The organism is Streptomyces sp. P3, assembly GCF_003032475.1.
GTDB lineage: Bacteria > Actinomycetota > Actinomycetes > Streptomycetales > Streptomycetaceae > Streptomyces.
In genome coordinates this window covers 6,818,193-6,875,863 of sequence record NZ_CP028369.1, presented here as the reverse complement: position 1 = coordinate 6,875,863, position 57,671 = coordinate 6,818,193, and the positions used below count along the sequence as shown (strand labels likewise).

At 70.6% G+C, this 57,671-nt stretch carries 43 protein-coding genes and 2 pseudogenes (1 of these 45 only partly in view); 24 read left to right on the top strand and 21 right to left on the bottom strand.

The genetic code is table 11. The features are described 5' to 3' along the window. The first annotated feature begins 578 nt into the window (after window positions 1-578). Window positions 579-728 carry a hypothetical protein gene (locus C6376_RS46520; protein WP_159083295.1) on the top strand — a complete coding sequence of 50 codons (150 nt, stop codon included), beginning with the start codon at window positions 579-581 and terminating at the stop codon, window positions 726-728. Window positions 729-1,131: 403 nt separating this feature from the next. Here C6376_RS46520 and C6376_RS30115 read toward each other — a convergent pair whose 3' ends face one another. Further along, entirely contained in the window at window positions 1,132-1,770 is a 639-nt protein-coding gene (locus tag C6376_RS30115) for a DUF3455 domain-containing protein (RefSeq protein WP_254076123.1), read from the bottom strand. A 388-nt stretch (window positions 1,771-2,158) separates the two neighbouring features. Between C6376_RS30115 and C6376_RS46515 the strand changes: the two are divergent. Then, window positions 2,159-2,326 (top strand): annotated as a pseudogene (locus C6376_RS46515) (helix-turn-helix domain-containing protein); the annotation flags it as partial. Between the two features lie 315 nt (window positions 2,327-2,641). Then, window positions 2,642-3,631 carry a hypothetical protein gene (locus C6376_RS30110; RefSeq protein ID WP_367881096.1) on the top strand — a complete coding sequence of 330 codons (990 nt, stop codon included), beginning with the start codon at window positions 2,642-2,644 and terminating at the stop codon, window positions 3,629-3,631. Window positions 3,632-3,751: 120 nt separating this feature from the next. Here the strand turns inward: C6376_RS30110 and C6376_RS45615 are convergent, their stop codons facing one another. The 4 genes and pseudogenes from C6376_RS45615 to C6376_RS45600 all read right to left on the bottom strand — a co-directional run bounded on the left by C6376_RS45615 (window position 3,752) and on the right by C6376_RS45600 (window position 6,683). Further along, a complete protein-coding gene (locus C6376_RS45615) occupies window positions 3,752-4,339 on the bottom strand; it encodes a thiamine pyrophosphate-dependent enzyme (RefSeq protein ID WP_254076416.1) in 588 nt (195 codons plus the stop codon). Window positions 4,340-4,594: 255 nt separating this feature from the next. Next, window positions 4,595-4,865: pseudogene (locus C6376_RS45610) on the bottom strand (ubiquinone-dependent pyruvate dehydrogenase); the annotation flags it as partial. Further along, entirely contained in the window at window positions 4,862-5,263 is a 402-nt protein-coding gene (locus C6376_RS45605) for a thiamine pyrophosphate-binding protein (RefSeq protein ID WP_254076122.1), read from the bottom strand. The gene C6376_RS45605 and the pseudogene C6376_RS45610, both read right to left, overlap by 4 nt. A 61-nt stretch (window positions 5,264-5,324) precedes the next feature. Beyond that, window positions 5,325-6,683, bottom strand: a complete 1,359-nt coding sequence (locus tag C6376_RS45600) for a protein phosphatase 2C domain-containing protein (protein WP_367881059.1) — start codon at window positions 6,681-6,683, stop codon at window positions 5,325-5,327. Between the two features lie 1,678 nt (window positions 6,684-8,361). On the opposite strand from C6376_RS45600, the gene C6376_RS30095 reads away from it, so the two are divergent. Together C6376_RS30095 and C6376_RS30090 are read left to right on the top strand one after the other, a co-directional pair. Continuing rightward, window positions 8,362-9,345 (top strand): LuxR family transcriptional regulator, encoded by a 984-nt coding sequence (locus C6376_RS30095; protein WP_107446297.1) that lies wholly within the window; start codon window positions 8,362-8,364, stop codon window positions 9,343-9,345. A 67-nt stretch (window positions 9,346-9,412) separates the two neighbouring features. After that, entirely contained in the window at window positions 9,413-9,895 is a 483-nt protein-coding gene (locus C6376_RS30090; protein WP_107446296.1) for a DUF456 domain-containing protein, read from the top strand. A 175-nt stretch (window positions 9,896-10,070) separates the two neighbouring features. Here C6376_RS30090 and C6376_RS30085 read toward each other — a convergent pair whose 3' ends face one another. The 4 genes from C6376_RS30085 to C6376_RS30070 form a co-directional block, all read right to left on the bottom strand. Then, on the bottom strand, window positions 10,071-10,592 hold the full coding sequence (locus C6376_RS30085; protein ID WP_107446295.1) for a methylated-DNA--[protein]-cysteine S-methyltransferase: 522 nt from the start codon (window positions 10,590-10,592) through the stop codon (window positions 10,071-10,073). A gap of 296 nt (window positions 10,593-10,888) precedes the next feature. Next, window positions 10,889-12,301 carry a DNA-3-methyladenine glycosylase 2 family protein gene (locus C6376_RS30080; RefSeq protein ID WP_107446294.1) on the bottom strand — a complete coding sequence of 471 codons (1,413 nt, stop codon included), beginning with the start codon at window positions 12,299-12,301 and terminating at the stop codon, window positions 10,889-10,891. 368 nt (window positions 12,302-12,669) lie between these two features. Next, a complete protein-coding gene (gene rsgA, locus C6376_RS30075) occupies window positions 12,670-13,797 on the bottom strand; it encodes a ribosome small subunit-dependent GTPase A (protein WP_107446293.1) in 1,128 nt (375 codons plus the stop codon). A gap of 810 nt (window positions 13,798-14,607) precedes the next feature. Then, window positions 14,608-15,600, bottom strand: a complete 993-nt coding sequence (locus C6376_RS30070) for a helix-turn-helix transcriptional regulator (protein WP_107446292.1) — start codon at window positions 15,598-15,600, stop codon at window positions 14,608-14,610. A gap of 56 nt (window positions 15,601-15,656) precedes the next feature. Between C6376_RS30070 and C6376_RS30065 the strand changes: the two genes are divergently transcribed. Both C6376_RS30065 and C6376_RS30060 read left to right on the top strand, forming a co-directional pair. After that, entirely contained in the window at window positions 15,657-16,424 is a 768-nt protein-coding gene (locus tag C6376_RS30065) for an SDR family oxidoreductase (protein WP_107446291.1), read from the top strand. Beyond that, complete coding sequence (locus tag C6376_RS30060; protein WP_107446290.1) at window positions 16,421-17,803, top strand: MFS transporter; 1,383 nt, start codon at window positions 16,421-16,423, stop codon at window positions 17,801-17,803. The genes C6376_RS30065 and C6376_RS30060 overlap by 4 nt, the downstream gene beginning before the upstream one ends. 844 nt (window positions 17,804-18,647) lie before the next feature. Here the strand turns inward: C6376_RS30060 and C6376_RS30045 are convergent. Together C6376_RS30045 and C6376_RS30040 are read right to left on the bottom strand one after the other, a co-directional pair. Then, on the bottom strand, window positions 18,648-20,132 hold the full coding sequence (locus C6376_RS30045; protein ID WP_107446289.1) for a cellulose-binding domain-containing protein: 1,485 nt from the start codon (window positions 20,130-20,132) through the stop codon (window positions 18,648-18,650). A 247-nt stretch (window positions 20,133-20,379) separates the two neighbouring features. Beyond that, a complete protein-coding gene (locus tag C6376_RS30040; RefSeq protein WP_107446288.1) occupies window positions 20,380-21,699 on the bottom strand; it encodes a radical SAM protein in 1,320 nt (439 codons plus the stop codon). A 149-nt stretch (window positions 21,700-21,848) separates the two neighbouring features. Here C6376_RS30040 and C6376_RS30035 point away from each other — a divergent pair, with 149 nt between their 5' ends. From C6376_RS30035 to C6376_RS29995, 9 genes are all read left to right on the top strand, one after another. Further along, window positions 21,849-23,093: an FAD-binding protein gene (locus C6376_RS30035; RefSeq protein WP_107446287.1), complete on the top strand. Its 1,245-nt coding sequence runs from the start codon at window positions 21,849-21,851 to the stop codon at window positions 23,091-23,093. 155 nt (window positions 23,094-23,248) lie between these two features. Then, window positions 23,249-24,502 carry an ROK family transcriptional regulator gene (locus C6376_RS30030; RefSeq protein WP_107446286.1) on the top strand — a complete coding sequence of 418 codons (1,254 nt, stop codon included), beginning with the start codon at window positions 23,249-23,251 and terminating at the stop codon, window positions 24,500-24,502. A gap of 707 nt (window positions 24,503-25,209) precedes the next feature. Continuing rightward, window positions 25,210-26,475, top strand: a complete 1,266-nt coding sequence (locus tag C6376_RS30025; protein ID WP_173985761.1) for an ABC transporter substrate-binding protein — start codon at window positions 25,210-25,212, stop codon at window positions 26,473-26,475. A gap of 20 nt (window positions 26,476-26,495) precedes the next feature. Beyond that, window positions 26,496-27,461 (top strand): carbohydrate ABC transporter permease, encoded by a 966-nt coding sequence (locus tag C6376_RS30020; protein ID WP_107446285.1) that lies wholly within the window; start codon window positions 26,496-26,498, stop codon window positions 27,459-27,461. Continuing rightward, window positions 27,458-28,354, top strand: a complete 897-nt coding sequence (locus C6376_RS30015; protein ID WP_107446284.1) for a carbohydrate ABC transporter permease — start codon at window positions 27,458-27,460, stop codon at window positions 28,352-28,354. Before C6376_RS30020 ends, C6376_RS30015 begins: the two co-directional genes overlap by 4 nt. Before the next feature lie 12 nt (window positions 28,355-28,366). Beyond that, on the top strand, window positions 28,367-31,243 hold the full coding sequence (locus C6376_RS30010; protein WP_107446283.1) for a glycoside hydrolase family 2 TIM barrel-domain containing protein: 2,877 nt from the start codon (window positions 28,367-28,369) through the stop codon (window positions 31,241-31,243). 101 nt (window positions 31,244-31,344) lie between these two features. Further along, window positions 31,345-32,340, top strand: coding sequence for an ATP-binding cassette domain-containing protein (locus C6376_RS30005; protein WP_107446282.1), 996 nt, complete (start codon window positions 31,345-31,347; stop codon window positions 32,338-32,340). After that, window positions 32,340-33,143, top strand: a complete 804-nt coding sequence (locus C6376_RS30000; RefSeq protein WP_107446281.1) for an ABC-2 family transporter protein — start codon at window positions 32,340-32,342, stop codon at window positions 33,141-33,143. The genes C6376_RS30005 and C6376_RS30000 overlap by 1 nt, the downstream gene beginning before the upstream one ends. Before the next feature lie 5 nt (window positions 33,144-33,148). Then, window positions 33,149-33,949 (top strand): ABC transporter permease, encoded by an 801-nt coding sequence (locus tag C6376_RS29995; protein ID WP_107446280.1) that lies wholly within the window; start codon window positions 33,149-33,151, stop codon window positions 33,947-33,949. Window positions 33,950-34,207: 258 nt separating this feature from the next. Here C6376_RS29995 and C6376_RS29990 read toward each other — a convergent pair whose 3' ends face one another. Then, a complete protein-coding gene (locus C6376_RS29990; RefSeq protein WP_107446279.1) occupies window positions 34,208-35,338 on the bottom strand; it encodes a hypothetical protein in 1,131 nt (376 codons plus the stop codon). 854 nt (window positions 35,339-36,192) lie between these two features. Here C6376_RS29990 and C6376_RS29985 point away from each other — a divergent pair. Beyond that, complete coding sequence (locus tag C6376_RS29985) at window positions 36,193-36,792, top strand: TetR/AcrR family transcriptional regulator (RefSeq protein WP_107446278.1); 600 nt, start codon at window positions 36,193-36,195, stop codon at window positions 36,790-36,792. Window positions 36,793-36,948: 156 nt separating this feature from the next. On the opposite strand, the gene C6376_RS29980 is transcribed toward C6376_RS29985, so the two are convergent. The 5 genes from C6376_RS29980 to C6376_RS29965 all read right to left on the bottom strand — a co-directional run bounded on the left by C6376_RS29980 (window position 36,949) and on the right by C6376_RS29965 (window position 42,577). After that, a complete protein-coding gene (locus C6376_RS29980; RefSeq protein WP_107446277.1) occupies window positions 36,949-37,746 on the bottom strand; it encodes an isocitrate lyase/phosphoenolpyruvate mutase family protein in 798 nt (265 codons plus the stop codon). 296 nt (window positions 37,747-38,042) lie between these two features. Further along, window positions 38,043-38,417 carry a VOC family protein gene (locus C6376_RS43990; RefSeq protein WP_159083294.1) on the bottom strand — a complete coding sequence of 125 codons (375 nt, stop codon included), beginning with the start codon at window positions 38,415-38,417 and terminating at the stop codon, window positions 38,043-38,045. Window positions 38,418-38,480: 63 nt separating this feature from the next. Next, the gene (locus C6376_RS29975; protein ID WP_159083293.1) at window positions 38,481-38,714 is read right to left on the bottom strand and encodes a hypothetical protein; all 234 of its coding nucleotides are present in this window, start codon (window positions 38,712-38,714) and stop codon (window positions 38,481-38,483) included. An 862-nt stretch (window positions 38,715-39,576) separates the two neighbouring features. Continuing rightward, window positions 39,577-41,442: a DUF2264 domain-containing protein gene (locus C6376_RS29970; RefSeq protein WP_107446275.1), complete on the bottom strand. Its 1,866-nt coding sequence runs from the start codon at window positions 41,440-41,442 to the stop codon at window positions 39,577-39,579. A gap of 88 nt (window positions 41,443-41,530) precedes the next feature. After that, on the bottom strand, window positions 41,531-42,577 hold the full coding sequence (locus C6376_RS29965) for a rhamnogalacturonan acetylesterase (RefSeq protein ID WP_107446274.1): 1,047 nt from the start codon (window positions 42,575-42,577) through the stop codon (window positions 41,531-41,533). Between the two features lie 190 nt (window positions 42,578-42,767). On the opposite strand from C6376_RS29965, the gene C6376_RS29960 reads away from it, so the two are divergent. Further along, window positions 42,768-44,435 (top strand): rhamnogalacturonan lyase B N-terminal domain-containing protein, encoded by a 1,668-nt coding sequence (locus C6376_RS29960; protein ID WP_107446273.1) that lies wholly within the window; start codon window positions 42,768-42,770, stop codon window positions 44,433-44,435. A 7-nt stretch (window positions 44,436-44,442) separates the two neighbouring features. Here C6376_RS29960 and C6376_RS29955 read toward each other — a convergent pair whose 3' ends face one another. Further along, complete coding sequence (locus C6376_RS29955) at window positions 44,443-45,855, bottom strand: RICIN domain-containing protein (RefSeq protein ID WP_107446272.1); 1,413 nt, start codon at window positions 45,853-45,855, stop codon at window positions 44,443-44,445. 370 nt (window positions 45,856-46,225) lie between these two features. Here C6376_RS29955 and C6376_RS29950 point away from each other — a divergent pair, with 370 nt between their 5' ends. Further along, the gene (locus C6376_RS29950; protein ID WP_107446271.1) at window positions 46,226-48,412 is read left to right on the top strand and encodes an autotransporter-associated beta strand repeat-containing protein; all 2,187 of its coding nucleotides are present in this window, start codon (window positions 46,226-46,228) and stop codon (window positions 48,410-48,412) included. Window positions 48,413-48,480: 68 nt separating this feature from the next. After that, a complete protein-coding gene (mmuM, locus tag C6376_RS29945; protein WP_107446270.1) occupies window positions 48,481-49,422 on the top strand; it encodes a homocysteine S-methyltransferase in 942 nt (313 codons plus the stop codon). Between the two features lie 589 nt (window positions 49,423-50,011). Here mmuM and C6376_RS29940 read toward each other — a convergent pair. Next, entirely contained in the window at window positions 50,012-50,368 is a 357-nt protein-coding gene (locus C6376_RS29940) for a hypothetical protein (protein WP_159083292.1), read from the bottom strand. 63 nt (window positions 50,369-50,431) lie between these two features. Between C6376_RS29940 and C6376_RS43985 the strand changes: the two genes are divergently transcribed. Next, entirely contained in the window at window positions 50,432-50,770 is a 339-nt protein-coding gene (locus C6376_RS43985) for a hypothetical protein (protein ID WP_159083291.1), read from the top strand. Between the two features lie 516 nt (window positions 50,771-51,286). Here C6376_RS43985 and C6376_RS29935 read toward each other — a convergent pair. After that, a complete protein-coding gene (locus tag C6376_RS29935) occupies window positions 51,287-53,056 on the bottom strand; it encodes a carboxylesterase/lipase family protein (protein ID WP_107446268.1) in 1,770 nt (589 codons plus the stop codon). 515 nt (window positions 53,057-53,571) lie between these two features. On the opposite strand from C6376_RS29935, the gene C6376_RS29930 reads away from it, so the two are divergent. The 3 genes from C6376_RS29930 to C6376_RS29920 all read left to right on the top strand — a co-directional run bounded on the left by C6376_RS29930 (window position 53,572) and on the right by C6376_RS29920 (window position 57,301). After that, window positions 53,572-54,585, top strand: a complete 1,014-nt coding sequence (locus tag C6376_RS29930) for a hydroxyacid dehydrogenase (protein WP_107446267.1) — start codon at window positions 53,572-53,574, stop codon at window positions 54,583-54,585. A 209-nt stretch (window positions 54,586-54,794) separates the two neighbouring features. After that, window positions 54,795-55,889: a LacI family DNA-binding transcriptional regulator gene (locus C6376_RS29925; protein WP_107446266.1), complete on the top strand. Its 1,095-nt coding sequence runs from the start codon at window positions 54,795-54,797 to the stop codon at window positions 55,887-55,889. Between the two features lie 356 nt (window positions 55,890-56,245). Then, entirely contained in the window at window positions 56,246-57,301 is a 1,056-nt protein-coding gene (locus tag C6376_RS29920) for a LacI family DNA-binding transcriptional regulator (RefSeq protein ID WP_107446265.1), read from the top strand. A gap of 142 nt (window positions 57,302-57,443) precedes the next feature. Here the strand turns inward: C6376_RS29920 and C6376_RS29915 are convergent, their stop codons facing one another. Then, a protein-coding gene (locus C6376_RS29915) for an oxaloacetate decarboxylase (RefSeq protein ID WP_107446264.1) crosses the window boundary here: on the bottom strand, window positions 57,444-57,671 show its final stretch. The gene runs 708 nt beyond the window's last position; only the last 228 of its 936 coding nucleotides appear in the window; the start codon falls outside the window, past its right edge; it ends in the stop codon at window positions 57,444-57,446.

Below are 57,671 nucleotides of genomic sequence, written 5' to 3'. Positions count from 1 at the left end.
GACCGTTTGCCGGGCCCGCACGCGCCGAGCGGACCCGCGCCGTCCGGACACCATGGGCGGGTCGCGCCGCGGCCCCGGGCTCGAACGCCTCTCGGGGACGTACCGTTCGACGGGAGTGCCGTACGCCAAAATGCCTGGTCGACCTGCGTGTTCCGGTTGACGGGACGGCGCTTGCGGGCAGAGGTGCGCTGCCGGCCCGCCGTGCTCACCGCCCTGGGGAAGGCCGGCGGACGGCTTGGCGCTATGGCCGAGGGACGCGGAACGAGAGTGCGGATGCGTTCCCCGAGGGAGCGCACCCGCTCGACCGGCATCCCGCCGGCCCGTCTGATCTTCCGGACGACCGCCCGCCGACCGCTCTCCCCTCCGTCCGGCCCGCGCAGCCGGGAGGCAGCTGACCGCCGGCCCTCGGCACGCGGGCCCACACACCTCTGCCCACCTGGCCGTAGCCGAGGAAGGGGAGTGACAGTTGAGAGCGGACGCGAGGTTGGCCTGAACCCGGTGGGTTCCAGCGGGTCCCGGTGAGTTGCGGCGGACGGCGGTGGGCAGGGCTCCGGGCGGCCTCGACCCCCGTCGTACCGATGTGGAAGATCTTGTGGCTGTCGCGGGTCATGTCGACGATGAGCTTGGTGGTGTCGCCGCCGCCCCAGGTGAGCGTGACGACAGCCTCCTTGCAGTTCGCCGTGCCGTTGTCGGCGGCCTTCCACGCGAGCGGGACGTGCTGCGCCTGAAGAACGCCGTTGGCGTGGTTGTTTCTCCTCCCAGGTCCCCGACTCCCTCTGGAAGGCGGCGATGAGGTAATGCTTGCGGAGATCGTCCGCGAGCTTGCCGTCCTCGTCGGTCACCGCGTCGATCTAGCCTCGGGCTTTCATGAAGCGGGCTGTCCGGCAGGCGGCCAGGACAGCAGAAAGTGCCTCTGACCAGCAAGAATGAGGATTGTCGAGGTCCTTGTTCCCACTCAAGTCAGAGGCACTTCCCAGGTGAAGCACCTTATCGGGTCCTCGAGGCGGCGAGGGCCTGGCGGGCAGCAGGTCATGAGGCCGTGGATGCCGGGGTGACCGGCTGCCTGGTGGCGATCGCACCGGGCAGCCAGGAGCCACTCCGTCACCGGAGTGTCTTAGGAGCCGCTGGGGTTCACCGATCGGCCGGCGCGTAGAAGAAGTAGGTCGCCGAGTAGGGCACACCGATCTGTGCTCCCGCCTCGCAGGAAGCGGTGGGCGCCACGCCCCCTCGCGTGTTCAGGCGCTGAATGTAGGAGACGGAACCGAAGAGACCACTCCCCCGGTTGGCCGTGGTCTTGAGCAGCAGCTCCGGGACGGCGTTTTCACGGGGATTGCTCGCGCCGGGCACTGCGGCGGCGTTGACGGCACTGCCGTCGACCGTGGAGACCCACACCGGGCCGCGCGAGTGGAGAGCGAGGGGCCGGTGGCGCCTGTCGTGCGCGTCGGACAAGGTAGCGGCCGGCTCGACGAACGTCCATGCGCCGTTGGAGCAGGCATAGGTCTGCACCCCTTTGGCGGCGAGCTCGGCGATCCTCTTGTTGCCTTCCGGTACCCGTAGCTGCGGAGCGATCGGCGTCACGCGCGACCGCGCCACGGTGTGTGAGTCGACCGTAGGTCTGCCGGACGCCTGGCTGACGGCCGCCGTGCCGATCACCGCGGCGACGGCGGTGACGATGCTTCCGGTCCTCAGGGCGGCGCGCTTGCTGAAGAGCATGAGAAACGACTCCACATGTCGAAGAAGGATGTGCCGAATGCGGTGCTCCGCCGCCATGTGTGCCCGGGCGGAACCTCCTGTTGGACAGTACGGGCGGGTTGTCGCCCGGTTCTCACGGCAAAGTGCTGCGTAAGGAATCCGAAAGACCTCTCACCCGCCTAACCTCGCGCACTCACCGCGATCCGCGCCGCACGTTCCGAAGTCCGGTCGGTCCAGCGCTTCGGCGCGTTCGTGAGGGCGTGCACGGTGAAAGCCGTGCGGTGTCGCTGCGAGGCCGATCGGTCGGTTCGCCCCTGGTCGGTGCGGCACCAAAAGCATCGGCGGTCTCCCCGGTCGACTGCAACGGTCTTCACCCGATCGACTGCGGTGGAACCATCCCATCCCGTCTGACGTGCAGATATACGGGTGCCTGGGATGACCGCCCGGGCCGGACGAGCACGGGGGAATGGTGTCGACCCACGACAGTGCAGGCGAAGTGACCGAGTTCGCGGCGCTCCTGAGCGAGCTGAAGGGGCGCACGGAGCGCAGCTACGGCTCCCTCGCCCGCCGACTGGCCATGAACACGTCGACTCTGCACCGTTACTGCGCGGGGGAAGCGGTTCCACAAGATTTCGCTCCCGTCGAGCGGCTTGCGGAGTTCTGCGGGGCGACGCCGGAGGAACGCCTCGAACTGCACCGACGGTGGCTGCGAGCGTTAGCGGCACGACAGCGGCCCAGGGGCGGCGTGGCGGAAACAAGGGAAGCGCCAGAAGCCACGGACGCCCTGACAACCGAGGAAACACCGGAAAATCAGACGCCCCAGACACACCAGACACTCCGGGAAACAGAAGAAGGCCCAGCCACAGGAAAAGCGCCGAAAAAATCGGAAGCAGGAGTCACGGCGGGAAGCCCGGAAAGCCGATCGCAACCGCTCACCGCGGCTTCACCAGTGGTCCAGATCCAGAAACCGGGCAAGCAACACGAGCAACCGGTTTCTCCCCACCCGTGGTACCGCAGCCGACGCGCCACGGTCCTCGTCGGCGTCACCTGTGCGCTTCTCGCCACTTTGGGCATGCTCTCCGCGCTGCCGGACGGCGGCCGCCACCCGTATTCCGTCGACACGGCCCGCTCGTCCGCGCCGGACTCCCTAACGCAGACCGGGAGGGCCGTTCCCCATGACTCCCCCACTCCCGCCGCCCCCGCTCCCGGCTCGCCCACGCCCGGCGCGACCTCGTCCGTCCCCGCATCCGGCCGTGCCAACCCCTCGAACGGCGCGGCTCCGACCGGCGGCAGGAACGCCGCCGCGGACACCGGTGCGCCGCTCGCCTGGACAGCCGACTCCCAGGTCTGGGCGCTCGGCTGCGGTCATGACTACGTCATCGACAAGCCTCCCGCGCAGGTTCCCCCGCCTCCGGCGGAACAGGACGCGGGCCCCTGGGCAACGGCACAGGGCGCGGTGCACGGGCGGGAGACCAACGTGGAGATCTCGGTCCAGGGCCGCAGCTCCGCAACTGTCGTGCTGACGGCGCTGCGGGTACGGGTGGTCGGCCGTGCCACACCCGCGCCCGGCACTGTGTACGCCATGGACCAGAGCTGCGGCGGTTCGCTCACCGAGCGTTACTTCGCGGTCGACCTGGACAAGGACCGTCCCGTGGCGCAATCGGTCGCCAGCAGCGACGCGGGGGCGCCGATTCCGGCGGTGAGCCTGCCCTACCGCGTGTCGAGCAAGGACCCGGAGGTTCTGCTCGTCACGGCGCGGACCGAGAACTGCGACTGCAACTGGTACCTGGAGCTGGACTGGTCTTCTCAGGGCCGTTCCGGCACGGTGCGCGTCGACGACCACGGCCGCCCGTTCCGCACGAGCGGCATCAAGGGGCTGCCGCGCTACTGGTACGGCTCGGACGAAGGCGAGCGCCGATGGGTCCCGGCAACCGACTGACTCCTGCCAGACGACGCGCCCGCGCGACACGACCGACCAGCGGACCGGCGGACCGGCGTGGCCGCGGGTCCGCATGGCCGAAGGCCACCGGGCCGACGGTTCGCCCGACCGAGCGCACCGTCAGAGGCGAGGTACGTTACGCAGGTTGGAGCGTGCCATCTGCAGCATGCGGCCCACTCCCCCGTCGAGGACGATCTTCGAGGCGGACAGGGCGAACCCGGTCACCATGTCGGCGCTGATCTTCGGCGGGATGGACAGGGCGTTGGGGTCGGTGACGACGTCGACGAGGGCCGGGCCCTTGTGCCGGAAGGCGTCCCGCAGGGCCCCGGCCAGGTGTTTGGGCTTCTCGACCCGCACACCGTGAGCCCCGCAGGCACGTGCCACGGCCGCGAAATCGGGGTTCTTGTTGGTGGTGCCGTACGAGGGGAGACCGGCGACCAGCATCTCCAACTCCACCATTCCCAGTGAGGAGTTGTTGAAGAGGACGACCTTCACGGGCAGGTCGTACTGGACGAGGGTCAGGAAGTCGCCCATGAGCATGGAGAAACCGCCGTCCCCGGACATCGCGACCACCTGACGGCGGCGGTCGGTGAACTGGGCGCCGATCGCCATGGGCAGTGCGTTCGCCATCGAGCCGTGAGTGAAGGAACCGATGACCCTACGGCGGCCGTTGGGCGTGAGATAACGCGCCGCCCAGACGTTGCACATGCCCGTGTCGACCGTGAACACGGCCTCTTCGTCGGCGAGTTCGTCGAGGACGGCGGCGACGTACTCGGGGTGGATGGGAACGTGTTTCTCCACTTTCCGTGTATACGCCTTCACGACCCCCTCCAGCGCATCGGCATGCTTCTTCAGCATGCGGTCGAGGAGCCGCCGGCTTTCCTTGGCCTGTACGCGCGGAATGAGGCAGCGCAGCGTCTCGCGTACGTCACCCCACACCGCAAGGTCGAGTCTGGAGCGGCGGCCGAGATGTTCGGGCCGTACGTCGACCTGGGCGATCTGCACGTCGTCGGGGAGGAAGGCGTTGTACGGGAAATCGGTTCCGAGCAGGATCAGCAGGTCGCACTCGTGGGTGGCTTCGTATGCGGGGGTTGTCGTACTGGATCCATTCCTTGCCGCGCAGGGCGTGTCCCACGGGGGACTTGAGCTTTCCGGCGAACTCCATGACCTCGGCGTGCGCGCCGGCCGTGCCGCTTCCGCAGAAGAGGGTCACCTTGGCGGCGGCGTCGATCATCTCGACGAGTGCGTCGATCTCGGCGTCGCCGGGCCGAACCGATCCGGATGTGTTTCCTGGAAGTAGCCGAGGCCGATCTCGCTGGAGGGGATGTGCGAGGCGAGGGCGAGGACGGGAGCCATCGAGCGGTGGGCGTCGTAGAGGCCGTTGATGAGGTGGAGGTTGCCGGGCCCGCAGGAGCCCGCGCATGCGGCGAGCTTCCCGGTGATCTGGGCCTCCGCGCCGGCGGCGAAGGCGGCCGTCTCCTCGTGGCGGACGTGGATCCAGTCCACGGCGGGGTTGCGGCGTACCGCATCCACCACGGGGTTGAGGCTGTCGCCCACCACGCCGTAGAGGCGTCGCACGCCCGCGCGGGCGAGGATGTCGACGAACTGTTCGGCGACGTTCTGCTTGGCCATGGATCGACGCACCCTTCGGTCGCTGTCGGTTCTCCCCTCCACAGTGGCCGCGACGGCCCGCTCACGCCTCCCAGACGGCCGCCGCGGTCCGGTCGTCGGCGTAGCCCTTCACCCTCACCTGGGTGTCGGCGAGGAAGGTCGCCAGACCGGGCGGGGTGGGACCCGACCAGCGTCCCGTCAGATGGGCGGACAGCTCCGGCTCACCGCGCAGAGGATCGGCGAAGCCCCCGGTGCACATGAGGAGCGTGTCCCCCGGGCGGGCTACCGAGGCACGGAAGCGGAACGGTTCCCGGGGCGGCTCGGGGGCCGGGTCGTAGGGGCTCGGCGGCGTCGCGACGCCCAGGTCCATGGTGAGCCGGTCACCCTCGGGCGTCTCGGCCGGCAGCGAACCGAACCCGACGACCGGTTCTCCGGCGACCTCGCCGACCCGTGGCTCGATGTCCCGCCACGTGCCGTCGCGCAGCCGGAACAGTCCGCCGCCGCCGACACCGAAGAACACGCGCGTGCGGCAGTCGGGGTCGGCGGGCAGGAGGAGGCAGCGCAGTGTGGCCGCGTACTCCTCGGGTTCGAGGCCCTGCTCGGCGGCGCTGGCGCGGAGCCGGCCGAGACTGCGGTCGGTGAGGCGGTGCAGGCCCGACTTCAGGTCGCCGCGCCGGGCCGCGCGGATGTCCTCCGCCAGGCGGACGTGACTGCGTCCCACGGCCCGCCCGATCCACTGACACACCTCGGCGGCCGCCCGGTGCGCTCCCGGTGTCGCCCGGGCGCCGGTCGCCATCGCGACGAGGATCAGTGCCTGCTCGCCCGTGCCGAAGCGGGCGGTGAGAAGCGAGTCGCGGCGCGGCTCGCCCCGGTAACGCGCGGAATCCCCCCGCACGGACACCGCCCGCAACGCGCACGCCCCGTACCGGGCTCCGTCCAGGACGGTGTCGGCGACCAGATCGTCCAGTTCGTCCGGATCGGCCGGCGGCAGAACGGTGGGCTCGGGGTCATAGGTGGGCGGCCCCGAGCCGACGTAGTCCCTGAGAGCGTGGGCGGGAGGCAGGGCGGGGAGCGCGGGAACAGTGGGCGGATGGCCGGCCTTTGGCCCGGCGACGCCTCGGGGATCCGGGGTGCCGCGGGCGTCGGGTGCGCGCTCGGGCTCCGGAAGCGCCTGCGCGGAGGCGGCAGCCGAGTCGCTCGGGGAGAACGCAGCATCGGGGGCGACCGGGGAGTCGGCAACCGGCGGGGCTGTTGCTGTGCCGTCGGCGTGGACGGTGGGGACTGACGGAGGCGGCGGGACGTGTGCCGGACGGGGCGGCACCGTGCGCGGCGGGGCGCCGGGGGTGCCTCGTGCGCCGAGCGGTTCGGCTGCGGAGGCCGGTGCCGAGGGCGGTGCGGTGGGCGGGGGCGGTGCGGTGGGTGGGAGCCGCAGGACCGACATCGGTGCTGCGGCAGCGGGCGTCGTCCGGGTCGGCGTGGTGGCGCCGGGGGCGGACAGCCCGGGGCCGGTGGACGGCCGCTCGGCGAACCCCGGCGGCAGCGGTCCGGACGGAAAGTTCGAGGGCGTTGGTGGGGTGTCGGACGGCGGCTCCCAGGGGGCACGGTGTCGCCCCTGCGAAGCGCCTCCGCGGGCGACGTCGGCTGTTTCCTCGCCTGGGCACGCACCCGCGCCGGCAACCGTTTCCGCACCGCGCGCCGTACGCGCGTCGAAAGGCTCTTCACTGCTGTCGACGCTCGAGCCTGTTTCGGCAGCGGTTCCCCGCACCGGCAGGGCTCGCGGGTTCCGGCCTGCACCACCCCCTGCCTCCCCCTCGACACCGCCACCCCCGGTCGTCGACCCTGGATGACGTGGGACGTCGGGCCTGGAAACGGGTTCCGTAACGGATTCGCCAGCGGGCTCGGGGCCTCGCCCGCCGTAAACCGGTTCGCAAGCGGGTTCAGGAACGGGATACCCACCGGCCTGAGAAACAGGTGGTCGGCCGGGATCAGCAACAGGGGCAGAAAGCGGTCCCTCCATGGGCCGGGCGACAGGTCGACCTCGCGGCGGCGGCACCGGGGAACCGGTTGCTGACGGCGCTGCCGTCGGCGCGCCGTCGTCCGGCGACGTCCACCAGTCGACGCCCTCGCCAGGGCCCCCGCGCCGGTCGCGAGGGGCCGGTACGGGTCTCACACCGCGGGAGCCGGACGAGAGTCCGCCCCCGGGCCCGAACGCATCCTCGGCCCCTGCCCCGTACGCATTCCCGGCTCCGGAGCCGGGAACTGCGTCCACGCCCTCGGCCGCACCGTCCGTACGGCCGGTGCCGCCCACACGGATCCCCTCGCCCGTACCGCCCGTGCCTCCCGTACCGCCCGCACGATCTGCACCGCGAACTGCGCCCGCATCTCCTGTGGGATCCCGGCCGTCGACGCCGTCCTCCCCCCTGCCCGATCCCTCCACCGCGCCCGCCGAGCGCACCGCTCCCGCGGCCGAGGCGAAGCGGTCGTCCAGGGAGTCTGCGGCGGGCGCGGGTCCCGTGTCCTCGGTGTCGTCGTCGTACAACTGCCCCCACCAGTCGTCCTCGTGACCGGTGGGCCTTCCCCCCTGCTGACTCATGCCCCCGATTGTCCACCGCACGGGCCGTAGGAAAACGGGGCATCCGCAAAATGCGTCCCGGCTGACCGCGTCCGGCCAGCAAGCCGAGCGAAGTTCTGAGCACCAGTGCGACAAAAGAGGCGCAAGAGTCGCCGGACGGTTCCACCCCCCACGGGAGAACCGTCCGGCGACATGGGTGATCCGGGCTCATATCCCCTGTGCGCCCCTGCGCGCGTCAAGAGTCCGGATCACGCTTGCCGGAGGCCTCGGAGCACGGCATGGCGACCGACCGTTCCGGGCCTGCACGGCGTTCCCGGAGATCCTCTGTGGATTTCAGTGGATGATCACGGATTTCCGCCGTCGCCCACACCTTGGCAGAGTGACCGGCGGTACGGCGATGATGTACGACGGCGGGTATACGCCGTGGCTGTTTCCCGCCAGCCACGGAGACGTCGCATCGCGCAGGGCCCCCAGAAACACGCATGGAACATGGGAAACGAGACGCGGCAACCGAGATGCGGGAAACGAGAGGGAGGGCCAGCGCCTGATGCTGAGAGCGATAGGGCTCGACGAGACGCACGAGTCGGCATACCGGGAGCTGGTGTCCGTGGGCGCGGCCGACGTCCCCCACCTCGCGCGCCGGCTGACCCTCGGCGAGCACGACACGGAGCGCGCCCTGCGCCGACTCGAACAGCACGGCCTGGCCGCCCAGTCCTCGGGCCGCGCCGGACGCTGGGTCGCCGCTCCCCCGGGCGTCGCCCTGGGCGCCCTGCTCACCCAGCAGCGTCACGAGCTGGAGAAGGCCGAGCTGACGGCGGCGCAGCTCGCCGAGGAGTATCGGGCGACCTCGACCGAGCCGGCGGTGCACGATCTGGTCGAGGTGGTGACGGGTGCCGCCGCGGTCGCCCAGCGTTTCCTGCAGATCCAGCTCGGGGCGAGCCACGAGGTGTGTGCCCTGGTCACCGGCACCACGGTGGCCGTGACCGGCAGCGACAACGACGCGGAGAAACAGGCGACCGCCCGTGGGGTGCGCTACCGCGTCGTCCTGGAGCGGGCCGTACTCGACCAGCCCGACGGCATGACGGAGGTGACCGCCGCGCTGGGCCGGAACGAGCGGGTGCGGGTGGTGGACGAGGTGCCGACGAAGCTGGTGGTCGCCGACCGTTCGCTCGCGCTCGTGCCGTTGCACGGCAGCGCGACCGAGCCTGCCGCACTGGTGGTCCACGCCGGCGGGCTGCTGGAGCTGCTGTCCGGCCTGTTCGAATCGGTGTGGCAGGTGGCGTCGCCGCTGCGCTGCGGCCCGGTAGGTGTGGCCGAGCAGGGGCCGGACGGTCCCGACGCCGCCGACCTGGAGATCCTCTCCCTGCTGCTCGCCGGGATGACCGACGCCAGCGTGGCCAAGCAGCTCGATCTGGGGCTGCGGACCGTGCAGCGCCGGGTGAAGCGGCTGATGGAGCTGACAGGGGCCTCGACGCGGCTGCAACTGGGCTGGCACGCGTACGAGCGCAGCTGGGTGACCCGCGAGCACTGACCGCGGCGGCGCTCCGGGCACCACCACTTGACCTGCGCGTGCTGTCCGGCTCGGGCACCCTGGGCAGATGGGAGTGTGGGAACTCCTGCTGGTCGGACTGGTTGTTCTGCTCGGCCTGTGCGGAGTGCTGGTGCCCGGCGTGCCGGGGTCGTGGCTGGTCTGGGCCGCGATCCTGTGGTGGGCGCTGGAGGATCCGCAGCCGGTGGCCTGGGCTGTTCTGGTGGGTGCCACGGTGGCCTTGTTCGTGTCGCAGGTGGTGCGCTGGTCCCTGCCGCCCCGCCAACTGCGCGAGAGCGGCGCGACCCCCCGGATGGCGGTGTACGCCGGACTCGGCGCGTTCCTCGGCTTCTTCCTCGTCCCCGTGGTCGGAGCCATCCCCGGGTTCATGGCCGGCGTCTATCTCTCCGAACGCCTTCGCCTGGGCCGCCACGGCGAAGCGCGTGCCGCCCTGCGCAGAGCGATGCGCTCGGGCGGCTCCAGCGTCCTCGCGGAGCTGTTCACCTGCCTGTTGATCATGGGCGCCTGGCTGGGTGCTGTGCTGTGGGGTTGACGTGCCGTCCGGCGGCGGAGCGCCCCGACGGCGCCTCGCGCCTCGACGGCCTCGCGCCTCGACGTCCCCGCAGCCCTTGCGGACAGCACGGTGGGCGCATCCGCGCGTCGCCGACACGGCCGGCGCGGCACGGACGGCCTCGGCGGCGCCGACCCGGCAGGTCACGGGCAGCCGGTCAGCGCTGCGCCCGGAGCGAGCCCTCCAGCGTCAGCAGGCGCACCTTGCGGTCCAGTCCTGCGGCGTACCCGGTCAGGGAGCCGTCGGCACCGATGACCCGGTGGCAGGGGCGCACGATGAGCAGCGGATTCGCCCCGACGGCTCCTCCGACGGCGCGTACGGCCATCCGCGACACGCCGAGTCGGGCGGCGACCTCGCCGTACGTCGTGGTCGCGCCGTACGGGACGGAGTCGAGGGCGGCCCACACCCGCTCGCGGAACGCGGTGCCCGCACTGCGCAGCGGCAGCCGGAACTCCCGCAGGTCGGCGGCAAAGTAGGCGGCAAGCTGTTCCTCGACGGAGCGGAAGGGCCCGCGATCGTGCCGCCAGTCCTGCTGGACGGTTCGGCCACCCTTCTGTCCGGGCAGGGAGAGGCTCGTCAGCGCTCCGTCGGTGTCCGCGGTGAGCAGCAGCGGACCGAGCGGGCTCTCCACGTGCGCCCAGTAGGTCGGACCGTTCGCCGTCGGGCCTGCCGGTCGCATGGTTTCTGCGGTACCTGCATTTTGGGCGGTAGCTGCATTTTCTTCGTTTTCTTCTCTTTCTTCGTTTTCCATGGTTTCCGTGGTTTCCGTGGGGCGTCCGGATGGCGTCGGAGGCCTCGAAGGTGACGAGTTCATCGGATGGGTCGGCTCCATCGGGTACATCGGCTCCGGCGGGTGTGTCAGTTCGGTCGAGACGACCGGCTCGCTCGGATCCGTCGGTGCTGTCGGGTGAGTCAGACAGATGGGGGCAATGGGGTCGGTGGGGTCGGTCGCCCCGCTCATGGCAGCCGGTTCGGTCATCGTTCCTCCGCGGTGCGCAGGTGGTGCGCGGCGTACGTGCGCCAGGGCCGCCAGGTGTCCGGCGCGTCCAGGCCGGGTGGAGCCACGTCAGGATCGCCGAGGGCACGGGCACGGATCTCCGCGACAGTTCCGACGTCCAGGCCGGGCAGGGCCAGCAGCGCCTCCTGGGCGTCGTCCCGGTCGGCGCCGGCGTCCAGTCGTACGCCGCCGTCGGCGAGAGCTGCGGCGAGCGGGCCCACAGGGCCCTCGGGCTCGGCCTCCGCCAAGACGCCCGGCTCGGGAAAGAGGCGGGTGAGGGACCCGCAGGGTGAGTCGAGAACCTTGCCGTAAGCGCGTACGAGCCTTTCGGACTCCGCTCGTCCCACGAGCGCCCGTATCGCGTACTCCTCCGGGTCGGCCGCCCCTGGCGCGCGCAGCCCCGGCCGCGCGGTGACCGACGGGGCGAGCCGTGCGTCCGCGCCCAGCCGCTCGTCGACGGCGTAGGGGTCGGCGTCCAGATCGAAGAGCCGCCGCAGCCGCTGGACGGCGGTGGTGAGATCGCGGGGATCCGTGAGGTGCAGCCGGGCGTCGAGCCAGCCCCCGGGGTGCAGGGCCGGTGCCCGGCTCTGGCGTCCCGCACACCCGCCCGCTCCTTCGCTGACGGCGGCGATGCCGGTGCCGTACGGCAGCCGCAGCGTGCGGCGGTAGGTGCGACGGCCGGTCGGCCCGCTCACCTCCTCCACTCCGGCCACCGCCTGCCGGTGCAGCAGATCGAACACGGCGGCACAGTGGTAGGGGCCACGGTGGGCGAGCCGCAGCGGAATCCCGGCGAACGGGGTGGCGGCGGACGGGGTGGCGGCGCGACCGGTCGGGCGCCCCGCAGCCCGCAGTTCGGTCGGAGTGGACGCGTACACGGCGCGGACGGTGTCGTTGAACTGGCGCACACTGGCGAAGCCGGCCGCGAAGGCGATCTCGGTGACCGGCAGGCCGGTCGTCTGCAGCAGGACCCGCGCGGTGTGCGAGCGCTGTGCCCGAGCGAGGGCGACCGGTCCCGCGCCCAGTTCGGCGGTGAGCTGTCGCTGGATCTGACGTGCGCTGTAGCCGAGCCGTACGGCGAGCCCGCTCACGCCCTCCCGGTCGACGACGCCGTCACCGATCAGCCGCATGGCCCGGCCGACCACGTCGGCACGCGCGTTCCAGTCCGCCGAACCCGGGACGGCGTCCGGCCGGCACCGCCGGCAGGCCCGGAACCCGGCGCCCTGCGCGGCGGCCGCCGTCGCGAAGAAACGCACGTTACGGCGTTTCGGCGTCACGGCGGGGCAGCTGGGGCGGCAGTAGATGCCGGTGGTCTCGACGGCGAAGAAGAACTCGCCGTCGAACCTGGCGTCCCTGCTGCGAACCGCCTCGTAACGGTTTTCTTGGTCCGTCATGAGTCCCAGTCTTCGCCCCTGTCGGCGCCCCTGCTGGCGGAAATCGGACGTGACGCTGAAGGACGAAGACAGGGAAACCGAAACAGCCACCGGTCGGCCGGCCGACCGGTCGGCCGACACGGAGAAGTGTCTCGTAACAAAACGGCACCCTGTTACCGCCACCGGAAACCCCGTCGGCGCCGCCCCACGTCCGGCGTCCGGCCGCCGCCCGCACGCCATACCGCAGGACATCACCCGGCCCGAAGCCACCATCCTCAGGGGCGGACCCCTACCGCCCGGCCGACGCCGCCGCCGGATGTCCGACCGTCGGCGTCCCGACGTCCGACCTCCGGTGCCTGACGGCCGACGTCCGACGCGACGTCCCGGCGTCACCGCGGAGGAGCCGGTCGCCACGGGCCGCGGCCGCGCTTGGCCTCCGCGGCCGCTCGGCCCTCGGCCTGCCTGCGCTTCCAGTCCTGGCGGACGTCGGCGCGCAGGCGGGCGTCGGACTTGGCGACGATCCACTGGTTCTCACGGACGAGTTTGCGGTAACTGTCCAGCCGCCGCTGGGACAGTTCCCCCTCGTCGACGGCCGCTCGCACCGCGCACCGCGGCTCGGACTCGTGCGCGCAGTCGTGGAACCGGCAGCCCCGTGCGAACTCCTCGATCTCCGAGAAGACCCGTCCGACCCCGGCGCCGGCGTCGAAGAGGCCGACGCCGCGCAGACCGGGCGTGTCGATGAGGACGCCCCCGCCGGGCAGCGGCAGCAGATTGCGGGTCGTGGTGGTGTGGCGCCCCTTGCCGTCCTGGTCGCGAATGGCCTGGACGCCCATCACGTCGGCCCCCACCAGGGCGTTCGCGAGCGTCGACTTGCCCGCGCCGGACGCCCCGAGCAGCACGGAGGTGCCTCGTCCCAGAACGTCGGCCAGTTCCTCGACGCCCTCGCCGTCGCGGGCGCAGACGGTGAACACGGGCACTCCGGGAGCACCGGCCACGACGTCCTCGACGAGGTGGGACAGCGCGACCGGGTCGGGCACCAGGTCGGACTTGGTGAGCACCACGACGGGCTGGGCGCCGGACTCCCAGGCCAGCGCCAGGAACCGTTCGATCCGGCCGAGGTCGAGCTCGACGGCGAGCGACATCGCGACGACGGCGTGGTCGACGTTGGCGGCGAGGATCTGCCCCTCGGACCGCTTGGAGGAGGTGGAGCGCACGAAGGCGGTACGGCGCGGGAGCAGCGTCCGTACGTACCGCGGATCCCTGCCCGCGGGATCGACCGCGGCCCAGTCCCCCGTGCAGACGACCTTCATCGGGTCGTGAGGGACGACGAACTCGGTGTCGGCGCGCACGACGCCGAACGGGGTGACGACGTCACACAGGCCACGGTCGACCCGCACGACGCGGCCGGGCAGGAGACCCTGCTCGGCGTAGGGAGCGAACTCGGTTTCCCAGCCCTCGTCCCAGCCGTAGAGGGCGAGGGGGTGCGACGAAACCGAAGAAGAAGAAGAGAAAGACAAGGGGTGACCCTTCACAAGGCGGCCCCGGCACCGCGCCCGCTGGCGCGGGAGAAAAGTGAGGTCAGCCGGAGACCACGAAGGTGGACTGAATGAACTTCCGGATGCGGGCAGCGCCCTTCTCGACGACAGCCATCGGTCACACCTCCCGAACTGAGCCAGGTCACCCGCGGCGACCTCCGGTCACCGCTCGAACAGCACCGACACTAGGGAGGGTCAGGCCGCGCCGCCACCGAATTACGGCGACGTACGCGCACAGGTCACTCCGTGTGCGAAATGAGGGCCGAGGACGTCACCGGCGAAGCGCGGCGGCCGGCCTGCCGGACCGGGCATCGGCGTACTCGGCGTCTCCGCCTCCGACTCGGCGGGTACGGTCAAGCCACAGGCGTCCAAGTGCTGGCGGACGATGCCCGCCCATCCGTAGGGACTGTCGCACTCGCTGCTGATCGGCGAGAGCCCGTACAGATCGGCGAACGAGAACGAAACATTGCTTCGGCGGGTCCACGCCCGCCCGCCCGCTCGCAGACCAGGTTCGCCACTCGTGGACCCTTTGCGTACGGAGGAACGGCCCTGTCGGTCGTCGAACCCTGTCGTCGATCACCATCGGATCTGACCGGATCCAGGCCGCGGCGAACCCCCGGACCGCACGGGTTCATGGGATGCGCTGACCGCTCGAGCTCGCCGTCGCTTGCCGACCGGGCGGGTCGGCGGACAGGTGCGGATCCGGTCAGCGGCTTGGTGGGGTCGATGTTCACCCGGCCGGGCGGGCGGGATCGGGCACAGGCGGACTGCTGAACCTCAGCTGTCGTGGGTTCACGGTCCGGTGGCGGCGCTCGTGAGTCGGTCACCGAGTGCGCTTCTCCGGTACAGCACATGCCGTCCGTCACGCGAGCGGGTGACCAGTCCTGTGGAGTGCAGGACACGCAGGTGCTGGGAGACCGCGCTTGGGGTGACTCCGAGACGGCGGGCGAGTTCCACGGTGGGCAGCGGCTCTTCCAGGAGGCTGATCAGTCTCGCTCGGGGTGAACCGAGCAGGGACACCAGGGCGGTTGTGTCGACGGCCGGCATCTCCGAGCCCCACAGCGTGGCTGCTCCCCGGCTGGGATAGACGAGGCTCGGTGGCTCGTCCGGGCTGACGGGAGGCGCGGGCTTGTGTGCGAACACCGACGGCAGGAGCAGCAGTCCCCGGCCGGATGCCGCGACCCGGTGCCTGCTGATCATCTTGTGGATGTGCAGCTCTCCGCCTTGCCAGCGCAGGTTCGGGTGCATGTCGGCGAACAGCAGTCGGGCGCCCCCCAGGGCGAGCTGACGGGCGCGGTAGGTCATGTCGGCTTCCAGCACCAGTCGCATCTGCGGCCACACCGGCTCGACGGCCAACTCCCAGTACCGCCAAAGGAGATCGCAGATGGCGTCGCGGAGTCTGGCGACCGGTGCGTCTTCGGCGGCGGTGGCGTCGCGGAGCGCTTCGGGAACAGGGGCGGGTGCGTGCGCAAGCAGCAGGTCGTGGCGGACCCGAGCGCAGGACGCCTGACGGACGACGGCGAGTTCTGCTTCGAAGGCCGGCGCGAAGCTCGTGGGATTCGGGGTCAGGAAGTCGGGGAGGGTACGCCGCGGGGCGACCAGGGACATCAGCAGACCGGTGTCGAGCGTGCCGAGTCTGCCGAGTACGGACCTGCGCCAGGGAAGGTGCAGCGCGGACAGGCCCGGATCCTGGAGCACCCGCAGGCTGAACAGGGTTTCGTGCAGGGGTGAGAGGGCGAAGCGGGTGTCCGCGAGGTCCTCGACGCCGAGCACGAAGCTGATCATTGAGCCATACGCTACATCGATTGGCGACACGGCGTCGATGCCGTGGACTTCCTCCCATGACATCCACAACTCATGTGCAGCGGACGGCGGTTGTCACCGGCGCTGCCCGCGGTGTCGGTGCCGCTGTGGCCTGGCGCCTGGCGGGCGACGGCTTGGGCGTCGGCGTGGTCGATCTGGACGAGACGGACTGCGCCGATACCGTTCAGGCCCTCACAAGTGCCGACGGCGCGGCGCTGGCCCTCGCCGCCGATGCCGCCGACGAGGCCGCGGTCACTGCGGCCGTCGCCCGGATCGCCGCCGCGTTCGGGCCTGCGACGACATTGGCCGACAGCGCCGGTATCGGACCCCGCACCGACCTTGTGGACACGACCACACAGCAGTGCGACACGGTCGTGGGGATCAACCCCAGCGGCCCTTTCTTCGCCGCCCGTGCCGTCTGCCCGCACGGGGTGGCGGCCGGATGGGGACCCTTCGTCAACATGTCTGGCATCTCCGAGGTCGGTGATGCCGGCTGCGCCGGCGCGAAGGCGGGTTCGATCCAACTCATCACCGGATCCCTTGCTCTCCGGCTCGGGCCGCATGGCGTGACTGCGGACGCCGGCGCGCCGGGATCCGTCGTGAGCGAGATGACCGGGGCCTCGGCCCGGCGGTTCGGCCTGAGCTTCGAGGGGTCGCGGCACACGGCGGAGCAGCCCGTCCCGGTCGGCCGGGTGGGCCTGCCCGACGACATCGCACATACCCCTTCCTTCCTCGTACGTTTCGGGGCGGGGTCAGTCTCCGGCCAGGTCGTCCACGGAGCGGGCGGGCCGGGGAGTGAAGGATGAGCCGCCGGATGGTCCTGATCCTGGCCGTCACATGCGCCGTGGCGGTGGGCAACATCTACTTTCCGCAGGCCATCGGTCCATTGGTCGCCGCCGGGTTGCATGTGTCACCCGATTCGGCTGCCGCGGTGGTGACCGCCACACAGGCCGGCTACACGGCCGGAATGGTCCTGCTGGTGCCGCTCGGTGACCGGCTCCCGCACCGCTCGTTCCTCGTCGTCCTCCTCGCCCTGACCGGCCTGGCACTGCTCGCAGCGGGTAGCGCACCGGCTCTGCCGGCCCTCGTTGCCGCCAGCACCCTTGTCGGCCTGACCACCGTGGGCGCGCAGATCGTCGGCCCCCTGGCAGCCGGTCTCGTGTCCGCCGACCGCCAAGGAGCGGTGATCGGCACCCTGCTGAGCGGATCGACCGGCGGCATGCTGCTGGCCCGGACCTTCAGCGGCACACTCGGTGAGTGGCTGGGCTGGCGGGCTCCCTACCTGATCGCCGCGGTCCTGGCCCTGCTCCTCGCCACCGTCTTGGCGTTCGCGGTGCCGACCACAACCCCGTCCTCCCGTCGGCGGTACACGGCGCTCCTGGCCGGGCCGCTGCGCCTGCTGCGCACCGAGCCAGACCTGCGCCGCTCGTGCTTCTACCAGGCAACCGTCTTCGCCGGGTTCTCCGCGGTCTGGACCTGCCTGGCGCTCCTGCTCGCCGGTCCGGCCTACGGGCTGGGTGCCCAGGCGGTAGGAATGATCGCCCTGGTCGGAGCAGCGACCATGGTCTGCACCCCGCTCGCCGGTTGTCTGGTGGACCGCTACGGCCCCGATCCGGTGAACCTGGTCTGCATGCTCGGCGTCCTCGTCTCGGCCGCGATCCTCACCATCGGTGCCCGGGGTGGCGTGCTGGGCCTGACCTCCCTGACGCTCGGCACGCTGCTCCTCGACGCCGCGATGCAGTGCGGCATGGTCGCCAATCAAGTCCGCGTCTACGCTCTGCGCGCCGACGCCCGCAGCAGGCTCAACACCGCCTACATGACCTGCGCCTACCTGGGCGGCAGCACAGGTTCCTGGCTCGGAACACACGTCTGGGGCCGGGCCGGCTGGTGGGGCGTGTGCCTGCTCGTCGCGCTGCTCGCCGCACTCGCCCTGGCCCGCCACCTGCGGGCGCTGCACGAGTTTCGGGAAAGCCCGGCCAGGACCCGTGCCGCGAATGCGGACGACCGCGGCCTCACCCATGGTGCCGGTGGAAGTGATCAGGCCTCGTACGGCGCCTCCGTCGCTCGGCCTCGCCGTCGTCCGACTCGTCGTGGGCGTGGGGATGACGACCCGCCAGGCTCGGCGGCAGGTCCGCCTGCGAGCCGTCGTTCGTCACGGAATGCAGTCGCGAAGAAGTTGGGGTAGCCGGATTCCGTCGGGCGTGTCGTGCACGTCGTCCGCGTACGTCTTGCGGTCTTGCTCGCAGAACGCGTAGGTCCGGACGGAGTCGAGGTGCAGTGCGAAGGGCCCCGAGACAGTCGGCCGCGAGGGTCGCGACCGGAGCGCCGCAGGGGCAGGCCCGGTCGAGTCCCTCGTCGCCTGCCGGTCCGCAGCACCCACTGCTGTTCTCCCAGTCGGGCAGCAGTCGAAGGCCGTCGGCGTCATCAGGGTGCACCAGCACCGTGTGTCGGCTGCCGGCGGAAATGACGAAGCCCTCTTCACGGCAGACCACAGCTCCGCGCGAGTGAGCCGGCTTCGGGGCCTCCTGGTCGTCCTGCACGACGTAGGGAGATCCCCAGGGCTCGGGATCGATCGCGTGGCGGCCCCGCGGAACAGTGGAAGGTGCCCTGCGTGTCTCCTTGTCGCGGTCTCGCTCGTCGTCGGAGACGTCCGGGACGGCGGCAGGCTCGGCCGGCTCCGGCGTGATCGCGGTGCCGCACCGGGAACAGAGGAAGACGGTCATCCCGCGGTCGTTGGATCCCGGGTGGCCGGTGGCCGCGTGCTGTTCCTTGAGCGCCGCGAGACCGTCACGATCGGTGACGCCGCGGAGGTGTGCCCGCAGTTGCGAAGGGCGCTGCCGCAACGGCCACCGGTGGGCGGGGCGTACGACCTGTCCGTCACGGGGTGGCTTCGGAGGCTGCGACCCGCAACCACCCTGCCGCGGCCGCCTCGTCGAAGCCGCCCCGCAACCACCCTGCCACGGCCGCCTCATGGCCGGCGCGCTCACCGCGGCCGTGCGCGGCCGGTGCGTGCGCCCCGGCCCCTGCGCTCACTTCCCCGTGCACGCCTGTCCGTTGAGGGTGAACGCGTACGGGGCGGTGTTCTTGCCCTGCCACGAGGCGAGGAACCCGAAGGTGAGGGTGCCGTTCGCCGCAACGGTCCGGTTGTAGTCGGCCGCTGTGGCGCTGACCCGGGAGCCGTCCTGGGCGAGGCTCGCGTCCCACATCTGGTCGACCCGCTGACCGTCGCGGAAGGACCAGGCCACCTGCCAGGCGTCGAGAGCATGGGCGGTGGTGACGGTGACGGTGGCCTGGAAGCCGTCCGGCCACTGGTTGACCAGGTCGTACTGGACCTCGCAGGCCGCGTCCTCGGTGCCGTCCCCGGCTCCGGCGGTGGCCGAGGAGGTGCCCTGCGGCTCGGGGTCGGGCTTGGCGTGGTCTGCCGTCCCCTTCGTCGGCGAGCCGCCGGCCGAGCGCTTCGGGGCGGTCGAGGACGGCGCGGCGGAGCTGGCGGGTGCGTCGGACGGTACGCGCGCACCCGGACCGGCCACCGGGCTGCTGTCCGTGGGGCCTGCCTTGGCGAGGCTGTCGCCGCCGCTGTCGCCGGGCATCATCGACACGGCGAGCGCGAGTCCGGAGACGAGGACGGCGGTGACGAGAAGTCCGTTGCGCCGCACCCGCGCCTTGTTCGCGGCGGCCCGAGCGGCCGCGCCCTCGGGGTCCGGCGCGGCGGGGCTGCCGCCGCCGAGGCGCACTTCGGCGGCGCGGCGGCGGCGTTCCAGGTAGGCGAGACCGCCCCAGCCGATCACGCCCTGGGCGAGGGCGGCGGGCAGTCCCCCGCCGTGCAGCCGCAGACAGGCCGCGGCCTCCGCGCACTCCACGCAGGTGGCGAGGTGCCGGGAGAGGTCGGGGGGCGTGTCGGCGGCGGGTGAGCGGGTGACGGCGTCCAGGAGCCGGACGTAGCTGCGGCACTCCGCGTCCATCGGGGTGTCGAGATGATTGCGGTGACAGCGGTCTCGAAACAGACCGCGGACCTCGTTCAGCTCCTCCACCGCGGCGGACTGGTCCAGGCCGTGGCGGCGGACGACGGCCTGCAGCGGCAGCGCCTCCACCTCCGCCAGCCACAGCAGCGCGGCGTCCGGTTCCTGCATGTCGCGCAGGCCGCGCAGGGCGATGGGACGGCTCAGCGGCGGCCCGACGTATCGTGCGGCCTTGTCGGAGTTGAGCCACAGGCGCAGGTCGGGGTCGAGTTTGTGGCCCTGCCCCTGGGCCTCCCAGGCGGCCGCCGTGGCGCGTACGGCGGTCAGCAGCAGAGGGATCCTGGGCAGCCGGGACGAGCGGCGGCCGCCGCCTCGCGCGGTGCCGGACTCGACGGCGTGGGCCTCGCGTATGCCGAGTGCGAACGCCTCACGGGCCAGTTGGTTCGCCGTGGTCGAGCCGGACGTGCACAGATCCGCGTACGACAGGACGGCGTCCCAGCACTCGGAGAACAGCGCGGCCTCAGCGGCGTCCTTCGGGGTCGGCAGGTCGGGCATGGGTCTCCTGCATCCACAAGCAAGGTCAACTCACCATGACGGCAATGGAGTTGGGGGGAACCTCGCGGCAGGGGCAGAGCTTTTCACGTTACCGACACAACTGACAAGCGCCCTGTTCAGATGTCATGTAAAGACAGCAGGACAGGGAAGAAAAAGGCGGCCGCGCCCGTCACTCCGGTCAGTGGTACGGACGCGCACCGCCCTGCGTTCAACGCCGATGGCAAGATTTTTCCCTCGGCTGCCGGGACTATACGGTCGCCGCGTCCTGGGCCGGAAGACTGTCCATGAAGGAACTCACCGAGAACACCGCGCGGCCGGGACCCGGCGGGCCGTAGCCGGGCGGCGAGGAGAGCCCGAACTCGTCCATGGCGGCGCGGTAGGCCTGCAGCAACCGGATGTGGTACTCCAGCGGCGCGCCCTGCGGGTTGGCCTTGCCGAGCGGGGTGGTGGGCTCCGGGCACCAGGTGGTGAAGCGGGGCGTGATGCCGTGCGACATGAAGAAGCGCAGCCCCTCGGTCGTGGAGGCGATGGCCTCGTCGACGGTCGTGAAGCCGAACGGCTCGGCCATCTCGACCCCCGCGACGAAGTTGGGGATGACGTTGCGCGCGCCGAAGACGTCCGCCGAGTCGAGGATCCGCCGGTGCCACTCGTCGCGGCCGACGTAGCGTTCCTTGCCCGGGCAGTACAGCTCGAACAGACGCCGGTCCCACACCTCGTAGTTGGGGTGGTAGATCTGCACCCCGTGGTCCTTGAAGCGCTGCACGTCGTCACGGGGCAGCGCCTGGGCGACGACCTTGCCGATCCAGCGGCCCGGGAAGCGCTCCTCGATGGCCTTGGCGTAGCGGCCGTAGAAGTCGGCCTCGTCGCGCCCGCCGACGGTCTTGGTGATGGCGCCGCCGGTGAGCGTGTAGGCGGTGGAGGCCTTCTGGGTGTCGTAGCGGTCGATGATCTCCAGCGCCTCGAGGACCTCGTCGACGTCCTTGACGCCCGTGTAGGGCCGGCCGGCCGCCTTGTGCTGGCGCCAGTTGTGGTTGATGTCGCAGTACTGGCACTCCTCCTTGGCGCCGAAGTACTGACACACCCGGAAAACGGTCAGATAGATGAGATAGCCCCACTGGATGGTGGGCGCGACCTCCATGACGGACTTCCCGTTGGAGAGCTTGTGCCGGTAGTACTCCGGCATCGGCGGCACCCCCACGTCGGCGATGCGGCCGCCGTCGAGGTAGAGCCCGAGCAGCCCCTCGTCGTCCGCGGCGACGCGGTACGGCGAGGACGGGTTCACCCGGACCGAGACGACCGTGCGCCGCAGGTCGTACGGGCCTCCGGTGAGAACGATCTCCTCCGGCGGGCGACGCAGCGCGGCCTCGCCCAGCTCGGGCAGGGTGCTGTGGTCGAAGGAGAAGATGAAGTAGGACTTCGGCTTGACCTCACCCGCCTCGTTGTCGCTGAGCGCCGAGGGGTCGAAGGCCACGCCTCCGCGCAGCAGGTCCTCCTTGAAAACGGCCTCCCGCGGAACATGCGGAAACCGCTCCATCAGATCCTCGACCAGCGCGGTACGGCTGCCCATCCGACTCTCCTCCCGGCTCGGGCGTACGACTCCTCACGGTATGCCCCGGCCCGCGCGGAGGTGGGGGCGGGGGGCCTCGTGTTGCGGGCAGGGTAGGTTCCACCTGGGGATTCCCGGGTTCTCGATCTCCTCGAAGGGGCGAAAGTCGTATGACCGAAACCGTTACGAACTGGGCCGGCAACATCACCTTCGCCGCCAAGGAGCTGCACCGTCCGCACTCGCTCGACGCGCTCAGGTCGCTGGTGGCGGCCGCCGGACGGGTGCGGGTGCTGGGCAGCGGTCACTCGTTCAACCGGATCGCCGAGCCGGGCGGCGAGGGGGTGCTGCTGTCGCTGGGCGCCCTGACCGGCGAGGTCGAGGTGGACACGGCGGCACGGACCGTGCGGGTCGGGGGCGGGGTCCGGTACGCCGAGCTGGCGCGCCGCGTCCACGAGCACGGGCTCGCGCTGGCGAACATGGCCTCCCTGCCGCACATCTCGGTCGCCGGGTCGGTGGCGACCGGCACACACGGCTCGGGCGTCGGCAACGGCTCGCTCGCCTCGTCGGTACGGGAGGTGGAGATCGTCACCGCGGACGGCTCGACCGTCGTCCTCGAGCGCGGCGACGAACGGTTCGGCGGGGCCGTCACCTCTCTCGGCGCCCTCGGCGTGGTGACCGCACTGGTCCTGGACCTGGAGCCCGCATTCCGGGTCGAACAGCATCTTTTCACCGAACTCCCCCTGGAGGGACTGGACTTCGACACCGTGGCCGGGGCGGCTTACAGCGTGAGCCTGTTCACCGACTGGGACGCGCCCGGTTTCCGGCAGGTGTGGCTGAAGCGGCGCACGGACGCACCGCTCGCCGACTTCCCGTGGGCCGCCCCGGCCGTGCAGGCACTGCATCCGGTACCGGGGATGCCGGCCATCAACTGCACCGAGCAGCTCGGCGTGCCGGGTCCCTGGCACGAGCGGCTGCCGCACTTCAGGGCGGAGTTCACCCCGAGCAGCGGGAACGAGCTGCAGAGCGAGTACCTGCTGCCGCGCCGGCACGCCGTCGCGGCGCTGCGGGCACTCGACGGGATCCGGCAGACGGTCTCCCCCGTCCTGCAGATCTGCGAAGTGCGGACGGTGGCCGCCGACGAGCAGTGGCTGAGCCCCTCCTACGGACGGGACACCGTTGCCGTCCACTTCACCTGGATCGAGGACACGGCGTCCGTGCTGCCCGCCGTGCGCGCCGTGGAGGCGGCGCTCGAGCCGTTCGGTCCGCGACCCCACTGGGGCAAGGTGTTCGAGACACCCGCCGCGACGGTGCGCGGACGCTATCCCCGGATGGACGATTTCACGGCTCTGGCACGTGCGCTGGATCCGGCCGGGAAGTTCGCCAACGACTTCGTGCGGGACGTCCTGGGAAACTGATGTCACGCCGTTACCGGCCGACTTTATAAAGCCCCTTTCCTAACCCCTTGTCGAACGCGGTGGCACCCCATAGCCTGGCGCGGCGCCGGTGCCGTCGCCGGGCGGGCCGGCCCGGAAGGGACGGGAAGGGCGGAAGGGATGAGGGGGCACGCTCCATGAAGCGCGGCACGTCACGTGACATCCGCACCGCGAACCGCTACGAGGTGCTGCGTCAGATCATCGCCGCCTCGCCCACCTCCCGGCAGGAGCTCGCGGCGGCCACCGGCCTGTCGCTCGCCACCGTCGCCACGCTCGTCGGCGAGCTGCTCGACCTCCGCATGATCACGGAGGTCGGGTTCGAGGATTCGGCGGGCGGCCGCCCCCGGGGCCTCGTGGCCGTCAACGCGTCGGGGGGCGCGTTGATCGGCGTGGACATCGCGGAGACCTACGTCCATGTCGAACTCTTCGACCTGGCCCTGAACGTGCTCGCCCGCGCCGCGGAGGACATGCGGCCCGGCGAGAGCCGCCCCGAGCAGGTGGTCGGCCACGTCGCCGCCGCCGCGGGCTCGGTGGTCGCGCAGGCAGGGGTCGAGGCCGCCCGGGTGCTCGGCGTCGGAGTGAGCGTGCCGGGACAGGTGGACCGGGCCACCGGCGTCTCCGCGTACGCGCCCAACTGGGACTGGCACGACGTACCGTTGCTCGATCTGCTCTCCGAGCACATCGCGTATCCGCTGTACCTGGACAACCCGCTGCGCGCGGGCGCGGTCGCCGAGCTGTGGTTCGGGGCGGCGCGCGGACACGCCAACGCCGTGGTGGTCAACCTGGGGACCGGCGTGGGCGCCGGTCTGGTGCTGGGCGGCGGGCTGCACCGCGGGGTCAGCAACAGCGCCGGCGAGTGGGGGCACACGACCCTCGTGCTCGACGGCCGGCCGTGCCGCTGCGGCAACCACGGCTGCGTGGAGACGTATGTCGGCGCGCCCGGCATCATGCAGAACCTGCGTGACCTCAGCCCGCACAGCCCGCTGCTGCACCCCGAGGACCAGACCGCCACCATCGACGCCCTGGCCGCCGGGATCGCCGCGCACGACCCCGAAGCCGTCGAGGCGGTGCGGGAGACGGCCCGTTACCTCGGCGCCGGCATCGCCAACCTGGTCAACCTCGTCAATCCCGAGGTGGTCGTGCTGAGCAGTTGGGTGGCCGCCCGACTCGGTGAGCCCCTCCTTCAGGAGGTGCGCGAGGCCGTCGCCCGGCATGCGCTGCAGCGCCCACTGGCCGCCAGCAGGATCGTCCTGTCCCCCATCCCCAGCGACCCGGCCTGTCTGGGCGCCGCGACGTTCGCGCTCGAAGGGGCGCTGCAGTCGGTCGGACAGCGGAGCGTCAAGCGGACCGCGCCGGCCCGCGTGAGGAGCCGCATCGCACCGGCCCCCTGAGCCGGACCCGCACGCCGCACCGCCCGCACGGCCGCCACAAACCCGCCCGCACGGCCCGCACGACGAGGAAAGGGACCCAGTCCTGACGGCAAGCACCGCAAGTACCGCGAGCACCGCTCCTCCGGATCCACGCGGTCACCGAACCGGCGCCCGGGCCGGTGCCTGCTCCAGCGCCCGGGCCGATGCCTGGTCAGGCGCCCGGGCCGATGCCTGGTCAGGCGCCCGGGCCGCCAAGGCGGCGGCGAGGCGTGCGCCGACGTGCCGAGGTTCCGACGCCACGGGCTCCCGCGTCCGCCGACGTGTTCCGGTCGGCGCGCACACGCCTGCCGACGGCCGACGGGTGCGCGGGCGATCCCCCGCCCCCTCGGCGGCGTCGCCGACGCCGTCCGGACGGCGCGACGGGCGCCGCCCGGACATCCCCTGAGACCGAGGGCCGCCGGCCCTGACACCGGCGGCCCTCACCTTCCTTCCCGACACCCACGACACCCGTTTCGCAAGCGCTTTCCACGCACTTGCGCAAGCGCTTTCGATCCACCCCGGCGTCACCGCCGTTCGCGATCCCGAACCGATCACAACGCTTCGAACAGACTTCGTCCAACCCCTTGCCGAAGCCTTAGCCGAAGGTTAACGTCCGGCTCCGCGACAGGAATTGAGCTACCTGCGCCGAGCGAAGAGCCCCAGCCGTACTCCGAGACAAGGACGTCACCATGTCGGCACTGAGCAACAGCAACTGGTCCCGCAGGTCCCTCTTCCGGGCCGCCGCGGGGATGGCCGCCGCCGGCAGCCTCGCGGCCTGCGGAGGCAACAACGGCCGCAGCGGCGGGGCCGGTTCGGGCGTCGACCTGACGCAGTACTTCCACGCGTACGGCGAGCCGGGCACCGAGCAGGCCATCAAGAAGTACGCGAAGGCCTACGACAAGGCCAACGTGACCACCCAGTGGATCACCAGCGCCGACTTCGAGAGCAAGCTGTTCGCCACCCTGCTCACCAAGAACGCGCCCGACCTCTTCGAGTTCCACCCGCAGATCCAGATGATCAAGAGCGGTCAGGTGGCGGATCTGACCGACATCATCGATCCGGTCAAGAGCGACTTCAACCCGGCCGACATCAAGTCGCACACGGTCGACGGGAAGATATACGGCGTCCGCATGATCGACGACCCGCAGTTCTTCTTCTACCGCAAGTCGATGCTGGAGAAGGCGAAGGTCCAGGTGCCGACCACGCTCGACGAACTGATGGAGGCCGCCGCCAAGCTCACCACGGGCAAGGTCAAGGGCCTGTACATGGGCGACGACCTGCACAGCGTCATCAACCCGATGATCTGGTCGGCCGGCGCCGACACCCTGAACGAGAAGAACGAGATCGCCTACCACACCCCGGGCGTCATCGAGGGCATCAAGAAAATGCGCAAGCTGTTCACCAGCGGCCACCTTCTGCTCGGCGCGCCGACCGCGTCCTGGGACCCCTCGTCGCTCAACCAGGGCCTGTGCGCCATCCAGTTCTGCGGCATGTGGGCGATGCCGGGCATCCAGAAGGCGCTCGGCGACGACTGGGGCGTCTTCCCCTTCCCGAAGACCGTCGACTCCGGCAAGCAGTCCGTCTACAACGGCGGCTGGTCGATGTTCGTGAACGCCAAGGGCAAGAACGTCGACGCGGCCAAGGAATACGTCAAGTGGCTGTGGATCGACCAGAAGCAGTACCAGGAGGACTGGGCCACCTCCTACGGCTTCCACATCCCGCCGCGCACGTCGATCGCGCAGTCCGCCACCAAGCTCAAGTCGGGCAACGCCGCCGAGGGCGTCAGGCTCTTCAACGAGTTCGGGCACTTCGACAACATCGGCTGGACCCAGGCCATGATCACCTCGCTCGAGGACGTCTTCGCCAACTCCGTCCGCAAGGACATGGACCCGGAGGCCGCGCTGGACAAGGCCGACGCGGCCGTCAACCGCGAGCTCAAGAAGCTGTTCGGATAGGCCGCGGGACGGACCTCGACATGTCGACGACCACGACGCGCGACCTCGCGCACCCCGCCCCGGCGAAGGCCTCACCGGCCAAGCCGCGGCGGGGTCTGCGGGGCAGCCCCACGTTCAACTTCTGGCTCTTCACGGGGCCGTTCCTCATCGGTCTGGCGATCTTCGTCTACGCGCCGATCCTGTGGAGCATCTGGCTCAGCTTCTTCGAGGCCCGCTTCACCGTCACGCCGGACAAGTTCATCGGCTTCGAGAACTACACGTACATGCTGACGAACGACGACTTCGTCGGCTCCCTCGTCACCTTCACCGTCTTCGCCGCGTTCATCGTGCCCACCACGTGGGCGCTGTCGCTGAGCCTGGCCCTGCTGGTGAACCGGCTCCGCTTCATGCGGGCGTTCTTCCGTTCGGTGTTCTTCCTGCCGACCGCGTGCAGTTACGTCGCCGCCGCGCTCATCTGGAAGATGTCGATCTTCAGCGGGGTCCGCTTCGGCCTCATGAACACGGTCCTCGCCTGGTTCGGCATCGACAACATCGCCTGGCTGGTGGACCCCAACCCGCCCTGGTACTGGCTCGTCATCGTCACGGCGCGGCTGTGGCTGCAGTCCGGCTTCTACATGATCCTCTTCCTGGCCGCGCTGCAGAACATCCCGGGCGAGCTGTACGAGGCGGCTGCCATCGACGGCGCCAAGCCGGGCTGGCAGACCTTCCGCCACATCACCCTGCCCCAGCTGCGCGCCACCTCCACCGCGGTGATCCTGCTGCTGCTCATCGCCGCCTACCAGGCGTTCGACGAGTTCTTCAACCTGCTGTCGAAGACCACGTGGGGCCGTCCGCCGCTGGTCGAGCTGTACTACAAGGCCCTCGGCGAGAGCCAGGACTACGGCGCCGGCAGCGCCGGTGCGGTCATCCTGACCGTGCTGATCTGCGCCGTGACCCTGCTCCAGGGCAAGTTCATGGGCTTCGGAAGGGGGGACGAGTCCAAGTGACCACCACGACGCCCGAGGTGAGCAAGTCCGCACCGCCGTCACCCAAGCCCAGCCGAGGCGGGCGCGGCGGCGGCGTGATGAGCTCCACCGGTCTCTACGTCGCCACCGGGATCGCCGGCTTCTTCTTCCTGGTCCCCTTCTACCTGCTCGTCCGCAACGCCCTGTCCACGGACACCGACATCACCGGTGAGAACTGGAAGTTCTTCCCCACTGACATCCAGTGGGGCAACGTCAAGGAACTGTTCACGGACGAGACGGTTCCGTTCGCCCAGTCGCTGTGGAACTCGGCGGTGGTGGCCACCCTGCACACCGTCGGCGTCCTGCTGGTGTGCTCGCTCGCCGGCTACGGACTCGCCCGCATCCCGTACCGGCACGCCAACAAGGTCTTCTACGCCGTCCTGGGCACCCTGATGGTCCCGACGGCGGTCACCTTCGTCCCGAGCTTCGTCCTGGTGTCGTCGCTCGGCTGGGTGGACACCTACCGAGGACTGATCATCCCGGGCCTGTTCAGTGGTTTCACCTGCTTCCTGTTCCGGCAGTACTTCCTGGGGTTCCCCAAGGAACTGGAGGAAGCGGCGCGCGTGGACGGACTGGGCTACTGGGGCGCGTACTGGCGCATCGTGGTGCCCAACTCACTGAACTTCTTCGCGGCGATGGCGACCATCACCTTCATCAACGGCTGGAACTCCTTCCTGTGGCCGCTGGTCATCGGCCAGGACCCGGGGTCGTGGACGGTCCAGGTCGCGCTCTCCAACTACATGACCAACCAGACCGTCGTCTTCCATCTGATCTTCATGGCCACCGCCTTTTCCATCCTGCCCCTGGTGTTCGTGTTCCTCTTCCTCCAGCGCTGGCTGGTCCAGGGGATCGCACAGACCGGCATCAAGGGCTGACCTAGGAGACCCATGTCCTTGCGCACCCCGGCCGTCGACTACGTCGAGAGCGTCTCTCCCGGCAACGGGGCCCTTCCGCCCCGCGCCTGGTACGCGTCGTCCGACGCGAAGTCCCTTTCCTTGAACGGACGTTGGCGGCTTCGGGTGTCGGCCACGGCCGATGCCGAGGACGACGCGTTCGCCGAGGTGGGCTACGACGCGCAGGACTGGGCCGAGGTCACGGTTCCGGGCCACTGGGTGCTGCAGGGGGACGGCGTCTTCGGCTCACCCGTGTACACCAACCACCTCTATCCCTTCCCGGTGGACCCGCCCCGCGTGCCCACCGAGAACCCGACCGGCGACCATCGGCGGGTCTTCGACCTGCCCGAGGGGTGGCCGGACCTTTCCGAAGGCGGTTTCGTACTCCGTTTCGACGGCGTGGAGTCCTGCGCCCGCCTCTGGCTGAACGGCACGGAACTCGGCGAGTTCAAGGGCTCCCGGCTGCCGCACGAGTTCGCCGTGGGTCATCTGCTCAAGCCGCGCGGCAACGTCCTCGCGGTGCGCGTCCACCAGTGGTCGGCGGGTTCGTACCTGGAGGACCAGGACCAGTGGTGGCTGCCGGGCATCTTCCGTGACGTCACCCTGCTGCACCGGCCCGCGGGCAGTGTGCTCGACTTCTTCGTGCACGCCTCCTACGACCACGTCACGGGCGAGGGCGCCCTGCGCGTCGACTCCGACGTCGACGGACGGGTCACCGTTCCCGCCCTGGGCATCGACGCCGCGACCGGGGAGACCGTGACGACCCCGGTCCGGCCGTGGACCGCGGAGACGCCCACGTTGTACGACGGCGAGCTGGTGACCGAGGGCGAGCGGGTGCCGTTGCGCATCGGTTTCCGTACCGTCGAGCTGGCGGACGGTCTGATCAAGGTCAACGGCCGGCCGATCCTCTTCAAGGGCGTCAACCGGCACGAGTGGCACCCGGAGACGGGCCGCGCCCTCGACCTGGAGACGATGCGCGCGGACGTGCTGCTGATGAAGCGGCACAACGTCAACGCCGTCCGCACCTCGCACTACCCGCCGCACCCCGCCTTCCTCGACCTGTGCGACGAGTACGGGCTGTGGGTCATCGACGAATGCGACCTGGAGACCCACGGGTTCGTCGAGCAGGACTGGCGGGACAACCCCGTCGACGACGAACGCTGGACCCCCGCCCTGCTCGACCGCGCGGCCCGCATGGTCGAACGGGACAAGAACCATCCGTCGGTCGTCGTCTGGTCCCTCGGCAACGAGGCCGGCACCGGACGCGGACTGACCGCGATGGCCGAGTGGATCCACGGCCGCGACACCTCGCGCCTCGTGCACTACGAGGGCGATGTCAACTGCCGTGACACGGACGTCTATTCGCGCATGTACACCTCCCACGAGGAGGTCGAGCGAATCGGACGGAAGCTGGACGGCGGCACGCACAGGCGGCGTGAACTGCCCTTCATCCTCTGCGAGTACGCCCACGCCATGGGCAACGGACCCGGCGGCCTCGCCGACTACCAGCGGCTCTTCGAGGCGCACGAGCGGCTCCAGGGCGCGTTCGTCTGGGAGTGGATCGACCACGGCATCCGGCACCCGGAGCTCGGCTACGCCTACGGCGGCGACTTCGGCGAGGAACTGCACGACGGGAACTTCGTCTGCGACGGTCTGCTCTTCCCGGACCGCACCCCCTCCCCCGGGCTGGTCGAGTTCAAGAAGGTGATCGAGCCGGTCCGCATCGAGGGCGACGGCACGGGCGGGACCGTGCGGATCACCAACGGGTACGACTTCCGCGACCTCTCCCACCTGAGGTTCGAGTTCTTCCACCAGGTGGACGGCTCTCCCACCGGTGCGCACACGCTCGCGGTCGGGCCCCTCGCGCCGGGCGAGTCGGCCGAGGTGAAGCTGCCGGCAGGCCCCGACGGCGGCGGTGACGAGGTCCAGTGGACGGTCCGCGCGCTGCTCTGCGAGGACACGTCGTGGGCGCCCAGGGGCCACCCGGTGGCATGGGGCCAGGAGACCGTCGCCCCACGGGCGCCCGTGACCGTCGCCGCCTCGCGGCACCCCGTCCCCGACGGGCCGCTGATCACACTCGGTCCCGGCGTCTTCGACGCCCGCAGCGGCGCGCTGAAGGCGATCGGCGGCGTCGAGGTGACGCAGCTGCGCCTGGATGTGTGGCGGGCGACGACCGACAACGACGACGGCGCGTCATGGCAGGACGACACGCGCTACGGCATGCTGTGGCGTACGTACGGCCTGCACCGCATGCGGCACCGCCTGGACGGCGTCGAGCCGGCTGACGACGCGCTGACCGTACGGACCCGGGTGGCGCCCGCCGGCCGTGAGACGGGCCTGCGCACCGTGTACCGCTGGACGTCCGACGGGACACGTCTGCGACTGACGGTCTCCGTGGCACCCGAGGGCGACTGGACGATGCCGCTGCCCAGGATCGGCGTCCGCTTCGGGCTGGCACAGGCGTCCGCGGGCCATGTGCAGTGGTTCGGCGGCGGCCCCGGCGAGGCGTACCCGGACACCAGGGCCGCGTCCATGCTCGGCCGGTGGGACGGGAGCATCGAGGAGCTGCAGACCCCGTACGTGCGCCCGCAGGAGAACGGCGCCAGGGCCGACGTACGCTGGGCGGAGCTCGGCGGGCTGCGGATCGAGGGCGACCCGGCGTTCTGGTTCTCCGCACGACGCTGGACGACCGAGCAACTGGACGCGGCGAGGCACCTGAGCGACCTCGCGCCGGGCGACACGGTCTGGGTCAACCTCGACCACGGCCAGCACGGCATCGGATCCCAGTCCTGCGGCCCCGGGCCGCTCCCGCGGTACTTCCTGAACGCGGAGCCCGCCGAGTTCTCCTTCGTGTTCTCGGTGACCGGCTGACCGGTCGGCCGCCCGAGCGGCGTTCCGGCAAGGTGACGACGTCTCCCGCGGCCGGCCGGGCCCCCGGGCCGGCCGGCCGCGTGGCATCGGAGGTTGAACGAGTGATCGGCAGCATCGAGGTGCGCGGCCTGTCCCGCACCTTCCACACCACCGTCCGCCGCCCCGGCCTCATCGGCGGTCTGCGGTCCCTGGTCGATCCGGAACGGGTCGCCAAACACGCCGTCCGCGACGTCACCTTCGACGTGGCTCCGGGCGAACTGCTCGCCCTGCTCGGCCCGAACGGCGCCGGCAAGTCCACCGCCATCAAGATGCTCACCGGCATCCTCACCCCCACGTCCGGTGAGGCGCGCGTCGCGGGCGTCGTGCCCTATCGGGAGAGGGAACGCAACGCCCGTAACATCGGGGCCGTCTTCGGGCAGCGCACGCAGCTGTGGTGGGACCTTCCGGTGCGCGAGTCGTTCGCGATCCTGCGCGACATCTACGAGGTGCCGCGGCCCGAACACGCCGCGCGACTTCGGGAGTTCGACGACCTTCTCGACCTCTCCTCGTTCTGGGACACCCGGGTGCGCCACCTGTCCCTCGGCCAGCGCGTACGCTGCGACCTCGCGGCGGCGCTGCTGCACGACCCACCCGTGGTCTTCCTCGACGAACCGACCATCGGGATGGACGTGGTGGTGAAGGAGCAGGTCCGCGAGTTCCTGCGCCACCAGGTCGAACAGCGCGGCCGGACGGTCCTGTTGACCACGCACGACATGACGGAGGTCGAGCGGCTCGCCGAGCGCGTGGTGCTGATCAACCACGGCCGGCTGGTACTGGACGGCACCCTCGACGAGATCCGCCGCACATTCGGCTCCACCTGGCAGGTGCGGGCCACCCTCGCCGACCCGCACGCCGAGGTGGTGGTGCCACAGGGGATCACGGTCCTGCGCCGGGAGGGCGCACGGGTGGTGTTCGGGCCGGACGGTGCGGGCGCGCCCACCGTCCACCAGGCGCTGAAGGCCGTCATCGAACGGTACGAGGTGACGGACATCGCCCTGGACGAGGCGGAGTTGGAGGACGTGATGCGGGCCGCTTACGCCCAGGCCGGGACCGTGTGATGGCAGTTCCGACCGCCTGGCGCGCCGCCCGGGTCACCCCGCTCGGGGAGCTGCACACCCCGCCCCGGATGACCGCCGCCCTGCTGCGGCTCGCCGTGCAGGTGGGGCTGGTGGCGTCCCTGTGGCGCGGTCTGTACGCCCACACGGGCACCACCGCCGGGCTGACCCGCGACCAGGCCGTCACGTATGCGGTGCTGGCCGTACTGGCCTCCAGGCTGCGGGCGTTGGACCAGTACGCAGGCCGGGACACCGTCATCCAGCACATGCACTTCGGCACCATCGTCTACTGGTACCTGCGGCCGCTGTCACCGCAGCGCTACTACGCGCTGCGGGCGCTCGGCGAGCAGCTGTACGGTCTGGCGTGGGCGTTGACCGGTTATACGGTCTGCCTGTGGACCGCGGTCGTGACGCCTCCCCGATCGGCGGCCGTGGCCGCCGTGTTCGCGCTGAGTCTGCTGCTCGGCCAGTGGATCCTGTACTACGTCATGCTGGCCATCGACCAGCTCTGTTTCTTCACCGTGCGCAACAGCGCCGCCATGCTCATCCTCGTCTTCGCGCAGAACCTGCTCTCCGGCGTGTACGCACCCTTGTGGTTCTTCCCCGACTGGTTCGTCACGCTGAGTGCTTTCCTCCCGTTCCAGGCCACCTTGAGCGTGCCGCTGTCGCTCTACGTCGGCCGCATCCCGTTGTCGGACGCCGGCCCCGCACTGCTGGTCCAGGCCGTGTGGGTGATGGTGCTGGCGCTGTTCACCCGGCTGGCGTGGCGACTCGCCGCCCGGCGTGTCATCTCGCAGGGAGGCTGAACGCGGTGAAGACCGTGCGCCTGGCGTGGCGGATCACGCGTCTCAACTTCCGCGCGCAGCTGGAATACCGTTCCGAGTTCTTGATGATGGTCGCGATCGGTGCCGTCTGGCAGGTCTCGGTGATCGTTTTCGCCACCGTGCTGCTGACCCGGTTCAGCGGGATGGGCGGCTGGGACAGCTCGGACGTGCTGCTCATCCCGGCGACCCGGATGCTCGCCCACGGGCTGTTCGTGCTGTTTCTGGGACGCATGCACGGAATCGGTTACTTCATCCAGGAAGGCAAGATCGACGTCTGTCTGGTGCGGCCGATGTCCGTGCACCTTCAGGTTCAGCTGCGCATGTTCCCCACGAACGCCATCGGCGATCTGACGGTCGCGGTGGGACTGATGGTGGGCGCGCTCAGCCGCAGCGACCTCGACTGGACGGCGGGCCGGACGTCGTATCTGATCGCGGCCGTTCTCGGTGGCATGTTCCTGGAGGCGGCGCTGTTCACGGCGGTGGCTTCCGCGGCGCTGCGTTTCCCGGCCGCCGACTACTGGGGCCGCTGGCTGGAGGAGCTTCTGGGCACCTTCGGCAGCTACCCGCTCAACGTGCTGCCCAAGGCGGTGGGCGGTCTCCTGACGTACGGCCTGCCGCTCGCCTTCGTCGCGTACTTCCCGGCCGCCGTCCTGACCGGTCACGGTCACAGCACGGGTGTCCCCTACTGGCTGGCGGCCGTCTCCCCGCTGCTGGGCCTGCTGGCGTACCTCGGCTCACGGCTGCTGTGGCGGTGGAGCCTCGGGCACTACACGGGGGTGAACGGATGACTCGCGACTGAGCGGAGCACGCACGGGAGAGCGGTTCGGAAAAGGACGTGCCGGGACCGGTCCTTCGAGGCCGGCCGCCCGGCGGACGGCTTCCGGTCCTCACGACGGACAGGCGGGCGGGCGGCCCACTGCCGCCCCGCGCGTCCACGCCGGTCACTGCGTCGGGACTGCCCTTCTGGCCGCCGCCCCACGGAACGGCCGCGTCGACCGGCGAGGCCGCGCGCCCGTCCTGCGCAGTAACGCGTTTATGCGATCCGCTCAGAGTCGGGAAGCGGTTCCGCAACCGTCGGACGCGCTGCCGCCTCCTACGGCCTTGCTCCGGTCGTACGGGTCCACGGTCGGGCCGGTCTGCGCGGGCCCCGTCGGCTCGGCCGACCGGAACCGAGGGTGCAGGAAGCCGTCGTGGACGTCACAGGCCGAGTTGAAGAGCTCCTCGTCGTACCGGACGACGAGCAACCGCTCCGGCGTCACGTCGTAGTGCGCGGGGTCGGGGAGTTCGACGTCGACGACGCGCCGCACGATCGTCCGGGTGACCTCGGGCGGGCCCTCGGCGGGGCGGACGGGATAGACGAAGGTGTAGTCGGCGTGCACGGTCACCCCGTCGTGCTCGCCCTTCTTGTAGGTCATGCGCCCGCGCGTCTTGACCACGTCGCCCACGACCCTGGTCTCGACGGGGTCGAACCGGCTGAACAGGGTCAGCGGGTCGTGCGTCCTGTCCGGCGAACGAAGGAAGGCGTCGAGGTCGTCGAGCAGGTGCGGCTGCTTGGGGTCGAGCACCGAGAGTGCGGCGGTCGGACGTTCGCCGCGCAGCGTCTTCGGATCCAGGTTCGCGCCGACGAGCAGTTTCCTGGTCAGTTCCAGCGCTTTCGTCACGCGTTCCTTCGACGCCGTCCCGACGGCCTTGGCGGTCGGCAGGACGACGCCCGCCTCGCCGTCGGCCCAGGCGAGGGCCGGAGAACCGGCGAACGGCCTGTCGATGGTCGGCGCCCGGTCGGGCAGGGCGTCCGGTGCGGCGGTGGGGGCGGCGGTCTCGGCGGGCGACGCGGACACGGTGGCGGGCCTGGGCTCGCCGGCTCCGAAGGGGTCACCGGGCAACAGGGAGGGTCTGACCGCCACGGCGACCACGCCGAGCGCCGCGGCCACGCCGAGCACCGACCACATCTGCCGCCGTCGTCTTGCTCTGCCGTTCATGTCCCGCGGGACCGGTCCGGTCCGCCAGCCCTCGGGCTCGCCCTGGTGCCGCAACCGCTCGGTGACCATACGGGCGCGGGCGGAGGGCTCCTTCGGAGCGGAGGTGGCACCGAGCTCGCTGTCCCGGAGGAAAGCCTGCCATTCCTCGTCGGATATGGACGAGTTGTCTCCTGCCTCGTCAGAGGGTTTTCCGACCACGGGGTGCGCACCTTCTTTCTTTCTTTTGCCTTCGAGTTGTTTCAGGGGCCTGGCGTATGCGCCGCCCCGACGGGGTCGCCGGGCCGCCATCCGGCGGAGGTCCACTCCGGCGTGGGCGCAGGACGTGGGGGAGCCGGCGGGGGGTGCGGCCCGCGGTCCGGATTCTGCGGGACGGAGTGCGACGCGCCCGGCCTGCCGTCGCTCCCCCGGGTTCCTCTCCTGGTTGCGGAACCGCCGCCGCCGCTCCTGCCGTGCTTTTCCTCCGCGGACGGCCCTGTGGTGCGGCGCGCGGTCGTGCCGCTCGACGCCGTGGGCGACACGGCTGCGGACGTGGAGGATGGACGGGACGCCGGAGCACTCGCGGTTTCGTCAGACGAAGGGGAAGCAGCGGCCGTGCGAGGGACGGAAGGCGTCGAGGAGGGTGTCTCGCTCACGTTCGCGTCGGACCCGGAGCGCCGGTCGCCCTCGCTCGAGCACCCGGACACGCACACGGCACAGAGCAACACCGTCACCCACGCCGATGTCAGCGACGCACGCAACATCCCCACCCCTGGAAACGGTTGTCCGGATTCTCCGAGCTCTCGGCATCGGGCGCTGAAGAATTCAACGATGGTGAGATTCAAGTCGCCTGAAACTGCGTACCGTTGCGAACCCGGTTTCGCAGCCTCGTCCCCCGCGCCCTGCTGCGCACCGGCCCCCCGCATGCGTCGCGGCACAGTATCAGAGTGCCCGGCAACCGCTGCGGTGCAGGTACGGGTTGTCAGCGCCGTCCCACGCCTTCCGGCGTTCCACCTGCGAAGCGCCTAGGATTTCGCCGACACCCCCGGTTCCGAGCGCGCACAAGGCGGTTGCCCATGCCAAGAGTCGGCCTCACCACCGACCGCCTCGTCGAAGCCGCCGCCGAACTGGCCGACGAGGTCGGCTTCGACCACGTCAGCATCTCGGCACTGGCCCGGCGCTTCGGCGTCAAGGACGCGAGCCTCTACTCGCACGTCAGAAACCTCAGGGAACTGCGGACCAGGCTCGCGCTGTTCGTCGGCGGCGAGATGATCGACGAGATCGGCTCCGCCGTCGTGGGACTCGCGGGAAAGGACGCGCTGGTCGCCTTCGCAGGGGCCTACCGGGAGTACGCCCTGCGGCACCCGGGCCGGTACGCCGCCACGCAGACGCGTATCGACCAGGAGCGGGACCGGGAACTGACCGCGCACTCCCCCGCCCTGCGCCGCACCGCCGAGATCACCTACGGCATGCTTCGCGGATACGGCCTCGAGGAGCCCGACCTCACCGACGCCGTCCGCCTGTTGCGCAGCACCTTTCACGGGTACTGCATGCTGGAGGCCGGTGGCGGCTTCGGTGCGCCCCGGGACGTACGGAAGTCGTGGGACAAAGCGATCGACGCCCTGCACGCGGCCCTCACGCACTGGCCGCGGGAGGCGGCCGACGGTCGGGGATGACGCCGCCCGACGGCGGAGCGTGAGGGCGGAGCGTGACGGCCGTCGAGGGAGTCCCCCGGCGCACCACACCTGTCGGTGCTCCGCACTCGTCGGGCCGCCGATCGACGTGCCTCGCCGGACGGCGTGGCCGAGGGACGGCCGAGTGACGCCATCGCGTCAGACATGGCGGGCCGTGTCGATGCCGAGGCTCTCCACCTCCCCGTAGGTCGGCGTTGGGCCGCCAGGATGACGTCCTGCACGGATTTCGCCGACGGCCTCCAGCGCCGCGCCCAGAGCGCGCCGGTAGAGAAACGAGCCGAAACTGATGCGGCTCACACCGAGGTCGGTGAGGTGCGGGACGGTGGGGCCGGCCGGTGAGTAGAGAATGTTGAGGGGCACGTCGAGTCGTTCGACGAGCGCGGCGATCTCGCCCGCATCGGTCAGCCCGGGGACGAACACACCGTCTGCCCCGGCCTGTTGGTAGGCGTCCAGGCGGGCAAGCGTTTCGGTCGTGCTGTGCTCGCCGAGCCAGTACGTGTCCGTGCGGGCGTTGACGAACAGGCCGGGCACAGCCGACTTGACGGCGGCGATCTTGGCCATGTGCCGATCCGTCGGGCTCAGGCCGTCCTCCAGGTTGATGCCCACCGCTCCCACGGCCGCAAGCCGCCGCGCCAGCTCCGCCACCTCGTCCGGATCGTCGCTGAATCCGTTTTCGGCGTCGACGGTCAGGAGAAACGGTTGTGAACCCAGTATCAGAGCGAGTCGGAGGGTCTCGTCGCGGGTGGCGGAAGCACCGTCGGGCAGTCCCGACGCCGCGGCCACGGCCAGACTCGTCGTGCCGATCGCCGAAAAGCCCAGCCCCGCCATGGCGGTCGCGGAGGCGTGGTCCCAGGCGTTGGGCAGAAGGAGGGGAGCTTCGGTGCGATGAAGGTCCGTGAAGGAGGGCGACGCGGAGGCCGCTCCGGGTGCGCGCATACGGCTCACACTAGGGGCGGGTCACTGCGGCCACCGCCGAACCGTCGCCGCCGGACGGCGGTCACCCGACGGCTCCTGTCCACTCACGACACCGCGCGTGCGACCTCGTCGGCGAGCACTCCCGACCTCACCCGTCCGGCCCGCACGGCTTCACCGACCCCGCGCGTCCGAACAGCCGCAGGGCCTCACAGCCGCCCGGGTTCGGCGGCCGCATCGGATTCAGCGGCGGAGGCCCCGGCGTCCCGCCGGGCCGGCCCTCACTCCGCCTCCGCAGACGACGCCGACCGGCGGGCGTGTCAGCCGACGTTGTCGCGCTCCTGCGCGCTGCGCTCCACGCAGAACTCGTTGCCCTCCGGGTCCCTGAGGACCGCCCACCCCTTGCCGTCGGGCGTGCGACGGTCGTCGAACAGCGTGGCGCCGAGGTCGAGCAGGCGCTCCACCTCCTCATCGCGGGTGCGGTCCTGCGGCTGAAGATCGACGTGGATCCGGTTCCTCTGGCTCTTGGTCTCGGGGACGGTGACGAAGAGCACGCCCGCCCCTTCGATGAGCGCCTCCTCGTCGCCGGGCCTGTCGTCCTCGTGGAGCGGCTGGCCGAGTACCTCGGCCCAGAAGCTGCCGAGGGCGTAGGCGTCCGAACAGGCGATGGTCACATGCCTTATGGCAGAAGTCATGCGCGGATTCTTCTCGACACCGCTTACGCACAGCAACACAATTCCCGCGGTCTGGTGAACAGGTCACCCCGTCGGCAGCTTTCCGCCGGTCACGGCAACCACCGGCCACGACAGCTGCACGACGGACGCACCACCGCCGTGGCCGCACCACCGCCGTGGCCACGCGGCCCACAGGCCCGCGATCGGCGCCCTGGCGGCAGCCGGGGTCGTCGTAGGCGCGTGGTGGGCCACCGCCGGGGCGGCGACCACCACCCCGAACCTCGCGCCCACCACGACAGCCGTCACGTTCGCCGCCAAGTTCCGCTATCCGTAAGCCGGTCACCACCACATCGGATATGAACGCGGGAGGCGACCGCGGTGACTGCGAACGGCACACTCCGCCTCGCCTGGCCGCCGCGGACGGTGTCCACGTCACTCCGCCGTGGGCTGACCACGGAAGGGAAGACGCTCAGGCTCCGGCAGCGCCGTCAAGGGCGCCCCAGAGGTCGGGGCCCGGTGGCGCGCGACGAGAACTTCGCGTTGCTCACCCGAGTCGCCGACAGGAACAAAGGGGAGGGAGACGGCGGAGTGACGGCCCGGTACATCGGCGCCAGGAAGACCCTCCGCACGAAACGCACCGGAACGGCTTCCCATGACACGGCCCCGCTCTTCGACGGGCAGGTCGCCTGGAACGGCACAGGGGTACAGGGGCGTATGTCGTCATCCACGGGACCGGCGGGCACTACGGGGACAAGACGGCGTACGTCAGCGTCACAGGGCGCGAAACCCGCCGGGAGTCGGAGCCGTGACTGCGCGGCCACAACGAGGGCATCGCCCTGCACGCGGAGCGTCCGGCGCGTTCACCTCCCCCTGCTTCGACGACCGGTGCTCGGGCCTGTTCGTCGACGGCCGTCGGTGCTCCGGACACGGCTCCCGTGTGCAGCGCGAACATGCCGGGCCGGGCACACGGCGGCGGAACCTTCCGGGGCCGCACCGGTACCTCGTGAAGCCGTCCGACGCCGTTACGCAACCGCCTTCGCCTCCCGCGGGGCGGCCCATCGGCACGGACGTACCCGGACCATGCCGACGGACGCGGCTGGACGGTGAAACGAAGACGAGCACGCACCAGGTCGCGCTCGCCTTTTCTGCCCCTCACGGACGCCGGCCCATGGGACAGCACTTACCTGGGCTTCACCGACCACGACGCTGCTGCGGATCGCTCGTCCGACACCGTGAGCCCTTCGGAAGTCGTGGATCCACCGGACGTCGCGACCCCGTCCGGAGCGGCGTTCCCACGCGCGCCGGTGACGTCGTCCGCCTCGCTGGACCTGTCCGCCGCCGCCTGGAAACGGAAGCGGCGCTCCGGACCTGTTCGCCAGCGGACACTCAGGTCGTACACACCGTGAGCGTCGCCGGTCGGTGAAGTCCTGTTCACCTCCACGGCCACAAGGTCCTGGAGGGGCAGCGGGTCGGGCTCCGCAGTGAGCCGTGCCAGCGCGACGAAGAGCGTCGCCGGGCCCTCGTCCACCACGCCCGCCGGCGCAGCGCGCCCCGCGAGCCCGTGCACGGGCAGCAGCTCGGCCCGCTCCGCCCCGCCCCTCGCCGTGGCCCAGCCCGTGAGAAGGACTTCCGTGCCAGGGGCGGCGCCCGCGACCAGATGGGCGCGCACCTCCACGGCGCCGTCGGCGACCACCAGGCTCGTGACCTCGACGCCGGAGCTTGAGACGTGCCGGGACGCCGCCCAGCCCTCTCCCGTCCCTAGCGGGACGATGCCCTCCCGACGCGGGTCGCCGCCGACCGTGACGGTGTTGTCCGGCGGCGAGCCCAGCGGCCGGGTGACGGTGGAGTACGCGAAACGCGTGTAGTAGGGGTCGTAACGGACGTCCTCGCTGCCGTGGTTGTGCAGGCGAACCAACCCGTCCGAACCGGTCGACTGAATGAGCCAGTTGGGTGCGGCAAGCGGTGTGACCGCGTTTCCCCGTTCGGCCGGTCCCGCTTCCTCCTGAGCCGTCCACACCTCGTGTTCCGGCGGAAGGAGCAGGCCGAGGAAGCCCTTGCTCGCCCAGTAGGGGGAAGCCGGGCCCGAGTATCCCTGCAGGACCGACTCGTCGGGACCGTGCCAGCCGAGGGTGAGCAGTCCGTGTGTGTCGACCGCACCGCGTTCCAGGAAGTACCGAAGCGCTCCCGAGGCGAGGCGGCGGGTCTCGCCGGGGGCCAGCGGGGTGTGGCCGGTCAGGGCGCCCAGCCACAGAGGTGCGGTGGTGGCGAAGCGGTAGGTGAGGGAGCGCCCCTGGTGCATCGGGGCACCGTCGCCGCCGAACAGGCGGGCGTAGTCGGCGAGATGTGTGGTCAGCCGGTCTCCGTAGCGGGCCAGCAGGTCGGTGTCGTCGGCCAGCCAGGCGTGCAGGACCGGGTAGAGGTGCATGGCCCAGCCGTTGTAGTAGTCGAAGGCCCGGCCGGGACCGTCGGTGTACCAGCCGTCGCCGACGTACCACTGCTCGATGCGCTCGAGGCCTCGGTCGATCGCCTTGCGGGAAGCCTCCGGCTCATGGCCGACCGACTCCAGGAAACCGCCGACCGTGACGGGAAACAGCTCCCAGTTGCAGGGCCAGGGTTCCGCGGTGAGCGCGTCGCCGAGCCAGGCCGCCGTACGTTGCCGGGTGGCGTCGTCGAGTCGGTCCCAGAGCATCGGCCGGGTCAGCCGCAGCGCCAGAGCGATGGACGCGGCCTCGACGAGGGGCTGCCCGCGGTCCTCGATGCGGGGCCAGACGCCGCGGACGCCGACCGAGAGACCGCTCGCGTAACGTTCCAGCGCGGTTTCGTCCCGACGGAACGCGGCGAGCAGCAGCGTGCGGGCGTACCCCTCCAGGCCGTCCGAGAGTCGGCCGGACCAGCTTTCCCGGCTGCCGGGAAAATGGTAGAGAGCGCGATCTTCAGTGGCGTACGGCTCCACCGCGGCGAGCAGGGTGTCGGCTGCCGTCTCCCAGTGGGCGCGGGTGTATCCCGTGCGAGGGCTGCGGGCGAGGTCGGGCGGGAGCAGGTGCATGTGCAGTTTCTTTCCTTCGCGGCCGGGTCCGGGCCTGGGGATCAGGACCTGGGGGCGTCCCGGTTCCGGTCGGGGCGCCCCCAGGCGTTCATCCCACCCGCACGGAGCCCTTCGGCACCAGATGCCGCGCGAGGAGTTCGTCGCGCACCAGGCCCGCGTAGACGGTGGCCCCGTGCACGGAGGTGTGCGTGTTGTCCCGTTTCTCGTTGTACAGGTAGAGCGCCTTGGAGCCCTCGACGCCGAGGGACTCCACCACCGCCTTGGTCTTGGCGGTGAGGTCGATCAGCGGGACGTGCTGTGCGGCGGCGACCGAGCGGATGACCGCGGGATGGTCGACGCCGAGTCCGTTGACCAGCAGAGCCGTTCCGTTGTTCAGCGTGCCGTCGGTGTTGAACCAGCGGCGCACGATGGGGGTCACCAGGACCGGCCGACCGCCCTTCTCCCTCACTCCCGCCACCAGTGTCTCGAGGTTCGCGCGGTATGTCGCCCCGTCGGTCGTCTTGTCGTTGTGGGCGAGCTGGACCAGGACGAGGTCGCCGTGGCGGATCAGTGGCCGGACCGTGTCCCAGAGCTGCGGGTTCCCCAGATAGGTGACCGTACTCTCCCCCGAGTCCGCGTAGTTGGCGACAGAAACGCCTTGCCGCAGATATTGCGGCAGTTGCTGACCCCATCCCGTGTATGGCTCGGCAGGCTGGTCGCACACGGTGGAGTCGCCGACGAGGAAGATCTGCCGGGCGTGGCGGGCGGTGGTGACCCGGATGTCCGCCAGTGCCGGAGCGGATCCGCCGAGGACCAGGTCCAGGCCTGCGGTGCCTGCGGGGCCCGTGGGCTCCCCCTCGGGGGTGCGGACGTCGACGGTGAAGCTGCGGACGACGCGTTCACCGGCGGGCACGGTGGTCTCGGGAAGCAGGGCTCGCCGGGTCTCACCGGTGACGCTGGTGCCGGACGCGGCGCTGCCGCCGAGAACGACCTTCACGTCATAGACGCCCGGTGCGACGTCGAAGTGGCAGGCGGTGGCGGTGCAGTTGTCGATGCCGAGGGGGGCGCGACCGTCGTGGGCGCGGGCGGCCGGCACGGCCGTCAGACCGGCGGCCAAGGTCAGCGCCGCCAGCACGGCGGTGTTGAAACGTCTCACTTGCGACTCCTCCGTCGTGACACAGGGGCTGGCGGCAGGACCGTACCGCCTCTGGCAAGCGCTTTCTAGACCTGGCGTACATTTCGTAGAACTGTCGACTTCCCAGGAGTGAAAGCCCTTTCGCGAAATCGATTCAACTGTCACTCTCTCAGACACCCGCACCCCCACACCTCCCGAAGGAGGCACCCCCATGTCCGGATCCGCGAACCACCCGGTCCGACGCCGCACCTTCGTCCTCGGCGCCGCGGCCGCCGCCCTCGCCGGGCCGCTCGCCGTCCCGGCCGCCGCAGCGGCCTTCGGCTACACCGACGACGGCTCGCACTACGTCGTCGACACCGGCGCCGACCTCGTCTTCAAGGTCAGCAAGGCGACCGGCGACCTGACCTCCCTGGTCTACCGGGGCACCGAGTACCAGGGCTACGGCGGCATGAACTCGCACATCGAGTCGGGCCTCGGCAGCTCCACCGTGACGATCGCGCGGTCCGGGTCGACGATTCTGATCTCCGTCACGCACGGCACGCTCCGGCACTACTACGCGGCTCGCAGTGGCGAGAACAACGTCTACCTGTGGACCAACAAGGCGGACACGTCTGTTTCGGCAACCCGTTACATCCTCCGGGTCAAGGCGGGTCTGTTCCTCAACGACGAGCCTGACTCGTACACGTACACGACCAGCACCATCGAGGCTTCCGACGTCTTCGCGAAGTCCAACGGCCAGACCCGCTCCAAGCACTATTCCAAACGGCGCGTCATGGACTACGACTACATCGGCTGGACCGCCGGCGGTGTCGGTCTGTGGATCGTGCGCAGCAACCACGAGAAAGCCTCCGGAGGCCCTTTCTACCGCTCTCTGCTGCGTCACCAGAGCGCCGACGGCGGCGGCCTGTACGAGATCCTCTACTACGGCCAGAACCAGACGGAGGCGCAGCGTTTCGGTCTCCAGGGCCCCTACGTGATCGCCTTCACCGACGGCGGCGCCCCCTCCTCCTCACTGTTCCCGGGAACGCTGACCACGTCGTGGGCGGATTCGCTCGGCATCGCCGGGTACGTCGGCGCCGGCGGCCGCGGCCGGGTCGCGGGGGTGGGCATCACCGGGCGGAACACCGCCCACACCTACACGGTGGGCCTGGCCAACTCAACGGCGCAGTACTGGGGTTCGGCGCGAGAGTCCGACGGCTACTTCTCGATCTCCGGGGTGCTCCCCGGGACGTACACGCTCACCGTCCACAAGAGCGAGTTGGCCGTGTACACCGCGCAGGTGACGGTGAGCGCGGGCGCGACGACCACCCTGAACTCGTTCGCCATCCCGTCCTCGAACGATCCGAGCAACGCGAGCGCGATCTGGCGGATCAACGACTGGACCGGCACACCGAGCGGCTTCAAGAACGCCGACCTCATGACGTACGCGCACCCGTCGGACGTGCGCGCGTCCGCGTGGACCGGCAACGTCGTCATCGGCAGCGGCACCGAGACGTCTGCGTTCCCCTGCTACCTCTGGAAAGACGTCAACAGCGGCCTGCTCGTGTACTTCAAGCTGACCGCCGCCCAGGCCGCCGCCGCGCACAGCCTGCGCATCGGCGTGACGACGGCCTATGCCAACGGCCGGCCGCAGGTCGTCGTGAACGACGCCTGGACCTCCCCCGTTCCGTCCCCGCCCACCCAGCCGAGCACCCGGTCCCTGACGAACGGGTCCTACCGGGGCAACAACCACACGTTCACCTACAACGTCCCCGCGAGCGCATGGCTCACGGACACCGGCCAGTACAACGTGCTGAAGATCAACGTGGTGAGCGGGTCCGGCACGACGTCCTATCTGAGCGCGGGAACGTCGATCGACGCGATCGACCTGCTTGCGTGATGGATCGTCATGAACCACGTGTCCACTGCTGGTTGGTACCCCCGTTGCACGCGTACGTGATGATCGCGGCGGAGTTGGCGGTGGACGCACCGTTCACGTCCAGGCATTTTCCGCTCGCGCGCGACGTGATGTTCACGTAGCTGCCCGAGGTCGTCAGCGCCCACTGCTGAGCGCTGGCCGAGGCATTGCAGTCCTCCTGGCTCACCGTGCCCGCGTTCTCCCGCACGCACAGCGAACTGCTGCGGACGACCAACTGGTAGTAACCGCTTCCGACCGACTTGAACCAGTACTTCTGGTTGTTGCCGCCGTTGCAGTCGTACTGCTTGATCTGGGCTCCTGCCCAGAGCGACTGGCTGGTGACGTCCGCGCACTTGCCACTGTGCCGGGCGACGAGCGTGTTGTAGGTGGCGCTCGTGCCCGTGATCGTCCCGGCGGCGGTGTCGACCGTCACCTCGGGGGCCCATGACATCGACAGCGAGGTGGACGTGGGGAAGGCCAGCGGCAGCCAGACGTAACGGGAGTCGTTGACGGTGCCGCCGAAGGAGTCGCCCCACCGGTCGCCCAGATACAGGTAGGAGGTCCCCGAACTCCCCTGGACGGGAAGGACGTACGCGGTCTGCGAGCCGTACGCTGTCGCGTCGCCGACGTTCGTCATGGCCGTCCAGGGGCCGGCGACTGAGGTGGCCGTCGCGTACTGCTGCTGGTTGGGGTTCCAGCCGGTGGCGCCCGAGGTGAGCATGAAGTAGACGCCGTTTCGCTTGAACAGCGCCGGCGCCTCACGGTGGCCGTTGTGCCACGGGTCGGCGACAAGGTTTGCGATACCGGTGTAGTCGGCGGTCAGCCGGTAGATCTGCAGGTCGTAGTTCTCGCGCGCCGCCGAGACCATGTACCCGGCGCCGTCGCTGTCCACGAAGAGCGTGATGTCGCGCGACATGTGCTGGTCGAGCGGCCGGAAGCTGCCCTGCCAGGCGTAGTCGCCGTCGACGGTGTCCGACACGGCGACGGCGGCCCGCGCCTCGCTGTAGTCCGTCCCGTTCTCCTTGTGCATCCACATCACGAACTTGCCGGTGGAGGCGTTGTAGACCACCTTCGGACGTTCGATGTTGGCGGTGGCCAGCTCGGACGCGCTCGACTGGGTCAGCACGTGGTTGCGGAACTCCCAGTTCTTCAGATCGGTGGAACGGTAGGCGTCCACGTACCGGAACGTGTTGTCGGCGTTGCGGTCCTCGCCGAACCAGTAGTAGTAGGAGCCGACTTTGAGGACCCCGCCGCCGTGAGCGTGCAGGGGGTTGCCCGAGGTGTCCTTGAACTGCGTGCCGTTGGCGATCGACACGGGCGCCGCCTGGGCCGGTCCCGCCGAGGCGAGGGCGCCGATCAGCGCCATACAGAGGGCGAGCAGGGTCGCGTACGCACGTCTCATCTCGGGCTCTCTTTCATGGTGTCGACGTCCGGGACGTCGGACTCCGGGGTGCCGCCCCGGTCGGGCGCCGGGCCTGGAACCGGATGCGGCGCGGGGCCTGCGGGTCGGCGCGGTGGGGGGACGGGAGGGCGGCGGGAGACGCAGCGCCTCTCGACGACAGCGTTCGGAACGGCGGACAAGATGTGGAATGACGAACGCCGAAAAGGTAAGGGCGTGTTACGAGCAGGTCAACGGGTCTGACGCGACTTGTCAGAAAGCCCTTTCCGGAAGGTTCCCTCGCGGAGCGACGTTTTCCCGGAGCGGAAGAGGCCGACGTGCGATCCGAGGGGATATTTGTGTTATCGGCGTCCGGCCCGTGCGTCTCCGATGTGTGCGCAGCTCTTTCCCCACCTCAGCAGCGGCCCTCGGCGTCCTCGCGGCGGTCGCGTCCGTCCTGGTCGCCGCTCCCCCCGCCGTCGCCGCCGACCCCCGGGACGTCACCGCCGACGTCCTCGCCGACCGGGACGTGAACCTCACCGGTGACACCGTGGTCACCGTGCCCGCCGGGACAACGACTTACGACGGCGCTTTCCGCGGCCAGGGAACGCTCACCGTAAGGGGCGGCGGAACGCTCGTCCTGACCAGGGACAGTGACTTCACCCTGCCCTCGGCCCGCCGCAGGCAGGTGGTGCGCACCCAGGGCGGAAACCACCCGTACACGACGGTCAGCAACCCCGATCCTCCGGCGATCACCGTCGCACGCGGGGCGACCCTGCAGTACGGGACCGGCAAAGGCACAGGACTGATCGGGCACTTCCCGTACGACACGCCCGGCTATCGGCTCAACGAGCTCAACGTCCGCGTGGACGGCACGCTCCGGCTGTCGTTGACCCGCACCTTCAACATCGGCACGATCAGCGGGTCAGGTCTGGTCACCCAGCCCAGGAACATGTGGGGCACGCTCGATCTGGCGGGCACCCATCCCTTCTCCGGAGTCATCGACAACGGTACCGGGGTCGCGGTGGGCCGCCCCGAGTTCCCGGTCTCGCTGCCCGCCGCCCGGGCGATCGTCAACCAGGGCTCCTGGATCATCGACACCCCGCTGAACCAGACGATCACCTTGCGTCAGGACTTCTACCAGCGGGCGTACGGCAGCGACGTCAACGTCCACACCCGGCCCGGCAGCAAAGTCATCCTCACCGGGCAGTACAGCTACAGCGACCAGGGCGGCGACGCAGCTCCCTCGCTCAGCGACCCGGACATCAACTGGCGTCCGGTGGCACACCAGTTGAACAAGCGTGGCACCAACATCGAAGGCGCGAACGTGCAGTGGGGCGACGGCACCACTCACAAGATCTTCATGCCGGGAACAAAAGACACCGTATACATCAACTTGCACGAGGCCAGCGGACGGCGGTCCCTGCTGACGTTCGACTACAACGGCCCGGTCACTCTCGGGGCGCCGATCGGCGGCGGCAGGTACCACGACACCCTGGCCGCGCCCGGTGCCGGTGACGTCGTCATCGCGGGAACCAAGGGCAACGACGTCACGTTCGCCGCCGACCAGCACTACGACGGTTCGACGACGGTGCAGAAGGGTGCGGTGCTGAGGCTGGGGTCGGCCCGGGGGGACGGCTCGCTGCTCACGGGCACGGACCGGCGTCGCATCGTGAACGACGGCACGCTCGTCGTGCGCAACGCGAAGAAGGCGATCTCGCTGTCCCGGCTCGGAGGCAGCGGCTCGCTCGTCCAGTCAGGACCCGCGACGACGACCCTCACGGGCCCCGCGGTGACGTACACGGGGACGACGACGATCAAGCAGGGAACGCTCGCGCTCGAGAGCGGGGCAAGCCTCGCCAACAGCAGGGCGGTACGGCTGACGTCGGCTGCGGCGCGTCTGGACACCGGCGGCTCGCCGCTGCGGGTGACGAGCGCCCTCAGCGGTACGGGCACCGTGAAGGGGGCCGTGACGAACGAGGGCGTCGTCACGGGCGGGCTGACGGTGACCGCCGGCTACACGCAGACCGACAAGGGACAACTGGTGCTCACGGACAGCCCGTTGAAGGCCGGGGGCAAGGTGAGTCTGCAGGGCGGCCTCGATCTGTCGGCCGCGGGAGCAGCCGCCGAGGCGAACGCCGCCGACTCCCCTTCCCCACAGATCGGCGGCGATTCTCGGCCGTCGTCCACTGCGCCCCGTACAACCCCACACCGTGAGATCCGCGTCCTGGAGCACACCGGTGACGGGCCGATCGCGGGCACGTTCGACGGGCTGCACGAGGGCGCCGAGGTGAAACTCGCCGAAACCGTTTACCGGATCAGCTACAAGGGTGGAGACGGAAACGACGTCGTGCTGATCGCGACAGCCGCGAGCGCCTCGGCGGGTGCGCACGGACAGGCTTCGCCGGGAACCGTGACGGCTGATACGCGAGGTACCGGAGCCGCCGAGGGCGGCGCGTTCGGGTGGTGGCCGTACGTGCTGGCAGCGGGCTTGCTCGGCGCGCTGCTGTTCCCGGCGACCAAGCGCACGCGAGGCGGAGGGCGCCGTCGAGGCGGGCGGCGCCCGGTCCACGGGCGTTGAGCGGGGGCGCTCTGTTCATGGACTGGACCCGCCGGGACGTCCGCGGGCTCTTCGACTAGCGTCGTGACATGACCAGCGACACCCCTGCCCCCCGCGCAGAGTCCACCCTCGCCACCGCTCTCGCCGCCGGCACCGTCGTCCTCGACGGCGGCATGTCGAACCAGTTGGAGTCCGCCGGGCACGATCTCAGCGACGAACTGTGGTCGGCGCGACTCCTGGCGGAGCACCCCGAGGCGATCACCGAGGCACACCTCGCCTACTTCGCGGCCGGCGCGAACGTGGCGATCACCTCCAGTTACCAGGCCACCTTCGAGGGCTTCGCCAAACGGGGGATCGAGCACGAGGAAGCGGCCCGACTGCTCACGCTGAGCGTGGAGCTGGCCCGGGACGCGGCTCGACGTGCCCGCGACCGGGGGGTCACGCATCCGCTGTGGGTGGCCGCGTCGGTCGGGCCGTACGGCGCGATGCTCGCGGACGGTTCCGAGTACCGAGGCCGTTACGGACTGAGCGTCGCGGACCTGGAACGTTTCCACCGGCCGCGCCTGGAGGTTCTGGCCGCCGCGGCGCCTGACGTACTCGCTCTCGAAACGGTTCCCGACGCCGACGAGGCCGAGGCGCTGTTGCGCGCGGTGCGCGGGCTCGGCGTGCCCGCCTGGCTGTCCTACTCCATCGACGGTGACCGTACGCGGGCCGGGCAGCCGTTGGAGGAGGCGTTCGCGCCGGCCGCCGACGCGGACGAGGTGATAGCGGTCGGCGTGAACTGCTGCGTTCCCGGGGACGTCGACGCCGCCGTGGCGACAGCGGCACGCGTGACGGGCAAGCCGGTCGTCGTGTATCCGAACAGCGGTGAGGCCTGGGACGCCACGGCACGCGCCTGGGTCGGACGCTCCACCTTCGCCCCCGAACAGGTCCTCGCCTGGCAGCAGGCCGGGGCCCGGCTGATCGGAGGCTGCTGCCGGGTCGGCCCGGAGGCGGTCGCCTCCATCGCCCGGACACTGGCATCCGCTTAGGCACGGTCCGGCGGATCGTGCGACCTTCTGGCCGGCTCCTCGGTGGCTCGGTCATAGGCCGGGGGGACCCGACAAATCTCGGGTGGCCGCTGCCGGAGCCGCATCTGCCGGGTGGGCGCCCCTGCCCCCTGGCGTCGATGATGCCGCGCGCGTGATCGACCACCGCCTCGTTCGCCGCGTCCTGGAACCGCCGGAAGTCAACGGAAGTCATCGGCCGTGGCGCTCCTGGACCGCCTGATCCGGATGTGCCGTGAGTGCTGCTCAGCATGCAGGTAGCGGCGTACCCGCAGCGGCTCAGCGCCTTCCCCCCATCCAGACCAGGGTTCGTCTCGCGCACCCATGCCTCAAGGCCATCACGTCGCGCAGCGGGATGTGTCCGGTGCGCCCCCAGGCAGGGGCCAGAGCCGGCGCGTGATGCTCAGGTGTGTCCGTCGAAGGTCGGCCGGACGGACAGGGCCGACGCGGTCAGCGGATACCGGACGGGCGGCTCACTCACCCCGTCGGGGTGCGTCATGACCGCAAGTGTGACCGGTGAAGGCCCATTGGCACCGTCGCGGCGTAGGCCCATGGAGACGCCCCGCGTCGGGGCTCAGCTCGAGAGCAGCGCGACGGCGATGACCACCGCGAGCATCAGCACCACGCAGCCGCAGGCGGTCAGTGCGTCGCGTCGGGCGCCCCTGACTCCCTCTTCGGTGTCCGCCCGCCAGGACGGGGCGAGGACCACCTCACCGGACTCGAGTGCCGCCACCACCCGCTGGACCTCCGCGTAGGAGTACATCGTGATGGTGGTCTCGCCGAGGGTTCCGTAACTCTTCTGCTCTTTGGTCCCCACCCCGTGGGCGGAGGCCACCTGGGGCACGTACTTCCGTCTGACCGTCCAGAGAGCGGCGGCCCCGTCGGCCGTCACCCAGCTGAGGCCCGGGGGCGGCACTTCCGGCGTGGTCATAACCGCCATGGTGTCGCTGAGGGCGGCACGGGACATCCGCAGATTTACGTAAACCCCTACTCGATGGCACCACTGCGGGTGACGGCCCGCAGCGCCGTGACGGACCACTCGACCGCGGGTGCCAGGCCTTCGGGGGCGGGCCAGCCGTTGATCAGGGCGAGCAACTCGAAGTACCGGTCCCGGCGCGCGTCGTTCGCGCCGAAGGACGCCCCCAGCAGCCACCTGTGCAGCCCGGCGTGGTCGGGGCGGCCGCAGGCGCGGGCGCGGTGCGCGGTGAGCGCCGCGACGACGGGCGCGGCCCGGGCGAGTCGGGGGCGCCTTGCCGCGCCCCCGACGGTGCTGCTGGGCCGCTACGACACCATGGGCCGTCTGCGGTACGCCCCGGCCGAAGCACCACGCTGACCCAGGCCGTCGGCCCGCGTCCTGGCCGACCTGCTGCCCCCGCCCGGGAACGTGCACCCCTGGCAGGGACGGATGTTCTCCGCAGGCTGGGAAACACCGCGCACGTTCGACGAGTAGCGGGATGACGAGGAAACCGACGGAATCAGTGCGCAACACATTCGTGGCGTGATGGTCCGGTTTCCGGTTTCCGCAGCGACCGTGTCTCACGAGCCGGGTGGTGTCTGTCTGCTTTCCGCGGAAACCGAAGACGAAAGCTGTGGGCCGCGGGTGAGCTGGACTACGTCGCCGACGCGGTGGCCAAGGCCATCGCGAGGGCTCGCGCGGGTGGCCGCCGACGCCGGCATGCGGACCGGTCCGCGTCGAGGGGCGGTCGCCCGACCGTACGCGGCACCCCGGGCGGCGCGTCCTGCGCCCGGTCAGCCCCGCGGGGACGGCGTCCTCACCCCCGCTGTCCCCACCACGGCACCCACGGGCCGGCGTCCCGCCCTCCCTGCTCCTCCCCCGGCCTCTCCCCGGTCAGCGTTTCCGCATCCCACCGGTGGCCCGCCGCAGTCGTCGCACTGCCGACCTCAGCTCCGTGCCGCGTGAAGAGAATCCGGCCGGCGACGGGTCCGCCGCGGACGTCCCGCCGTCCGACCCCTCGGGAAGGGCGGTTCGAGGGGGCGGCGTCATCCACAGCGCCAGCTCACGGTCGCGTACCCCGTGGGCGGTGTACGACCAACTGTCGGTCCCGGACGGCTCCGCGTCCGCCCCGGACCGTACCGCGTCGCTCCCGGACAGCAGCATCCGGTCGTGCTCCTGAGGCCCACGATCGCTGTCGTCCTCCCCGAAGATCCGTACCGGATGCGTCGCGTTCCACGCCTCCCACCCGGGATGTCCTGTGGCCGCGAAACGCGTCCACGCCCCGTGCATCGCGTCGGCGAGTCCCTGGGGGACCCCGTCCCCGGCGAGTTTCGCGGACTCCGGGGTCTCGCCGGTGTCGAAGACGAAGCCCAGTTCGAGGGCGTGGCAGGCGCCGAGACCGGGCCGGCGTGAGGGCCAGGCGAACTCGTACACGTACGACGTCCCGGGGCGGGCGTCCGCCAGGCGTCGCAGCGGCAGCCGCAGCAGGCTGTCCGTGACCATCTGACCGACGACCTCGGCGGGACCGGCCGCGGGGTGCAGTGCCCGGTAGCCGCGCGGCACCTCGGGCCCGCAATGGCAGCGGGCCATCGCGCCGGCGAGAGCGACGGCGCCGAGCCGGTCGACGCGCTCGAGGAGCCCGCCTGGCACCAGCCAGAGCCGGTACTCGTCGCGTGTCCAGCCCATCAGCAGTTCCACGCCGACGGCGACGTCCCCGTCCAGGAGCGCCGACAGGGGGTCACGCGGTACCAGATCGCCGTCGACGACGATGCCGAAGGCGGGGCCTCCCAGGACCGGGCTGCTGAGTCTGCCGACCTCGGCCTGAGTGCGCAGCAGCAGGTCCCGGTCCACGGCGGCGAAGGCCTCCGCGGTGGCGGGGACCTTCAGCCGGGCGGCCATACGCCGCACCATACGGCGGACCTTGTCCCGATCGAGGGCCTCCGGCGGTCCGCTCTGCAGGACGGCCCGCCGGAACAGGCCTTGTGCCTGCGGAGCCGCGATCAGTCCGCCGACGCTGATGGCACCGGCGGACTGTCCCGCCAGGGTGACCCTGTCGGGGTCGCCGCCGAAGGCCCTGATGGAGTGGTGGACCCATTCCAGCGCGGCGAGCTGGTCACGGAGCCCGAGGTTGGCGGGGGCGTCCGGGAAGAGCCCGTAGCCCTCCACACCCAGCCTGTAGTTGATCGATACGAAAACGATTCCGTCGCGTGCGAAATGGCGCCCGTCGTAGACCGGCGCCGCGGAAGAACCCCTGGTCAGGGCACCGCCGTGGAGCCACACGACGACGGGCAACTGTGCGCCGGGGCCGGGGTCGGGGGTCCAGACGTTCAGGTTGAGGCAGTCATCGCCCGGCACGGCGGGGTCGGAAAGATACTGGGCGAAGGCGTCGGAGTACGGCGGTTTCGGCGGCGTCGGGCCGAAGGAGGCCGCGTCGCGCACGCCGTCCCACGGTTCGGGCGGTGCAGGCGGCCTGAACCGGCGGACACCGAAGGGCGGCGACGCGTAGGGGATCCCCCGGAAGACAGCGACGGCGCGCTCGTATCTACCGCGTACGACCCCGTAAGGGGTTTCGACGAGGGGACGGGCCTCGGGATCGTGGGCACGGGCGGGGTCGGACCCCGTCCAGGCCTCGCCCGCAGGGGGGTTCCTCCGGTCGGCTGCCATCTGCTCACCAGCCCTTCGCCGCGCTCGCGCATCGGTATGACCAGAGCACCACAACAGCGCCCGGTATTCCGGCGCACGAGCCGGTGGGAGAGCTGTTCGGCGTAACAACCAGGGCGCCGGTGCCGAGGAAACGACGGTCTGCCTGTTCTGGGCGCGGGTGCTGGCTGTTTCCGCTGATGGCGGAGGAAAGAGGTGTCGGGGAGCCGTCGGGCGGCGCACCAAGCATCGTCGGGCGATGCCTTGCGCAGAGCATCGCAGCAACCGCAGGAAAACGGTTACTGTTCGGTGGCGCGACCAGAGCTGCCGGAACCCTGCTCCGCCCACGCCACGCACCAACCGTCACCGGATCCCCGCTGCCGATGACCCACCCTTCGGGTGATTATCTGACGTTACATGACACAGATTTGCTTATCTGACGTGCCGCACACCACCGATTGACCGCGTCCCGACGGCAGACCTACGGTAGAAGGCGCTTTCAGAAAATGTTTCTCCCGCACCTCCACCTCAGGAGAGTCATGCCCAGCGCGCAGCTGCCCAGGGCCGTGTTCGCGATGGATCCGGTGCACCTCCCCCTGCTCTTCCCCTCGCCGCTCCTGGCCCGGCTGCAACGGACGGCCGACATCGACCCCGGGCTGGTCGTACGGGACTTCAGCGATCCCGCCGCCGCATCGCTGCTGGCCGAAGCGGAAGTCCTGATCACCGGCTGGGGGTGCCCCCGCCTCGATGCGGGTGCTCTCGCCGGCTTCCCCCGGCTCCGTAGCGTCCTGCATGCCGCGGGCTCGGTCCGCTCGCTGGCCGGCGAGGACCTTTGGGGGCGAGGGGTGACGGTGTCCAGCGCGGTCACCGCAAACGCCCTCCCGGTCGCCGAATACACCCTGGCGATGATCCTGCTGGCAGGGAAGGACACCTTCGTCCACCGTGAGCGCTTCCGTCGCACCCACGCCCACCCGACGCACCGGGAAACCGCAGCAACCGGGAACCTGGGTCGCCGCGTCGGCGTCATCGGCGCCTCCCGGGTGGGGCGTCGCCTGCTGGAACTGCTACGCCCGTACGGCTTCGACGTCCTCCTGCACGACCCCTATGTGGACGCGGTCGAGGCCGCTGAACTCGGCGCACAGGCGCTCTCCCTGGAGGAACTGCTGCGGCGCAGCGACATCGTCAGCCTGCACGCGCCCGACATTCCGGAGACCCGGCACATGCTCGACCGCGACCGGCTCGCGCTGATCCGCGACGACGGTGTACTGATCAACACGTCGCGCGGCGCGCTCATCGACCACCTCGCCCTCACCGACGAACTGGTCGCGGGACGCCTGTACGCGATCCTGGACGTGACCGAACCCGAGCCGCTGCCCGCCGACTCCCCGCTGTACCGACTGCCGAACGTGTTTCTCACGCCGCACATCGCCGGGTCGCTCGGCAACGAGCTGGAGCGACTCGGCGGCATCGTCGTCGAGGAGCTGGAACGGCTGGCCGAGGGGCTTCCGCTCGCCCACGAGGTGCGCCGCGCAGACCTGGCCAGGGTTGCCTGACAGCCGGTCTCCTTCCTGTTTCCGTGTGGTGGTCGCCGGGGGCGCGGAAGTTATCCACAGGCCCGTCCACCTGGAAGAACAGTGGGATACGGTTCCCGAACCCCCGGGGGGCCCGGTACCGGCCGTCCGGTGATCAGGCCGCGAAGGTCTCCGCGACCCAGGCCTCCAGGGCGTCCGCCATGGCGCCCACGACGGTAAGGAGCGGCAACGTGAGTCAGAGCAGGACGACCGGGAAACCCGGCCGGGTGACGATAAGGGACGTCGCGCATCGAGCGGGTGTGTCCGTAGCAAGTGTTTCTCGGGTCCTATCAGGCAACTACCCGGTCTCCAACGACATCCGCAGTCGCGTGATGCAGGTGGTCGGCGACCTGGACTACGTCACCAACGCGCATGCACGATCCCTGGCCGGGGGCGGAACCCCGACTGTGGCGATACTCGTCAACGACATCACCGGCGCGGCGTTCGCACAGGTGGCGAAGGGGGTCGAGGGCGCTGCCACGCTGCGCGGCTGGCTCTCGCTCGTCGGCACCACCGGCGACGATCCCGAACGCGAGCTCACCCTGGTCAACATGATGCGCCAGCAGGGCGTCGCGGCGGTGGTCCTGCTCGGCGGCGCCTACGACCACGACGAGTACCAGTTGCGCATGGCCCGCTTCGCACGGTCCCTGGACGCGGCCGGCTCTCATCTCGTCCTGGTCGGCAGGCCGCCGTTGGAGAGTGACGTGCCGGCGACGACGGTCGACTACGACAACGAGTCCGGCGCCTACGCCATGACCAGTCACCTGCTGTCGGCCGGTCACAGACGCGTCCTGGTCCTGCCGGGCCCCGCCGGACTGACCACGGCGCAGGGCAGACTGCAGGGGGCTCAACGGGCCTTCGAGGCCTACGGTGTGCCGTTCGCCCGGGGGCTGGTGCGGCACGGTCCGTACGACGACGCGCACGGGTACGCGGCGGTGGAGGCCGCCCTGCACGAGACACCGAACTTCACCGCCGTGCTCGCCGGTACCGACATCGTCGCCGCAGGCGCCATGCAGGCGGTAAGGGCAGCCGGGCTGCGCGTGCCGGACGATGTGTCGATCACGGGCTATGACGACATCCCCCTGGCCTCGCAGCTCACTCCCCAACTGACCACGGTGCACGTGCCGTACGAGGAGATGGGCCGGGTCGCCCTGCGCGCGGTGGCCGATCGCCGCGAGGGCGCCGGAGCATCCGCCCGACGCAAGGGAGGTGACGCCGAACACCTGGTACTGGGCACTCACGTCGTCGTACGGGGCTCGGTGCGGCCGCCGAAACGAGGTCGCTGAAACCGCGGCAACGCCGCGCCTCGGCACTGCTCGACACGGGTTGCGCCGCCGTTCGAACCGCTCAACACCTCTACGGCAACTGTTCGGTGTCGCTGGAAACAGACCTCGCCGTTTCGGTCCCGCGCCGGCACTTGGACCCTTCGCACTTCAGTGTTGCCGAAGCGCAGATGCTCGCCCGGCCGATGGGCCGAGGAGGCACCCGCCGTGATCTCGCGTTTCCCGGCGTCTTCACGCCGCGCTGAGCCACACTTAATATAGCAAGCGCTTTCTGCGAGTCGTCTGTTTCGGGATCGGCTCCGAAACGGCGCTGGTCGAACTTTCGCTGGCCTTCGGGCGGGCCGGAGAGGTGGTTCACGATGGTGCGCACGGCGAGTGCGAGCACGAGTCCGGGTGTGCCGGCCGGGCCGACCCTGGCGGTCGTGGCCCGTGAGGCGGGGGTGTCGGTTCCGACCGCGTCCAAGGTGGTGAACGGGAGGGAAGACGTCGCTCCCGAGACCCGACGCCGGGTCACCGAGGCGCTGGACCGACTCGGTTACGTCCGCAGACCGCGCTTCGACGCGACAAAGCCGACCCGGCTGGTCGATCTCGTCGTGCACTCGCTGGACAGCTCGTGGTCGGGCGCGGTGCTGCACGGCGTGGAGGAGGCGGCGTACGACGCGAACCTGGACGTCGTCGTGTCGGCGGCGCTGTCCCGCACCCGCGCCGGCCGTCCGCAGCGCGGCTGGCTCGACAAGCTGACGGCGAGAGGTTCCGCCGGAGTCCTGTTCAATCTGGCCGAGTTGACGGGCTCTCAGTACGCCTGGTTGGAGCAGCACCGCATCCCGTTCGTGATGATCGACCCGGTGGTCGAGCCGCCGCCCGAGGTGGTCTCGGTCGGCGCGGCGAACTGGCAGGGCGGGGTGACGGCGACCCAACACCTGCTGGAGCTCGGGCACGAGCGCATCGCCGTGATCGCCGGACCGCGCCGCCGGATGTGCAGCAGCGCCAGAGTGGCCGGCTACCGCTCCGCGCTGGCGTCGGCCGGAGTCGCACACCGCTCCGAATACCTTCGCAACGGCGACTTCGACGAGTCCGTCGCTCACCGCCACACACACGAATTACTGGATCTGCGTACGCCGCCGACGGCCGTCTTCGTCTGTTCCGACCGCATGGCTCTGGGGGTCTACCAGGCGCTGGCCGAACGGGGGTTGCGAGTTCCGTACGACATCAGCGTGGTCGGTTTCGACGATCTGCCGGAGTCCCGCTGGACGACCCCCGCCCTCACCACCGTCCGACAGCCGCTGGGGGAAATGGCGGCTACGGCCCTGCGGTTGCTGGTGCGGATGATGGACGGAGAGCACCCGGAAGGAACTCGAACGGAACTGTCCACGCGACTTGTCCCACGGGCGAGTACGGCGTCGCCGCCGGGCTGACGGACTCGCCCGTCAGGCGCGCCGATCTCCACCCGATGCCCGCCCGGTCCGCGCTGTTCTGGTGCTCACCCCGCACTCCCGGCCCCCACCCGGCATGTCCACGCGCTCACGCGGCCCCTGCGCGTCGGTCGGTCCGATGCTGCTACCGGGGCCGTCGTCCGGCCCCCGCGTTCACCTCTTCCCGCAGGTCGCCCCTGGTCCTCTCCGATTCTCCGCTGTGCGACGCGTCTCCCGAGGCGGGGCGGCGGTGCGCGATGTTGCCTTCCAGCAGGCGGGTGGCGGTTGCCACGCCCACGCCGTGCACGGCGTCGGACACCGGCAGTCGGCCGTCCGTCCGCTGCAGTTCGGCGAGGGCGGAGTGCACGGCCTC

Bases quoted from the DNA above. Each gene is read 5' to 3' on its own strand.
- C6376_RS46520 (WP_159083295.1), top strand. From the start codon at position 579: ATGTGGAAGATCTTGTGGCTGTCGCGGGTCATGTCGACGATGAGCTTG.
- C6376_RS30115 (WP_254076123.1), bottom strand. From the start codon at position 1,770: ATGGCGGCGGAGCACCGCATTCGGCACATCCTTCTTCGACATGTGGAG.
- C6376_RS45615 (WP_254076416.1), bottom strand. From the start codon at position 4,339: ATGTGCAACGTCTGGGCGGCGCGTTATCTCACGCCCAACGGCCGCCGT.
- C6376_RS45605 (WP_254076122.1), bottom strand. From the start codon at position 5,263: ATGGCCAAGCAGAACGTCGCCGAACAGTTCGTCGACATCCTCGCCCGC.
- C6376_RS45600 (WP_367881059.1), bottom strand. From the start codon at position 6,683: ATGTCGGTCCTGCGGCTCCCACCCACCGCACCGCCCCCGCCCACCGCA.
- C6376_RS30095 (WP_107446297.1), top strand. From the start codon at position 8,362: ATGCTGAGAGCGATAGGGCTCGACGAGACGCACGAGTCGGCATACCGG.
- C6376_RS30090 (WP_107446296.1), top strand. From the start codon at position 9,413: ATGGGAGTGTGGGAACTCCTGCTGGTCGGACTGGTTGTTCTGCTCGGC.
- C6376_RS30085 (WP_107446295.1), bottom strand. From the start codon at position 10,592: ATGCGACCGGCAGGCCCGACGGCGAACGGTCCGACCTACTGGGCGCAC.
- C6376_RS30080 (WP_107446294.1), bottom strand. From the start codon at position 12,301: ATGACGGACCAAGAAAACCGTTACGAGGCGGTTCGCAGCAGGGACGCC.
- C6376_RS30070 (WP_107446292.1), bottom strand. From the start codon at position 15,600: ATGATCAGCTTCGTGCTCGGCGTCGAGGACCTCGCGGACACCCGCTTC.
- C6376_RS30065 (WP_107446291.1), top strand. From the start codon at position 15,657: ATGACATCCACAACTCATGTGCAGCGGACGGCGGTTGTCACCGGCGCT.
- C6376_RS30060 (WP_107446290.1), top strand. From the start codon at position 16,421: ATGAGCCGCCGGATGGTCCTGATCCTGGCCGTCACATGCGCCGTGGCG.
- C6376_RS30045 (WP_107446289.1), bottom strand. From the start codon at position 20,132: ATGCCCGACCTGCCGACCCCGAAGGACGCCGCTGAGGCCGCGCTGTTC.
- C6376_RS30040 (WP_107446288.1), bottom strand. From the start codon at position 21,699: ATGGGCAGCCGTACCGCGCTGGTCGAGGATCTGATGGAGCGGTTTCCG.
- C6376_RS30035 (WP_107446287.1), top strand. From the start codon at position 21,849: ATGACCGAAACCGTTACGAACTGGGCCGGCAACATCACCTTCGCCGCC.
- C6376_RS30030 (WP_107446286.1), top strand. From the start codon at position 23,249: ATGAAGCGCGGCACGTCACGTGACATCCGCACCGCGAACCGCTACGAG.
- C6376_RS30025 (WP_173985761.1), top strand. From the start codon at position 25,210: ATGTCGGCACTGAGCAACAGCAACTGGTCCCGCAGGTCCCTCTTCCGG.
- C6376_RS30020 (WP_107446285.1), top strand. From the start codon at position 26,496: ATGTCGACGACCACGACGCGCGACCTCGCGCACCCCGCCCCGGCGAAG.
- C6376_RS30010 (WP_107446283.1), top strand. From the start codon at position 28,367: ATGTCCTTGCGCACCCCGGCCGTCGACTACGTCGAGAGCGTCTCTCCC.
- C6376_RS30000 (WP_107446281.1), top strand. From the start codon at position 32,340: ATGGCAGTTCCGACCGCCTGGCGCGCCGCCCGGGTCACCCCGCTCGGG.
- C6376_RS29985 (WP_107446278.1), top strand. From the start codon at position 36,193: ATGCCAAGAGTCGGCCTCACCACCGACCGCCTCGTCGAAGCCGCCGCC.
- C6376_RS29980 (WP_107446277.1), bottom strand. From the start codon at position 37,746: ATGCGCGCACCCGGAGCGGCCTCCGCGTCGCCCTCCTTCACGGACCTT.
- C6376_RS43990 (WP_159083294.1), bottom strand. From the start codon at position 38,417: ATGACTTCTGCCATAAGGCATGTGACCATCGCCTGTTCGGACGCCTAC.
- C6376_RS29970 (WP_107446275.1), bottom strand. From the start codon at position 41,442: ATGCACCTGCTCCCGCCCGACCTCGCCCGCAGCCCTCGCACGGGATAC.
- C6376_RS29960 (WP_107446273.1), top strand. From the start codon at position 42,768: ATGTCCGGATCCGCGAACCACCCGGTCCGACGCCGCACCTTCGTCCTC.
- C6376_RS29955 (WP_107446272.1), bottom strand. From the start codon at position 45,855: ATGAGACGTGCGTACGCGACCCTGCTCGCCCTCTGTATGGCGCTGATC.
- mmuM (WP_107446270.1), top strand. From the start codon at position 48,481: ATGACCAGCGACACCCCTGCCCCCCGCGCAGAGTCCACCCTCGCCACC.
- C6376_RS29940 (WP_159083292.1), bottom strand. From the start codon at position 50,368: ATGACCACGCCGGAAGTGCCGCCCCCGGGCCTCAGCTGGGTGACGGCC.
- C6376_RS43985 (WP_159083291.1), top strand. From the start codon at position 50,432: ATGGCACCACTGCGGGTGACGGCCCGCAGCGCCGTGACGGACCACTCG.
- C6376_RS29935 (WP_107446268.1), bottom strand. From the start codon at position 53,056: ATGGCAGCCGACCGGAGGAACCCCCCTGCGGGCGAGGCCTGGACGGGG.
- C6376_RS29930 (WP_107446267.1), top strand. From the start codon at position 53,572: ATGCCCAGCGCGCAGCTGCCCAGGGCCGTGTTCGCGATGGATCCGGTG.
- C6376_RS29920 (WP_107446265.1), top strand. From the start codon at position 56,246: ATGGTGCGCACGGCGAGTGCGAGCACGAGTCCGGGTGTGCCGGCCGGG.